This is a genomic window from Paenibacillus sp. FSL E2-0190 (assembly GCF_037992965.1).
Lineage (GTDB): Bacteria > Bacillota > Bacilli > Paenibacillales > Paenibacillaceae > Paenibacillus_AQ > Paenibacillus_AQ odorifer.
The window spans coordinates 3,402,122-3,459,792 of the sequence record NZ_CP150306.1 but is presented as its reverse complement, the minus strand read 5'-3'; the positions used below and the strand labels follow the sequence as shown (position 1 = coordinate 3,459,792).

The window sequence follows — 57,671 nt, the reverse complement described above, 5'->3', positions numbered from 1 at the left end:
CGTCTTCTAGTGCCCCGCTAGCAATGATTCGTTGTGCACCCTGCGCCTTCTCCTCGGCTGGTTGGAATAACAGGCGCACCGTTCCCTGTAATTGCTGCTCTCGCTGTTTCAATTGATAGGCGGCACCAATCAAGGCAGCCGTATGGAAATCATGCCCGCAGGCATGCATTTTGCCGGGATATAATGAAGCAAAGGATACTCCGCTTTCCTCCTGGATTGGCAAGGCATCAATATCTGCGCGCAGTGCGATGACCGAACCGGGCTTTTTGCCGCCAATCTCTGCGATCACGCCGGTAGACAGACCGTATTCTACGATCCTGACTCCTGCCCGCTCCAGCAGGGAAATAATATATTCTGTTGTGCCATATTCTTCATTGGACAGTTCCGGGTGCCGGTGCAGATGACGGCGTATCCCGATTAATTCTTCTTCAAGCGCTTCCGCACTCAACTCTTTAGCTTTACTTGTCATTTACAGTCACCCTCCTTTACACGATTTCCTGTGTGATACCGAGCCCGCCCGCTTTATGCCTCTGCAGCCACTTCAGCGATTGCTTCGCTCAGTAGCTCAAAGGATCGGAGCCGTTTGTCAAAGGGATGTACATTCGTCGTTATGATGAACTCCTCGACACCGGATGCCTCTGAAAGTTCCAACAACTGTTCACGGACAGATGATTTTGTTCCCTTGGTAATCTCCGGTTCCAGCTCTTCAATCGTGTAGGCTTCATTGCTCTGGCGGGCAAATTCCTCCGCCTGTTCCAAGGTCCCTACTGTCAGCTTCTTCCCGCTCGCCAGTTGAATCCGGATCAGCTTATGCGCACCTGCCAGTTCTTTCGCTCCCTCCTCAGTCTCAGCCACCACTAACGCTAAAGCGATAATCGCTTGCGGTTGTCTGCCCTGTGAAGAAGCGAAACCGCTGCGGTAAGCACGAATGGCATCCAGCGCTACCGCCTTATCGCTGTTAATAAACAGGGAGAATACGTACGGTAACCCCAGTTCAGCGGCAATTTCCGCGCTGCTTACACTCGCGCCAAGGACATACAACTCAGGAGGAATACCAGGAAGGGGACCTGCCTTCAACCCTGCCAGCGGATGGTTTTCTTCGAGGCGGTTATGTACATACTTTTCAAGCTCGATGATTTTGTCCGTCAGGTCTGGGGTTTCAGCTTGTCCCTGCTGTAGTGCCTGTGTGCTACGTGGGAGTCCACCGGGAGCACGTCCCACACCGAGATCCACTCGTCCAGGAGCCAGTGTAGACAGCACATTGAAGTTCTCCGCTACCTTATATGGGCTGTAATGCTGGAGCATGATGCCACCGGAGCCAATGCGGATTCGCTCTGTTTTAGCCAGAAGATGTGAGATAAGTACTTCCGGGGAAGAACCGGCTACCTGCTCGGAGTCATGATGCTCCGAAACCCAGAACCGGTGGAATCCAAGCTCTTCGGACAGTTGTGCCAGCTTGATCGTATGCTGGAATGCTTCCTCCGGCGTTTCTCCCGGATAGATCGGACTTTGATCAAGTACGCTGATTGTAATAGCCATTGTTTTGCCTCCTATATAGAATAGTTAAATTCAGGTGTAATCCGCTTCAGGAACTGCTTCGTTCTTTCTTCGCGCGGATGGTTAAACAGCTCTGCCGGAGTCCCTTCTTCAACAATGACGCCTCCGTCCATAAAAACCACATGATTCGCCACATCGCGAGCAAAGCCCATTTCATGAGTCACCACGATCATTGTGATGCCTTCCTTGGCAATTTTACGGATGACGGCCAGCACCTCACCCACTAACTCTGGGTCCAACGCCGATGTGGGTTCGTCGAACAATATAACCTCCGGCTCGAGCGCCAAGGCACGGGCAATGCCAACCCGCTGCTGCTGGCCTCCGGACAGCTGACTTGGATAGGCGTCCAGCTTGCTGCCAAGACCAACCTTTTCAAGGAGGGCGATACTCCGATTTTTCGCTTCGTCCTTCGGAAGCTTTTTGACAATCAGCAGTCCCTCCATCACGTTCTCCAGTGCGGTTTTATGGCGGAATAAATTGTACTGCTGGAACACCATTGCCGTTTTTTGCCGGAGCAGATGAATCTCCTTTTTGCGGGGATGTTTGCAGTTCACTTTGAAATCGCCGATGGCGATCTCTCCGCTGCTTGGCTTCTCCAGATAATTCACACAGCGTAAAAGTGTCGTTTTGCCTGAGCCGCTGGGACCGAGAATGACGACAACTTCACCCTTCGTCACCGTTAAATCTATATTGTTGAGCACCTGATTCCGACCAAATGACTTCGAAATTTGCGCAAGCTTGATCATGCTACTCCACCTCGATTGTACAGATTAATTCTTTTTTCAATCAGCGACGTCACGCGTTCGATTAGGAACGTAAGTCCCCAGAAAATCAGTGCTGCCGCCAGATAAGCCTCAAAAAACTTCCAGTTCGTTGAAGCTACAATTTGCGCCTTAGCATTGATATCCACCACCGAAACGGTAAAAGCAAGGGTAGATCCATGCAGCATACCGATTACCGAATTTGACAGATTAGGCAGACTCGCCGCCAGCGCCTGAGGAAAAACAATCCGCCGCAGTGCCTGGGGTGTGGTCATTCCGATAGAATGGGCCGCTTCCAGCTGACCGCGATCCACAGCAAGCAGACCGGAACGGACGACCTCGGACATATAGGCTCCCGCTGTAATCGAGAATGAAATATAGGCAAAACCGATCATCGGAATGGCTACCGACCTGAAGCTCCAGCCGAACTGCACTGCCAGACCATCGATTAACACGGGAAGCCCAAAATAGATAAGCAAAAGATGCGTCAGCATCGGTGTCCCGCGGATGAACGTAACATAACCGACAGCCAGCGGATACAGCAGTGGAATTCTGTATATCCGGATCAACGCTACAGCCACACCAATCACAAATCCAATGAGTACTGAGACAGCAGTAATAGATAAGGTCACAGGAATTGCACTTAAAATTTGCACCAGAGCAGTCCAGATAAAAGATGGGTCCAGCTTCATAATCCGCTACCTCCTTTACCCGGTCCAAGTTCAGCAATGATGCGGCGGTAGGACCAGCTTTTGTTGATTTTGAACGATTTTTTCTCCGGTGTATTCCGTTTCTCATGCCGCAGCAGCCGGCGTTCTGCTATAAGCAGCAGTTTCTCAATTGTAAAGCTGATGACCAGATAGATTAGCGCAAGCGCGATATACGTTTCAATAAAATGCTGAGTTAAGCTGCCTAGCGTCTGTGCTTTACCTGACATTTCCATCACCCCAAGAGTAAAGGCCAATGACGTATCTTTCAGTAGAGCAATCACCAGATTGGAGAATACCGGAACTGCGATTCCGAGCGCCTGCGGCAGCACGATTCGCGTAAAGGCTTGAAACCCCGTCATCCCTGTAGCATAAGCAGCCTCTACCTGCCCCTTATCCACCGCCATTACAGAAGCCCGGATCATTTCGGACATGTATGCTCCCGTATGCAGCCCGTAAGTAAGAATCACAAAAACAAGCACCGGAGTCCGGGTCATATCGACATGAACCAGCTTCATAATTTCGGGCAGACCATAATAAAACAAGAAGAGCTGGATAAGAATCGGAGTTCCCCGAAAAAAAGAAATATAGATTTCGGAGATGGTTTTTAACACAGGCACTTTATAAAGTCTTGGCAGAGCTACGAGAAAGCCGACAAGAATTCCTGTCAGTAGAGAACAGGCGACAATCAGAAGCGTGGTGCTTAAAGTCCCTAGTAACTTAGGCAAAAACGAAAATACAAAGCTGATATCAAACTGTGCGCCCATATATTCCCCCCCTTCCCGTGCTCACCGGCTCAATCATTTCACCGAATCCGCTGTAACATCCGCACCCAACCATTCCGTACTAAGCTTGCCTAGTGTGCCGTCTGTCTTCAGCTCTTTAATCGCACTGTCAATCGCATCTGACAGCTTTTGTGAATCGGCATCATCCTTACGGAAAACATAGAGAATATCCGCGGATGACAGCTCGTCACCCGTAGCTTTTAGCTGACTCTGCGGATCAATGATCGGCAGGACAAAATCTGCAGCCAGCGTAGCGTCCACACGCCCAGTACTAATCTGTGCGACGGTATCATTCGCTGCACCATTCTGATACACGATATCAATCGCATTGTCATTCTCTTTATTGTAGTTCTCGAGTATTTGTGCTTGTGCACTCGTTGCACCTACAAGTACCTTTTTCCCTTTGAGATCATCAAGCGATTGGATTGAATTATTATCCTTTGCCACTACAATGCGGTTTCTCCAGTGGGCATAGGCTTCTTTGTTAAAAGAGTACTTCAGCTCCCGTTCCGGATTTTTCTCCATGACATGGGCGACCAAATCGATTTTTTTGGTTTCCAGGCTCAGCAGCAGATTGCTGAAATCCATGGTTTGAAATTCGAATTCATATTCTGGCAGCTGCTTATCGATTTCTTTGAGCAGTTCCACATCAAATCCGGTGAGTTTGCCGTTCTCATCTATGAAGCAGACTTTCGGAAAAGCAGTACCCGTGCCCACAATGATCTTAGTTACCTTTGCCGAATCCTTTGCCGGTGCCGCAGCTTCTGCTGCATTTCCATTCTGATTGCTGCTAGCGCTGTTACTGTTGTTTCCGCAGCCGGCAATCGCCAGTGTCAATACCGATGCAAATACTAGTGAAATGGACTTTTTCATTGTTTTATCCCCTTTGAATGAACTGTGGTTTGTCTGTAAGTGTTTTTTTCATCAGATACATAATGCCGTCACCATTCTGCTGATCCAGTTCTAAAAACCGTTCGTACCCCCGGCGTTCATACATTTGAACCAACCACGGATGTTTCTTCGCCGTTGCCAGCGTGACTGCAGCCGAACGTAACTGTCCAGCAATAATGTTCTCTTCAACCCAATCCAAAAGTTTTCCACCATAACCTTTGTTACTGTAATCTGGATGAGCAGCAAACCATTTGATAAAAGGCAGTGGGCTAATCTTCTTAATCTCTTCTTCCTTTGAAAGGGTTATGGTTGCAACTATCGTTCCGTCAACTTCAAGCACATAACACTCATTCGTAGCTATATTGTCTTCAATAAGCGCCAAGTCGGCTGTGGCCGCCGGCCAATGCAGCCCGAGTTCACGAATCAGCTGATAGGCACGATATGTAACATCTAGCAATTGCTCCGCATCCTTCAGTTCTGCTAGCCTGAATACCTCACTCATCACATGCCCTCCAGCCTTTCGGAAATTAATTTAATAATCCCTATCGAAATAGTCGTGATTATATGCAATTAACTTTATCACTGCATGTGTCCACGCGCTAATAGAGTTTTTTAATACATCTATACAATTAGTCGATCTCCCACTTTACCAATCCCCAGTTCAAGCAAGGTTTCGATGAATTCTGCGTTCTCTCCATTCAGTGAAATCAGGCTGGTTCGCAAGGAGATGCCTTCCGTCTCCGCAATATCCACCCGGATCAGCGACCCCGTCGCCACTTCCTCTTGCACACTGAGGGCGGGAAGGAAACAGATGCCTGCTTTTTTCAATACCAGCTTTTTGGCTGTCTCCAGGTTATCTACCTGATATTCAATCTTCGGTGGCTGTTCCATACTCTCAAATACACGATGCAGCCGCATCCAATCCAAAGATCCGCATTCAAAAAAAACCAACGTCTCCTGGCGGATATCCTCCAGTGAAGCCCGCTGTGCTTTAGCAAAGCGGTGTCCCTCATGTACATACAGTGAGATGGGGTCCTCGCAGAATGGAAAGGTTTGAATTGCCGGATTTACGACCTTACGGATAAAAGCCAAATCAAGCTCTTTCGATTTTAACTTTTCAGTCAATACTTCCGTAGAAGCTGTCATAAGCTTGATTGTGATATGAGGATATCTGCGCTTTAAATGAAGCATCAGATGGGGCATTAAATAATTGGAAACCGAGACCGTACTGCCGATTCTCAGTTCATTTGGAATGTGCCCCTTAGCCTGAACCTGATATTTACCGTTCTGATAAATCTGAAGAATCTGCTGCGCATAGGGTAGAAACTGTTTACCTTTATCCGTCAGGTTAATCTGCTTCCCCAACCGATCAAACACTTTGCAATCCAGTTCCCTTTCTAGCGATTGGATCCGGGCCGTTACTGTCGGCTGTGAGATATATAGGACTTCGGCCGCTTTATTGAAGCTTCCATAATGATTGATGTAGACAAAGGCCTCAATATTTTCAATGTTCATCCCTAATCCCCCTATGCTTTTATTAATTTTACTATTCCGATGAAAAAACAATGAATTATAGCGATGCTTTCCTATAGATTTTGTTTATATCTTAGTCATCGCCCTATTTTTTGTCAACAATTAATTCCGTGTAAATCAATCGGATTTTGAATCAAACGTTATGTTTATTTCATATAGAACTTTTCTATTCCTATATCAGAATTATAAAACACCTCTTATTCCACTGGGAATTATCATATATAATAATTTCATTCGAATGAACATTACATTTGTCTGAAAGGGGATAGCGAAAACATGTCACAAAAGATCATTATCCGTGAAGCTGAGAATAAAGATCGTAATGCTATCGCCGAAGTGCTGTTAGATGCATACCACCAATATTCGGAGATCATGCCTGAGCCGTTGTGGCTGGAGTATCGGAAATCGCTTCTTGATTCCGTTCATGGTGATACCCCGCTCGTACGGATCATCGCTGAAATCGACAAGAAAATCGTTGGTAGCGCACTCTTGTTCAGCTCCTCGGAAACGGCTTACGGGAAACCGGAGCTCGGGATTCACTCCCCGATCCTACGTCTGCTAGCCGTATCTCCATCCGCTCGTGGTCTTGGCGTTGCAACCCTTCTGATTCGCGATGCTGCACGGAGATCACTACAGTTGGGTGCCACCACCTTGAACCTGCACACCTCGGAAATGATGTCTTCAGCCATCAAACTGTACCAGCGCTTAGGCTTTAATCGTGCATATGAGACCGATCTTATGAACGGTGACACTCTAGTACAAGGCTTCCGGCTAGACCTGCTGTCCTCCGTCCGTTCTACAGCGGGACAAATATAGAATTCGAGAATTCTTAAATATTTGTCTTTTAAATATAAAAAGAAGCCTCGGAAAGCTTCCCCAATGATCTTGTGTGATCGTTACGGTGAACTCCCGAGGCTTATTTATTTTTCTTTTTTATAAGTGATTTCTTTAAAACTCACAGTGATTTCCCCCGTATTATCGGCATCGCCCATTCGAAGATCTGTAGTAACGATAGCACGGGAAGGGATGGACGAAAAGCTTGCCCCCTTCTGCTTCTTTTTTACATCATAGAGATAATAAGAAACATCCTTAACATTAAGCCCTACATTATCCTTGTGTATAAGTTCTACAGTATAGGATTTTATCACGGCTACATTAGCGTCCATCCACCCCACAACTTCAATAGCTGTATCTTCATGGTTGCCTTCAGTCTTAATGGAGCCGATGGAATGACCATCCTGATTATAAAAATTAATTTTTTGTGCAGCTATTTTCAGATAATCGATATCGATGTCAAGAATTCGGTTTTCGTTGATCTCTGCTGAATCCATCCAGGCAATCGTGCCCGCGGGGTTCCACTTTATTTTCTCAGAAGGTACATATTGCTCTTGTGGTAACGGAACAGTACGAAGAGAAACTCCTTTATTATCGTAAAAGGTTAATTCGCCGCTCTCATCATCATGTACAAATCTTTTAAAAGTTGGTGAGAGGAACAGGGATGGCGCCCCGGTCGTCGAATGTGGGATTACGCGATATTTCAGAAGATGGACATCGTCCTTTCCCGTTTTCAGATCAAAGATCCATACATTGCCGAGATAACTCTGCATAAACAATTTTTGCTCATCAGCTTTCCATTGAAATTTATAAATGTAATCATAATCATCAGAAAGCGGCCAGAAGTTTTCCCGAAGTCGTTCAATCTTTCCTGTAAGAACATTATATGAGGACAAATGATATTGCCCAGCTTTTTTCGTCACATCCGATTCCAGAAATAATAGATGATCCTCATCCAGCGGGATTAGCATATTATAGTTGCTCATAAAAGCATTATTCCATAGATTATTGGAATCGTTGAGCTCGTCACTCCATTTCACCTTTACCTCATCCGTAGCAGGATCATGGGCTAATAAAGCGTTGACAGCATTATGGTCGCCATAGAAAAGATGAATGGTATGATAAGAGATCCCTTGCAGTTCAACTACTGCTCCACCGTTTAACAGATAGTTATTTTCGGATAGGCCAACCGGTTTGGCCACCAGATCTCCAATAGAGTTCCGTTCTGTATTAAACTCCAAACCATTAAATTTTGCTTCCGAGAACAGAATCTTCTTTAACTCGGCAGTTGATTCCTTAGTAAGTGTGTAGCCTGTATCCGTTTTGTTCACATTCATTAACATGCCTTGCTCGCTTGTCTCGTTAATCCATAAATGAAAGGCATATTTATTATTATCTGAAATTAGAACGATATCGTAGTTAGGCGTTGCGGTATTTAAATTCCCTGGTATTTGTTCAGCAGTACGGATGGCTCGGACGAAAGTATCTATGGTTTCATGATCTGTGTATTCATCCTTTATGTTAGCATTCACTGAACCATGTGCTAGAGCGTTTGCTAATGTGATTCGCTTGATGGTCTCATCTAATTTTAGATTATCTGATTCTACTTGTTGTTCAGTTGATTGAAATAAGGTAAGCAAAGCAGCCTTATCCGTTTCAGATAACTTGTAATGCCCATTTACTCCTGATTTGGTGAAAAGACCATTATTATTGCCCATAATCCAGAATGAGAATTTTTCGTTTTCTTTACTCTTCAATTCAACAGTAACCTCATAATCAGGTGCTGCAATATCAAGCTTCGCGTTGTCATACTCAGCAGTATGTATAGCTTTATTGAAACGTTCTATTAGCTTTTGGTCCGTTATGGTTATTAATCCGCCGCTATCATTATGGATTGTAATGGAGTCCACAGAACTCAGATCGATTAGCTTTTTATTCGCTTTATCTTTACTCCCTGTATTGGCACATCCAACAAAGATTATTGAAATAACTGCTAAAAGGGCTAGTAGATTTAACTTTTTCATATAGGCTCCCCCTTCTTATTCTCTCTTCTTTGACGCCGGATAGAGGATAAAGTTGCAAAAAATGAGATTTTACACCTATTTAAAAAGATCTAATTAAGCCAAATCTAGCCTGTAACCATTGGATCTGATTCTTGGCCTGAACAAAAGTACAGTGTTTGTAGCGATAAAAAAAGCCACCGCACAGGCCTGTTCTCCTGTAAGGCAGCTTCTTCTTTATCTCATTATATCTTTTACAGCACCCGTCAGTACACCAATAACTTCTTGCTCGGAGGCCAGCGGAGAGTCTCCTTCTACTGTGTGGGCTAGCATTCCGGCCGCGGCCGCAAAGGCTACAGTATGCTGAGGATCAAAACCTTCCAGCTCACCATGAATTATACCACTGGCATAAGCATCTCCAGCCCCGACTCTATCAAGCACCGGAAAGCTTAAGGTCTCGGAATATGCGAAGCGACCGGATTTGAAGATATAACCGCGCAATGAATGGCGGTTATCATCATGAATGGACCGATGCGTTCCTGCTACCGTACTTAGACTGTAGCGTGAAGCTACTGTGGGAATCAGCTCCTGAAGTTGTTCTTCTCTTGAAGTTCCTTCGGGCTTCATACCAAGGATTAGCATTGCGTCTTTTTCATTCATCAGCACGATGTCGGCCAAATGCAGCATGTCTTCGTAATGGGAGCGCGCCAGCTCATAGCCTCTCTCCCCCCAGAGCGATGGGCGGTAATTGCAGTCAAAAACGACTAGACCACCGTGTTGCTTAACCGTTTTTGCATAAGTTTTCATCGCTTTTCGCACATCATCGTTCATTGCCAGTGTTATCCCGCAGAAATGAACAGCATCCGCGAGGTCTGCCAGCTCTGCGAATGGATAAGTACCCGGAGGAGCAGTATTGAAGCTGCTCTCCGGGCGACCGGAATAAGTCACTCGGGAGGGGCGAGCCCCGAATCCGTTTTCAAGAAAGTACATCCCTATACTTGAGCCCCCGCGTTGGATATGCTCCGGCTGGATGCCCAGTCGCCGAAGATAGGCTGTTGCTGCGTCACCAATAGGATTCGCAGGCAGTCTGGACACCAAAGTCCCCCGATGTCCGTATCGGGACAATGCGGACAGTACATTGACTCCGGTGCCGGAGAACGAATACTTCAGCAGGTTACCCTGAGATAACAGTTCAAAGCCCGGTACCTGTAGCCGCATCATTATTTCACCAAAAGCGGCGATATGTTTAGGCATATTGATCTGCCAGCTTTTTCATCGTCCGATACAGCTGTTGTATGTCCGCCACTCTCGTTCTTCCGCTCTGCGGATCGATGATCGATGTATAGACATGGGGAATCACCTGCGGCACTCCCGCTTCCAATATAATAGACAAGATCTCTTCAAAGTTGTCCAGATCGATACCGCCGGTCGGCTCCAGCGCAAAACCCTCTTCCGCACAGGCTTTGGCCACAGCGATTAGCTCCGCTTTACGGCTCAGCCCCTGCATCGGAAAATACTTTAAAGCATTTCCGCCCATATCCCGAACCAATGCAATCGCCGCATTTACGGGAATTACAGCGGGTACAGATTGTGCCGCACTGGCCGGGCCGGTGGAGATATTCACAAAACCAGGTTGTCCCGTTGGTGCGATCATGCTGTTAATCCAACTATCTTTCGCTCCAAGGTTAGCACGGGTCGCACCAACTGCTGGGAATACCTGATTAATGTGGCTGCCAGCATAGGATTTGACAATCTCTGCAACAACAGCAGCTTGCCGATTATCACCCGCACCTAGTCCTATTGATACCGCACCGTCAATTTCCCGCCCATATGCCTCCATCGCCTGCACGGCTTCTTCTACCGTTGCATAGTCTTTGGACAATACACCGACCAGTACATAACCTTCGGCAGCAGCAAACACCTCTTTGGCATTTTCTATATCCTTAGCCAATACGTTTAAGGCCACCCGACCTTTATAGAACCGCTTGTTAATTTCAGACATTGCTTGCCCCTCCTGTCAATTCCCTTATCCTCGCTGTAATCATTTCTATGTCATCACCCATTAGCGGACGCGGGTCAATATCAAAATAACCTTGCCTTACCCCATAGTCTCTAGTGTAAATAGCCACTTCACCTTGTTGAAGCTGCTGGGACAGCTCAAGTGCTGTTATTGCGCACTGATTCGGGTCCACATGGATGCGTCCACGGTAAATCGCCCGGCCTGCTTCATCCTGCACGATAGTTACCCGAATTCCGGGAAGCCCATCGAGCGGCATCAGCAATTGGAGCGTAGCTTTTTCCTTTTCGCTTGTATCCTGTTTGTGAGCATATTCATCCAACGCTTGCATCAGGCCGAAGGATGTTTCCTTACCAACCTTCATGCTGCGTCCAATGCCGTGAAGCTGCACTTTTAGCCATTCAATATAAAGACGTTTTCCCGCCACAAGTCCGGATGTTGGACCTTCTATGGCTTTGGAGCCACTATAAATGACCAGATCGGATATTTGCACGTATTTCTGCAGATCCTCTTCCGCTGCAGCATCTACAATAAGCGGGACGTTATGAGTTTGAGCCACAGCCCAAGCTTCCTCTACAGAGATCATATTCTTCTGAACGGCATGATGAGATTTGACATACAAGATAGCCGCAGTCTGATCCGAGATCGCAGCAGCCAAATGCTCCGCCCGTCCTTCATTGGCATAACCTGCTTCCACCACTTTACCGCCGCCGAGATAAACCATGGTTTCCACTGGTGCACCGTATTGTACGTTATGACCTTTTAACATCACAATTTCATTTCTAAAAATGCTATCCTGATGGAGCCGTAGACTTGTACGAATATTACCGCGGGTTACCAGCGCCGCCACGGATAAAGCAATTCCACTGGAAGCCGAGTTCACGATCACCGCTGCTTCAGAACCTGTATGACGTGCAACATAATCCCCCGCTTTATCCACCAAATCGGCGATTTCCACATAACTCTGTCCGCCTTGACGCATAGCTTCCATCACCGTATCGGTCGGTGCCGATACCCCGAGGATGCTCATCCGGCCGCTTGCATTAATAACTCTTTTCAGGCCGTATTTCGCATTCCATGTATTTGTCACCTATGATCACTCCTATTGCTTGAATGGTTTGCTGTGCTACCCGGCGTTCCCCCTCAGAATCTACCAGTTCAATCTTCTTATCCGTCACACGAAAAAGGGTCAGATTCGCCTTGTTATTGATCCGAATCTCCCCAAGTTCCGGGCGTCCCAGCCACTGGGCTGCTCTGCTTGTCACCCGTGCAATTGTATCTTCAAGGGAATATCCCAGTGCAAGGAATTTGTTCAACAGATTCGCCATGGAGTAGACGGGACCATTGATACGGTTGCCTCTGTATATGTCTGTGCTGATCGTATCCGGATCAATACCGTTTTGTTTGGCCGCCTCGGCCACAGCGAACGAGAAGCTAGCCGTACCATGTCCCACATCCAAGTGAACTCCACGCTCAATAGCATCTCTCAGCGCTTGGAGCGGTCGATTCTCCTTATCGAACAAATTGTTGCTTTTACCATTTAGATAATGGGTTATCACGTCGTTGCGTTGAAGTAGCGGTAAAACCTCACGGATATCCGGCGGTGCGGAGCCTATATGTACCATCAGCGGCAGCCCGGTCTTTTCCGAAAGCTCCAGTGCATGTTGAAGCGGTTGAATGCCATTGTCACCCACTACGCTTTTGCTGATTCTGGCCTTCAAGCCTACGATAAATTCAGGATAAGCAACTACCGCCTGAAGCACCTTTTCATGATCAATCCACTCTAGTTGGGACAACTCGTCAATTCGCATCAGGCCAATCTTTGAAATGTTAAGAAAAGCAAGCAGTTGCGTTGCCGACTTTTTCCCCGCCTCTGCCAGCTCACCAATACGCTCCGCTCCGCAGCTACCTGCGTCCACGAGCGTAGTCACGCCACATTTGATTCCGATTTCATCGATCTCGTCTCCATACGGATTCAATTCTGCAAACGCATGTACATGCAAGTCGATCCAGCCGCTAGAGACATACGCCCCATTGGCTTCCACGACCTTGAAACCATGGTCTTCGGCGGTGCCTCGGGGAACAATCTGGACTACGTTGCCATCAGCTATGACAATGTCCACTTCCGCTCCATTCAGGACTTTCGCCCGGCGGAGGAGCAAACGTTCTGCTGTCATCGTCACACCTTCTTTCCAAATTCAGAACATTACCGTCCTAGGTCTTTCCCGCACAATCTATAACACAAACAGTCCCAATGGATGTAGGATCTTTTTTCACAGGGACTGTTTGGATGAACTATTTATTCTTTATCACTACCGTGTTCAGACCCGAAAACCCTTTAAAAAATTCACAGCCTGGCGGATATCTTCCTCCGGATTAGTGCCAACTTCCCGTTCTATGGTCAGGAATCCTGTATAACCGATGTCGTTCAGTGCTTGCAGATAGTTGTTCCAATCAACAGAACCCGCTCCGAGCGGAACTTCACGGAATGCCGAGCCGGTCTCGGCCATTTCAGCGATTTTCTCATGGTCTAATGCTGGTGCTTCATAACCATATTGACCGTAAACATCGCGTGGATCGATATCGGCAAGCTTGAGACCATCTTTAGCATGGGTGTGTACAATGTAGTCTTTTAGAGTATGAACACCTTGCACCGGATCATCACCAGTCACCATGACCATATTGGCCGGATCAAAATTAACGGAAACCCCTCTGGAACCCAGACCGTCGAGGAACGTCTTCAGACGTGCAGCGGGTTCTGGCCCAGTCTCAATCGCAAAATAAGAATTCATCTCATGTGCATATCTGCTAAGTTCCTCACAGGCAATGTGCATGGTTTCATAGATTTTACTGGCAGGGTTAGAAGGAACAATACCGATATGTGTAGTTACGATATCTGTACCTAGCTCCTTGGCCAGCTCCATAATGCGCTTGGACTTTTCAATTTTGGCACGGTTCTGGGCAGGGTCCTGAAAGCCATGTCCGCCTAAATCTCCAACGAGGGCAGAGATTTCTAAACCTAGCGAAGCAATGTAATCCTTCCATTCACGGCGTGCTGACTGAGAGAGAGTAGCGGGATCAAATTCGCCTTGTACCGCATAAATCTGAACTCCATCTGCCCCAGCTTCTTTTGCCTTGCGCAATCCCTCTTTCACTCCAACCTGAAAGCTGTCTACGATAACACCGATTTTATTAGTGATAATTGGTTTAACCATGGCATAATCCTCCAGTATAATGAATTAGATTTGGTTCCAAACCCGCTTGATGTATTCCAGCCCCAGTCTTGTTCCCTTACGGCACTCTTCCATTCCCTCAAATTCTACAGAGATATATCCATCGTAACCGCTTTCCTTAACGATTCGAATTACACTCGGCATATCGATGTCTCCTTGACCAACGATGGCACCTCTCAACCAGTTCCCACCGGAGGATTGGAACCAACCTTCGCCAGGCTGGCGGTCTTGCGGACGAATATAGAAATCTTTGAAATGCACCATTGAAGCAAGCTTGATGTTGTTAGGTACAGCTATTAGCGGGTTCTCATCTGCGCACAGGAAGTTCCCAATGTCGAGTGTTGTACGGAAGTTGTCTCTACCCACCGCATGAACCAGCGCCTGTACACGATCGCTGTGCTGAATAAAGTATCCATGATTCTCCACACTGGTCGTAATGCCTAAACCTGCGGCATAATCAGCAATTTCTCGGCAGGCTTCAGCCAAACGTGGAAGCTCTTCCAAAAAATGCGTGATGGATAGATCGTTTGAGGAGGCTACATCATGCCGCATCCGCTGAATGCCTAATGCCGCGCACACGTCTACTTCCCGCTTTACCCGCTCGACTTCCCGCTGCATTTCCGCTGTCTCCAGCCCGGCAAAGTTCGCCCCGATAGCATAATTGGATAACTCTAGTCCACGACCCGCTGCTGTTCGTACAATCTGATCAATTAGCTCAGGATTTTCAACCAAATTGATACCCAAAGGTACAATCTCCGCATGTTCTGCGCCCAGATCGGCGATCGTCTCAATGACTCCTTCAAGCGTGAGCTCACCCGTTGAAAAAGCCGAATGCAGACTGTAAGTGCTAATTCCTAACTTCATAGTTTCACCTCTTCACCTTTGGCTGCGGATTCATAGATCGCGCCGAGTATCTTCATAATTGTAACGCCGTCTTGCACAGGACTAATTGGTGTAGAGCCGGTACTGATGTTGCTCGCAAAATGATTAATTTCATTCTGGAATGCACTGTTGAACTCAAACCCCTTATTATCGGTCTGCGGATAGGTATTGACGATCGTATCCGCCTGTTCTTTAACAATGACTATCTCAGGATCAATTTCAAAACCACCCTTGTCACCGTACAGGCGTACTGAACGCTCATCTTCTTTGGCATGCAGTGTAAAGCTGACATCGACCATTAGCGAAGCTCCATTCTCAAAGCGAATCAGTGCATTCGCTAAATCTTCCACCGTATTGTTCGCTGCGTCGTAATCGGCGGCTTTATAGAATGAGAGATTCTTAATATTAGAACGATTGCCGAGCTTCCGGTAGGTATTAGCACTTACCGATACTGGATTCGGACGGCCCATCAAATACCAGCATAGATCAATCACATGGACACCAATATCGATCAGCGGTCCGCCGCCGGAGCGTTCAATATCACTGAACCAGCCGCCGGGATTGCCTAGTCTCCGGAACGTCGTTGCTTTTGCATAATAGATTTCGCCGAATTCTCCTTGTTCCACCAACGTCTGAAGGAGCTGGGCATTGGAGTCATAACGTCGTACAAAGCCTACTTGCAAAATCTTGCCGCTCTTTTCCACTGCTTGCTGTACCTGAAGCGCTTCTTCAACCGTACGGCAAAGCGGCTTTTCCACAAGCACATGCTTGCCTGCCTCAAGCGCCGCGATACTGATCTCGGCATGAGAGTTGTTCCATGTGCAGATGCTGACTGCATCTATTTCAGAATTGGCCAGTAATTCACGATAATCCGTGTATACCTTCTCGACGTTATATTCTGTAGCAACTTCGCGTGCACGTTCTTCATTCAGATCACATACCGCATATATGGTTGTCTGCGGATTATTCCGATAAGCACTTAAGTGCATGCCGGAGATAGAGCCCGTACCTATTACGCCAATTTTGATCTTATCCATTAACACTCGCTCCTTTATTTTGCATAGGTTATGATTCGTATTATAATGATTTCAACCCTAAACACCATGCAGAGCCTTGCGGTTTCATTTGTACAATTGTGCTATAGGAGGTGCAGTCTATAAATGTTGGACTATGATAAACATCTACAGGAACCCATGGACATGCCGGATCCCGAGTTTCCGATTAAAGTACATACCCAGCGTTTCCACCAAGAAGGAGTTATGTTGTTCCCACATCATTGGCATGAGCATCTTGAGTTTATATTTATTGAGAGTGGTGAGGCTGTTTTTGAGTGCGGACGAACACCGATCAACGTTCGGGCTGGCGATTTAGTTGCTGTGAACAGCAACGAGCTGCATTATGGGGTAAGCGCTTCTTCTGATTTATTGTATTATGCGATTATTGCAGATACTTCTTTGCTGCATAGTGCGGTAAGCGACGCTGCCGAAACCAAGTTCATCGCCCCGATTCAGCGGAACCAGCTGCTGTTACGTAACCATATCCGGGGGGATCAGCATATTACTGACTGTGCTTTGGCGATTATTCGGGAACTGGAACGTCGCGAATTTGGTTACGAGCTGGCCGTCAAGTCCGAGCTATACCGCCTGTTAACGCTGTTGTTGCGCAGACATATCGTCACCGTACTCTCACAAGCTGAGCAAGAGAGGCGTATTCAGACCGTTGAACGCTTCGCACCTGTTTTGCGATATATCGATACCCATTACCAAGAACCGATTCAAGTTGACGAACTTGCGGCGCTAACGGGGCTAAGCCGCTTCCATTTCAGCCGTCTCTTTAAGGAACTAACTGGGCATACGATATCGGAATATGTAAATGCTGTCCGTTTAGACCGTGCAGATTATTTGCTCCGCCATACCCAGCTAACGATTTCTGAAATCGCTACCACTACTGGCTTCAGCGATATCTACTATTTCAGCCGCACCTTCAAAAAGCATAAAAAAGTAACCCCTAGCAGTGTGAGGGGATTCTAGTTAGAGTGAACAAAGGACTGCCTCTTGGCAGTCCTTTGTTAGTGTATGCAGCGTTCCTCTAGTTAAACTATTATTGCCATACAAGCTGTCCCTTTCTTATTTTTGCTGCATAGATGATTTGGCCTGTATGATAATGGACTTCTCTCACCATCGCTATCATGAGATTAAGAGCAGTGGTCTCGTTATTTACTTGGCTATATGTAAGTGGTGGCAAATTAAGAAAGGGTTGTGACATCAATAACTCCGGGTTAGATTGGAGCCGTTCAAGGTATTGGATAATAATATCAAAAGCATCCCTGGTCATGGTTATAGCTTGTTCTTTTGTCATTTCTAGACCTCTTTCAAACTCCCTCTCTCTATCTCTTGTATCAGGAATATCTAAAAGAATGGTTTCAATTCGTGAGTGTACTGCCCCGCTAATATGAGCAACTAAATTTGCAATACTGTTACTTTCCACGGTTGGGGACCATGTAATATCCTCTTGGGTACATTGCTCGATTGCTTGGAGCGTCCATTTCTTTTCCGATCTAAATTTAACCAACATACTTTCAATTAACTCAATGGCGATATCCATTGCTAACCTCCTATTGATATAACCTATGTAAATTTTACCAAACTCATCTCTACTGTCAAATGAAATCCAGTACCAATGCTATTTTTATGCCACAATGTTTTGTTACATTCTTATCCGAGCTCCTGAGTAGAGTTAATTGATAACGTTTGTTGGCCTTAAAAGAAGGAGTTGGTATATGACACTGGATCATTCAGATTAGTACAAAAGAGACTGATGAGATTATCTACTATTTTTAGAAAAAGGAGATACGAAATGAAACTTAAAAAATGGATTGCCCCTATCCTCACATGTTCTCTGATGAGCCTCTCTTTCGCTACAGGATCTGCAAGTGCAGCAACTAACAGCGAGTATAGCTTGAAATTCAATGCGACTAACTATACTACAAAGACCATAACGGTGGATGGTCAATCCGTCACTTATCGGGCATATGAGAATATCGTTTATGTAAAGAACCCTGTAGATATTAATTATGAAACTATGAACGTCTATGTCCCTGAGGAATACTTCCAGGGTAAGTCGATCGGTAGTTACACCGCCGATACCGCACCTATCTTCTTCCCAAACCAGGTTGGCGGGTATATGCCTGCTCAGCCAGGTAGTACTGAAACAGGTAAAGGAATGGGTATGGGGGCAGGTCCACAGAACGGCGCTCCGAAAACAGACAAGGAATCCGCAGCAGCCCCAGGCGCCGATACAGGAACGGAATTGAATAAACCCGCTGCGGGTAAAGACGAAAACGCAGGAACACCTTCATCTGAATCTCCCAGTGCTATCGCAGTTGCCCTGTCCAAAGGTTATGTGGTCGCATCTCCAGGCGCTCGCGGTAGAACTACAAAGGACGAAAAAGGTGTTTACACTGGTAAGGCACCCGCAGCTATCGTAGATCTGAAGGCGGCTGTCCGCTACCTTCGCTTTAACGACGACATTATGCCTGGTGACGCCGAGAAGATCATCTCTAACGGCACAAGTGCTGGCGGCGCGCTCTCCGCATTACTGGGTGCTACCGGCAACAATGCGGAATATGAGCCTTATTTGGAAGCGATCGGAGCAGCTGATGAGCGTGATGACGTTTTTGCCGTTTCGGCCTACACGCCGATTACGAATCTAGATAACGCAGATGCAGCTTATGAGTGGCAATTCAACGGAATTAACACTTATGAAAAACTTGATTTCTCCGGAAATACGGATTTTAACATGGAAAGAAAGTTGGTAGAAGGAACATTGACGGAGGATCAGATTCAGGTATCTAACGAACTGGAAGCTATGTTCCCTGAATACGTCAATAGTCTAGGACTTACGAATACTGACGGAACAGCTTTGAAGATGGATGCGGACGGCAATGGCACCTTTAAAGATTACATCAAAGCTTTTGTGATCGCTTCAGCGCAAAAAGCGTTAAAATCGGGTACAGATCTGTCCGACAAAACCTGGATCACCATTGAAAATGGCACTGTTACGGATATCGACTATGATCAATATCTTGCATACTTGGGCAGAATGAAACTGCCTGGAGCCTTTGACGGTTTAGACCTGAGCAATGGTGAAAACGATCTATTCGGCACAGCGAATGTCGCTGCACAGCATTTTACTCAGTTCGGTTTGGAGCATGATACAGCGGGGGGAACACTTGCTGACCAGAATCTAGTGAAAATGATGAATCCAATGAACTATATCAGCACTGAGGGAACAACCACTACAAATAATTGGCGGATTCGGATGGGAACCAAGGATAGTGATACTTCCCTCGCTGTTTCTACTATATTGGCAACAGAGCTTGAGAACAAAGGTTCAAACGTTGACTTTGCAATGGCTTGGGATATTCCACACAGCGGAGATTACGATCTGGATGAGCTTTTTGCTTGGGCGGACAAGGTTAGTGCTACTTCACCAAAAGCATCCGCAGCTGCCATTCCTTCCAAATCATCATTGTTGGTGAATGGTAACAAGATATCTGTTAACGCGTACAATATCGACGGCAGCAACTATTTTAAATTACGGGACATTGCTATGGCTGTAAACAACACTACACAACAGTTTGAAGTGACATCGGATGAAAATACGAATACTTTAAACATTACATCTGACAAAACGTACACTCCGACGGGCATTGAACTTTCAGCATCTGTAAATACTAGTTCAAAGACCGGTGTTATGACAGCCACTAAGATAACTTTGAACGGACAAGAGATTTCAGTAACGGGCTATAATATCGGCGGTAGTGAGTATTTTAAGCTGAGGGATATTGCAAAATCACTTGATTTTAATTTGGAATGGGATGCTGGAACGCACACCATAAGTATAGATACTTCTAACATCTATAAGGACAGTAATAAATAATAGAACAGTAACTTATTCTGGTTACAAGAGGCCGATCCTTCAATCGGTCTCTTTCCATTCCATTTAGAATGCGATTATTTCCCTCACGAACATGCAGTCTTCCTTGCTCCTTTTAGACAATTTACATACAATAAGGTCCAAGATATCGGAATAAAGGTGGTAGCTATGCAGGGTAAAGTGAACATACTAATTTGTGATGACAATATAGCTGTACATGAGAGCATATCTGCTTATTTACAGGCGGAAAATATGGAATATGAATCCGTATACAATGGTGAGGAAGTTCTTTACAAATTGGAAGATCAGCATTTTGATCTCATAATTCTAGATATTATGCTGCCAGGACTTTTTGGGACAGAGGTTTGTCGTAAGATTCGCTTGACTAGTAACGTCCCGATTATAATGCTGAGCGCAAAAGGTGAGGAAACTGACCGCATATTAGGCTTGGAAATTGGTGCAGATGACTATATTACAAAACCGTTCTCCCCCCGGGAGGTCGTCACAAGAGTAAAAACCATTTTAAAACGCACTCATTACACCTTTCCAAGTGAAGACGCCATCCTGACGCTGGGAGAAATGAAGATTGACCGAAATGCTTTTAATATCAAAATTAATGGATCACGAATGGAATTTACACCTAAAGAGATCGAATTGCTTATCTATTTTACAATTAATAAAAACAAGGTGCTTTCAAGAGAACAAATCTTAAATAAGGTCTGGGGTTATGATTATTTCGGTGATACTAGAGCCGTTGATAATCTCATAAAAAGAATGAGAAAAAAACTGCCTGAAAAGAATTTGGGATTTGAAATCAAGTCTGTTTATGGGATGGGCTACAAAATGGAGACTTCCACATGAAAAAAGTAACTTCCAACAAAAAAGTGATTTATCTGGCCATCCTCTTTTGTTTCATTTTAGGACAACTTGGAGGAACCTTGATTATTAAACAGCTTTTTTTGAATTATAAATTAAAAGATATGCTGCCTCAGGCCTCTGCTATAGCTGCTGAAATGGCACAAAATGAGATGAGCATTCGAGGTTTTAAACCGTATCTTATGAAGGTGTATGATTTAGAGGGGAATGACCTTTCACCTGGTGACGAAAATAAGCATCTTTTTTTCAATGTTACATCGGAAGAATTCAAGGATGCCCTTATAGATTATATTCCCGAAGTAATTAAGTACAATAAATTCGCTGCGATTAAAAATATTAATGGGTTTCCGAGTAAATCCATTGTCGTAGGTGCACCTATTATTCAGGATAAACAAGCGGTCGGAGTCGTCTTTTTATTAGAACCTGGTAGTGAATTTCAGGCGGTATTGAATGGCTTCTATTACGTTTTTACAGGTACCCTTCTGTTAGGCACACTAATAATCAGCTTCTTTATATCCTCCTATCTAAAGGAGATGAAGCAGCTTGAAAAGACTCGTCGGGATTATATAGCGAATATTAGCCATGAGCTGAAATCTCCCATTGCCTCTATCAGAGCTTTAACGGAGACGCTGGCAGATGGAATGATTCAAGATGAAGAAAAAACAAATAAATACTATGGAATTATTTTATCCGAATGTGCGCGCTTGCAACGATTGATTTATGATGTACTGGAATTATCAAGAATGCAAAATAAAAAAGAAACTTGGAATAAAGAAAAAATAGATACTCAGGAATTAGTCATGCTTATTGAGTCTAAATACTCTTTCTTGTCCGATGAAATGGGCATTATATTTGAGATTACAGATAACGCCAGAAACCTTCCAGATATTTTTTCCAATAAAGATAAAGTGTTGCAATTAGTCAATATTTTGATGGATAACGCCATGAAATACGTTCAGGAGGATGGGAAAATAACTTTTGATGCTATTGTGCATTCGAGGGTTGTAACTGTGCAGATATCAGACAATGGACCCGGCATTGCAAAAGAGCACCTCCCTTATATCTTTGAAAGATTTTACAAAAGCGAACAGTCCCATAATGAAAAAGGAAGTGGTCTTGGGCTTGCTATCGCCGAGGAAATTGTAAATGGTCTGGGAGAAAAAATATCGGTTACAAGCAAACCGGGAAAAGGAACAGCTTTTCAATTTACCATTAGACGGTTCAAATAATAACTCTCTCATTTAACACCAAGAAGGTCAGGTAAGGGTATTTCCCTCTACTGACCTTCTTATATTTTATTAATTGTGTAAAAGAAACTATCTTCCATCTTATGGGTATAATTAACATAAAGCTCTATAGGAGGGAAAATCATTGAGAAAAATAAGGAAGCTGATTCTTTTAGGATTTTGCATCATGATTTTACCGGGAACCGTAATTTATGCTGCAGCTGGCTCATCTGAAGTTTCATTATATTTGAATAATGTGCTTCAAAAACAGCCCGCAATATTGTCCGAAGGTTCGATTTCCTTGACGACTGAACAGTTGTCTAAAGATTTATTTGCACTATTCACCTTGGATGAATCAGGTAAAACCGTTCGAATCTACAAGCCTAATATAAACATGGTTATGCTCGATAATAACGGAGAGATTTTTGGTAAAGTAAAAAGCCCGTCACGTTTTGCATTTTCGACTCTATTACAGGTGGATCATTTAAAAACAGAAATTTCAGATATTAAGGTTGTGATCACCGATCCTGCGGATAAAACAGAAACCATTGATGCTCAACAAATTAAGAACAGCGAAGAAAACTTTTGGTTCAAAACCAATGAGTATACATATTCCTTTACTACAAAGGGCACCTACACTATTCAAGTATTTTTTAAAGATGTGGCTTCGAAAAAGTGGTTTCCTGTCTCCGAAATTGATATATTTGGCATTTGAATTCCAGTTATAAGGGACTCCGCTCATTCTATTCTTATCGCGATATTACCAAATTGTTCTCCCTGCTGCATTCGGTGAAAGGCTTGAACTGTGTCTTGTAAAGGATACACTCGATCAATGATAGGTCGAATCGAATGGTGTTCCATAAACTGAAGCATATCCGCAAACTCTTCACTACTTCCCATTGAACTACCTATGATACTAATTTGCGGGAAAAATATGGCTCGCGTCGGGATTTCGATTCGATCTCCTGAGCTTGCACCAAACGTAACAATACGTCCATTGGGTTTAATAATATCAAAGTAATGTGGGAACGTCGCAGGCCCAATGCTGTCGAGGATGAGATGAACGGTGTCTCCTTTCATGCTTTCCTTCCAGTTGCTATGACTGTCGAACGCATGATCAGCTCCATGAGCGAGTGCAGCTTGTCTTTTCGTTTCACTGCGTGAAGTGACACTGATACGTGCACCCACCGCTGAAGCCATCATCATGGCATAAGTCGCAACCCCACCACCAATACCAGGTATAAGAACATGTTCACCTTTCTTTAAGCGGCCTCTAGTGAATAGCGCCCGATAGGCTGTTAAGGCAGATAAGGGCAGCACGCCGGCTTCTTCCCATGACAGGTAAGCTGGCTTGCTGATGGCATTTTGCGCAGGAATGATGATTGACTCAGCGAATGTGCCTTCTGAAGGTCCCCCAACAATGGCTGGAACGTTTGGAACATTATCGGTATGTTCCCATCCGATGCACGGATTAATGATGACATCTTCACCTACTTTATGATCAAGCACACCTTCACCTATTGCTTCAATTCTCCCCGCACCATCAGAACCGATAATCAAAGGAACATCCTGTTTTGTTCTGGCATCCATGATAAACAAGTCCCTGTGGTTTAGCCCTGCAGCCTTTAACCTAACCTTCACTTCTCCAATCCCCGGTCTTTTATCCATAATCTCTTTATAGTTCAAGCCCTTCAGGCCACCTTCTCCAGCATGTATAATGGCTTTCATCATCTAAGCCCCTTCCTCAAGTTGTTATTAATGAATCTATAATAAATTTTACATAGTGGGTGTAATCCAGTAAAATGATCAAAACTGAAGGTGACTATCATAAATCATCATACCAAGAAGGTGCAAAGGAAATGGAAAGTGGAGATTTGAGAATATTTCAAGCGGTTGCTCGCGAGGGTAGCATAACGAAGGCTGCTCAAGTCTTGAATTATGTCCAGTCAAATGTGACGAACCGGATTCAGTATCTAGAAGCTCAGCTGAAAATCCCCCTATTTCGTCGATCCAATCGAGGGATGACGTTAACGCCGGCAGGTGAGAACTTACTGGTATATACAGACAAAATATTATTACTAATGGACGAGGCTGTGATAACCACACAATACTCTGAGCACCCTGCTGGTCCGCTCCGTTTAGGTTCCATCGAAACAACAGCGGCTACTCATCTGACACCTCTGCTAACCGAATATCACTTACGATATCCCGAGGTTAATCTATCGCTTATAACGGGAGAAACGCATAACCTCTTACAAAAGGTGCTTGATTACCAACTAGATGGAGCCTTTGTTTATGGACCCATTGACCAGCCTGATATAGAACATGTTGTTGCTTTCGAAGAGGAGCTGGTGCTTATCTCACAACCAGGTAAGAGCGAAATGCGCGAATTGCTTACAAAGCCAATGTTGTTTTTCGACGTCGGATGTACACATCGTGCCAAAGCTGAGAGTTTCCTAAATGAAAGCGGGATGAGCTCTTATAAGATTATGGAATACGGAACGTTAGATGTAATTCTAAGTGGGGTTTCAGCTGGACTCGGCGTGTCAATGCTGCCCCAATCTTCGATTTCCAAGGCCGAAGAGGCGGGAGTAATTACTTCCCACCGTCTGCCTGAAGGATATCGAGATTTGCAGGTATTGTTTGTGTATCGCCGGAACGCGGTTTTTTCTAGTGCGTTGTCAAAATTAATCCAAATGATCGAAGAAATATAGCAAACATACATATTGGGGATTGATTATATTCGAGCGCAAAGCTTGTTTATTAATCAAACCCTTTTCAGCTTTTTACGATTATACTTGGTATGTCTTGTTCCCATTTACTCACCACGAATCACTCGAAAACCTTGATCAGGACCCATACCATTCGCTTCGATCTTTCCCCGAAATGAAATCTCGTTGTTGCTAATGCCGCCGATCCACCCGCCACCCTTTACAACCCGAAAAGAACCGCTCTTACTATCTATATCTCCGTACCAGTTCCAACACCATTCCCTAACATTCCCTGACATATCGTAAAGACCTAGCTCATTAGGTTTTTTGCCACCAATAGATTTTGTTTTGTTATGGTTGTTTTCTATGATCGGCCAGTTCCAATCTCCTGATAAGTATTTGTCTCCAGCGTTTTGCCAATACCATGCTACTTCATCTGCTTTATTGCTTCCACTGTAGGTGTAACTTTTGCTTAACTGTCCTCCACTTGCAGCATATTCCCACTCTGCTTCAGTAGGCAATCGGTAACCATTAGCTCCTGCATTGAGCGTTACTGTCCATTTTAAATTATCATTATCACTCTTATTATTCGGATCTTTTTTATTTTTATCTATATTGTAATAGGGTTTGAACCCCTCTTTTATACTTCTTTTATTACAGTAATCTATTACGTCATACCAGTTAACCATTTCTACTGGCAAGTTGTCGCCTTTGAATGCTGAAGGGTTGCTTCCCATTATTTCAACCCACTCTTTCTGAGTAACTTCATATTGCCCGATATAAAAATTTGATATAGTTGTACTTTTGTAGTTGGAATTTGTGTTAATGAAAGCCCCGCCTTTGACTAATACATAAGTATCCTTCTGTTCAGGCTTTTCTTGCGAACAAGCGCTGATAACAACTACTATTAAAAGAGAAATTAATAGTTTTCTCATGGATATATCTCCTTTCCAACCACTGGTATGTAGTTAAGTATCATTTGTTGAATGATCTAGAATGATCTAAGGCTGCCGGCTGTGGACCGACAACCTTAGCAATGATAGTGATTAATAGTTATTTTAATAATCTGGAGATGCCTGAGCTGGTCCGATGCTCAAGTTACCATACTGTTACGTTTGAGCTCCCGCTACTTTGATATCCTTCTGTCGCTAACACCTGATAAGACCAACTGCTGCCCAGATTCATTCCGTAACTTTTCCAAGCATTAACGTGGTTGGCAAAAGTGATCGCAACATTGCTTCCAGTTGCTCGCTTGGATTGTCTTACACTCCAAAACTGTGTGAAGGTTGCCGTACCATCAATAGAAGGGGCGTTCGTTCTCGTAGTCGTATATATATCATATGTGCCTCCATCACTGGTCACGGTACCTTTATAAGTTCCAGTAGGTCTATAAGTGCCCCAGCTATCAACGACGTAATATTCTATGAGGGAGTTTCTCGTCCACCCATAAAGAGTTAAATACCCATTGCCGGATGGTGCCCAGACGCCTGCATTGTAGTTTATTGTTCTAGATGGAGATCCAGTATTCCAACCTTTACCAACAACAAAGTTACCAGTATTTGACCATGTAACACTGTAATTCCCACCAGATCCATTAGTAGCATTTACTGTTCCGCCACCATCGGTCCAATTTTGCCAATAGTCTGTCGCTGCACTTGAGGTTGCTGCAAACAAGCTGAAACTCATTGTAGCTGCCATAATTACAGTCACGATTTTCTTGTTAAATTTAAACATAATCTACCTCCTGAAATTTTTTGTCACTACATACCTACATACTGCTTGTCTGTATTTCTAGTAGTCGAAGCAATTCCTTGTTGGGGCAGATTCGCAACACCACTTCCTTCCATATATATTAATGTAAGCGATTACATATGGAATCTTATCATAGATCGTTTACTATTTAATCTCTTCAAATTAAAGATTTTACCCTAAAAAGTATTGTTCTTTTGGGATACCTTATTCACTGGATTTTTGTATCTGCCACAATTACAATCCAGTATTTTTTAGTAACACGTTCATAAACCAAGGCTTAATCAGTGGTAAGACTACTGCTGGTTGCATAGCTTTTGTATGGTCCATCTCGGCTCCCGTAAGGATTTCAACATCCCAGCCTAAATCCGCCAACTGCTCCTTATTCTTTTTTAACAACCCGACGATGTCAACGGTAACGCTCCCGAAATTTTCACCGTAAACAATCGTATCATTTCCACCTGCAAAAGCTAGTTTAGGGAGACTAAGCAAATGTTGAATACTGCGATCATCAAAGGCTGTGAGGCTCTGGTATAGAGAGACAAATTGTGCTGTAACACGGGTATCTATGGTAACCTTTATATTGTCCCAATCCATTTCGTTTGGATTCTCCGATCCTGTTGGGCTTTCTACAGATTCATTTTGGTTACTCAAAGCTTGTGTATGTGTTTTATGGGTCACAACCCTCATTTCTTGATAGGGGCCATTATAGGGTGGAAAACCTCCCATTACCAAACTCTCCAAGCGATCTGTTCTTATAGCCATTTGCAATCCAATCAACGCAAGCCAGGAATAACCGAAGTAACTAAAGCTTGTAACATTCATTTCATCCGCAATGTGGAGAAGATCCTTCACAATATGATCTGCTGTTAGATTTTCCTCTGGATATTGAAATAGATGACCTTCATAATCGAAATAAAGCACTTGAAACGTATCCGCAAGTCCTTCAACAAAATGTTTGCCTAATTCGGGATCTACTCCCCACAGCTTTAAGTTTTCTGCTTCCTGATTGTACACAGATTTTTTAGCGATGGGTAACATGAGGGTTGGACAATCTGGAAGTACTGCCATACCTACTTCTATTTCTGATTGATTTGCTAATTGTATTATCTTTTTCAATGAACTCACTCCTTTGTGTTATATAAAAATATCATATAACATTCATGCAATCTTTCGGTTTATCCCTCTACCTCCCTTGATATATCTACCTAAATTCGATTTAATATTGTTGTAGCACTTGAATGTTCAACTTTAATGTTTTGGGGTGATGATGTTTATGGAAGAGATATATACACCTACACTGATAGCTAAGCAATTAAATGTGAGTACCACTACTTTAAGGAGATACGAAGATCAAGGTTTAATTCCAGATGTACCAAGGACCGCCAGCAACCGCAGATGTTACACTTCCATCCATGTGCAAGCTTTTATTACCATTCGGGCATTATTGCAGGGATATGAAATTCCGGTTGTGTACGATGTGATGAGGAAGATAAAAGGCCAGCAGATGGAGTCTGCTCTTTGGGCAATCAATCAAGAGCAACATAAGACCCAAGTGGAAAAAGAAAGGTTAGAGGAAGTCTTACGCATGTTTCGGGATGTTGATTTATCTAAATACAAAGATTTAACTGTATCAGATTCAATGACGATTGGTGAAGTTGCACAAATGGCAGGAGTTAATCCATCAGCTATTCGGCATTGGGAACAAGAAGGGCTAATCTCTTCGAATAGGAACAAAGATAATGGCTACAGAGTCTTCACTTTAACGGAATTAAGAAAAATTATTCTTATCAGCAGTTTAAGGAAAACTGTTTATTATATCGAGAATATGAAACAGCTTTTGAATGAAATAGAAACACATAACTACAAAAAAGTGGAGGTATCCTTTCAGCTTGCCTTACAAAAATTGAATTCTCAATTAATGAAGCAATTTTTCGCGATAGCTGAACTTACAAACTATGTGAAATTGTATAAAAGTAATGCCGAGTAACATATTGATCATAGAAAAAGGACTACCTTGCGGTAGCCCTTTTGTGCCTATTTGAACTTGATGTCAACAATCTTCCCGCTTTCCACAAAACCAATATTTCGATAAACCTTATTCGAGTCAGGATTCTTTAAATCAGCATAAAGCATGGGCACTAAATCCTCCGATAAAAGAACGGAACATAACTCTGCTACTAGTGCACTTGCATAACCTTTTTTCCGGCAAGACGGTGGTGTGTATACCGCATTTATTCTGGAATATCTTGCCGACCTATGTGCAATGTACGCCATCGATACAGGTTTATCGTCTACAAACCATATATACAAGTCCCCTGTCTCAATCATCCTCTTGGCATCTAGAATTTTAGCTTCTGGGTTCACCCTAACCCCATAAGCCCCCTCTGAGAAACCCGCCAAAAACTCTGCTACAATGGCCAGGTTTTTTCTCGTTGCTTGTTGCATTGTACCCTTTACGTTCAACGGTTTCTTTGGATCTGTACAGAAATAAGATTCTATAGTCATCGTGGACTCATATTGAAGATGATTTGCCTGAGAATACAGCTGTGCAAAACGTTCTGTTGTTTTTGGTTCTCCAGATACTCCCGGTAATGTAGTCTCTTTAAGAAATTTTATAAGTTCTTCGTAGAGAACGGCCTTCTTATCCTCGGCAATATCCTTAGAACTCCAAAGCCATGCGTTATGTCCCGTTGACTGGGCATAAATCATTGTTTCATCAGAATCTTTTAAGCAAGTAGAACTCTTCGACTCGCAAATAAGGTGAATCAGGTTGTATTGAACCTCATCAGCAATAAATATATCCTGGCTAAGTATTCGATCGGAGACATTGATTTTTTGAAACATTGTTACTCCTCCTTATTTATTTATAAGAACGCAAAAAACTCCGTCCCATTAGGGACGGAGTAGATTCCGCGTTACCACCCTGATTGGTGTATTTATGAATACACCCTCTCTGCTGCCATCGTCCAACAACGATGCTTCTTTGTAACGGCAGAATCCCGGGCCCGCCTACTATGATTTCGGGAGCCAGCTCTGAGGCGATTGTTCGATTCGGGTGTCCTCTGCCTCGCACCAACCGGCAGTTCTCTGATCGACATATCCGGATTTACTTGTCCTCTTCGTCGCATTTGATTGCAATATAATTAGATACAATATAAAGTAATAGGGATTTTATGTCAATAAAAAATATGTAAGTTGGCGACGTTAAATAATTATTATTCACTGCGGAAAAATACTAAACACCAAATTGTCTTAAATGATGGTCTAGATGTTTATAAATCCCTTTACCCCATTGCTCCGGAGTGAATTTTCCGAAAAAAGGATGTGGATGGGATGAACAATCCTCCGGACCGTTACTTTGAAAAGTTATAATTTTTTGTTTCAGTATTTCTTTTTCTTTTCCAAAATCTCTATCATCTAAAATAAGTATGGTCGGAATTGTTGACATATTATGTGGTACTGGCTTGTCATTGTAAAAAATAGATTTCACAAACCCTCCTATTAATATTCCTAGCCAACTTCTAGGAGGAAAGGAGTTTCCATTTGCGATGTCTTGAAATGCTGAACAGTGAGCCAACATTTGAGAAACATTCATTTTTCCCCACTGTGGGTTTGAATTAGGACTTAAATTCTCGATACGGCTCAGTATTTCCGCTGTATGTAATTTGTTATATATATTTTCCATAAACACACTTCCATTATGTTTTTTGGGTTTTCGATTTTTTCATTATTAGTTCTGATGATCCATATATCACGATAAGCTATTGTATTCATGATTGCATCATAATAATTTTACAGTATACTGCCGATCTAATATTCGCCATTTCCATTATTCTATCCTTTATTCACTATCATGTCCTTTAATGTAATAAAGCTATCCATCATGCAGGTAGCTCCTCGTCTTAAAATGTCTTTAAATATCGTTTCCCGTCAGTTCAACAACCTACGGATTTCTGCAATACAGAAATACTTTCCTTTAGGAACGCCCTATTCTTTTCAATCCCTCTATTTTTACACCAGACAACAGCACCAAAAGCATCGTAAAAATCATAAAAGGGTAGTATTGTTTCCAAATCCATTAGAGGACGAATTGTTGAATATCCCTCTTTATACGAAATTCTACTTTGAGGATTCACTTCCCAAACATACCGGTTAATTTTTGTGAAATCAATTTCAGAGGATCCACCCCGTGCACTCTCAAAATCAATAATTCCAACAACCATATTATTATTTGTTAGTATATTACCTTGTCGAAAATCCATATGAACAACACACGGGCCATCAGGAGGAGGTAAAACTGAGAAAGCACCCTCAAAGTAATTAATACATTTTTCGAAAAGTCCTCTCTCAAGGACTTCCTTGCAAGGTTCTATAAATTTTTCAAAGCTATTTCTTATATAAAGTCTCCAATTTTTCTGATTAAAAAATTGAAAACCGTCTAATCCTTCCACACCATATCCCGGCATTTTAACTTCATGCAGCTTTGCGTGAAGTACTCCAATTTGAAATGCTAATTCATCGTCAATAGCACCTGTACATGGTATACCTTTAATCTCAGATAAAAGTAATGCACCAGAAATTAAGTCATCCCCACTCCAGAAGTCTAACACTTTTGGAACCGGTAATACCTCCCTCAACAGTTCAAGCATACGATATTCGCGATATAGTTTATCCCTGTTATAAGGGATCTTCGCATACACCGTTTCTCCATTAGTAAGATTCAGCTTGTATACTTGTGAACTAAAGGACTCAGGAACATTATCTATACTTAATACATTAAGGTTAAATCTTTTTATGATTGTTTCTACTAAATTCAATTCGCACCTCACATGTTTTGAATGAATAGTAATTAGTTCAGCTATCTTATTCTTAATTTTATTGAACTATCCTAACCATTAGTGTAATAAAATTACACTTAGCCCTTTTTCCTTCTTGCTCTCAGGTAAATGACCGAAATCACTACTAGTCCTATTGCAATTACAATATACAAATCAATATCCTGCTCAAACATTAACCACATCTTGTATTCTAGGTGTACTTGCTGTTTGGGTCGAAGTCCTTCACCGAATAGTTCTGTTGCTTGGTTAAGGTTATTCATTTCAATTGTTGAACTGCATGGACTACTGCTTGATTCGCCATCCACTTCGCTAATGTATATTAAGTATTTATTACCTTCCTTGAAATCAAAACCCCAAGTGTAGTCTGTTCTCACAATAATTTGAGAGTCAACTTCAGTTTTCCAACTTCGTTCAACATCCACTAATATATATCTGATTTTCTCTTTTGTCCCCGTAAATCCTTCTTGTTTCAAATCGACCTTTATTTGTTTTACTTCACCGTAAATAGCTCCGCCGTAGACCTCTAGGGCTTCTTGGGGACTTCCTAACTCGACACAGGATAAAGCTTTAGCATCTTGTCCATTTGCAATAAAGAATGCGAAAGTGAATAAACATATTAACGTGATTAAACGAAGTTTCAATTTACCACCTACTCTTATGATTTTATTACATAACTTCTTTATTGACATAAGTTATAGGTGAAATGTTGCACTAATTTTCCAATTCCTTCAATGAAATAGGGAGTACACCTCGACGGTATGCTCCCTATTTGGGTTGACAATAGTATTTCGTTGGCTGTGGATGAAGCGAAGCGCAAGCACCGCACCTCAGATGATAGAAGTTAAAGTTCTTCCTGGGAGCTTAAAGCTTTGAAGAAATATTCCCCACGGATTTGACAACTTTATTCCCTAATACATTTACAATTAGATGTAGAACTGAGCTTTTATAAAAAAACGCACCTGTTAGCTCAATAGCAATAATCTGCAACTCCTTACTTCTCCCAAAGCTCGATCAGTCGACCTTCTGGGTCTTCAATCCAAATAAACTTTCCAAATTCACTAATCTCTATTTTCTTTGCAAGAGGTACACCAATCTGTTCAAAATGCTTAATCGTCTCGTTTAGATCATGCACTTGGAAATTTAACATCACTTGTTGTTCTATTGGAAAATAACTGTCATCCTCGGTAAAGAAAGAAAAAATAGTCTCATTTCCCACTTGAGGTTTTATCACAGTCCCATTCCAATTCTCAATGTCAAGCTTCAACACCTCACTGTACCACTTTTTTGTAGCTTCAAGATTTTTAGTTCTCCAGAATATTCCTCCGAAACCTTTAATCATCGTATCTACACTCCTGTTTGCATTGAATTTTCTAATAATATACCCTTTAGGATTAAGGAGAATCCACCGTTAACCTCCACTTATTACACTGAAGGTTAGTACTAACGGGGTATTCAAAATCACATACACAATAAACGAGAAGCCTAGCTTATGAAAAATGATATTGGAAGCAGGAGTGAAGTGTATCGGACCCTATAGTCGCTATTAACCATAATTCGGCTCATTTGAGAACCTATCGGACTCTATAGTCGCTATTGGCTCGAAAAGCCCTCATATCGCGCATGTTTGGAACAAATAACGCCTCTGGGGTCCGAAACACTTCTTAAAAGTCAAAATTCAGCCGAATAGCTGCATCTGAGTCCGATCGCTCATGGTGAAGAGAGCGTGTGGGAATACAATACGCACAACAAGCAGCATAGTCGCACATCCGGTATCACAGACGCCAAACCAGCAGCCAAATAGCACATCCGGTAATCCAGACGCCCAACAGAGAAGCACCAATCAAGTATCCGAGTGTTCGTGTGTTCGTGTATTCGTGTGTTCGTATGTTCGTGTGTTCGTGTATTCGTGTATTCGTGTGTTCGTATGTTCGTGTGTTCGAGTGTTCGTGTATTCGAGTACGCAAATGTTCAAGGAGATACATCATGCTTCTTCCATGTGGAGAACATTCCTCTTAGCCCCAAGCAGTGTCCGTTGCTCATTACTTCTCCTTCTTATGTAAATAATCTTCATTTTAGATTCTAGATTAGAATTATTTGCTATAATGTTCTCATGAAAAATAAAACTATCCTAAACAAATTAGCTATCATTCTACTTTTTATAAGCATTCTCTTTGGCCTACGCTGCATTTGGTTGAGTCTATTTAAGGTTTCCGACACTGTACCTGTGATTAACAATGGGGTACTGGATTTACGCGGCCAGGATCTGGAGCAGGCTAACTTATTCAGGCTGGATGGTGAATGGAGCTTCTATCCTTCGCAATTCGTTTCATCGAAGACTTCTACTCTACCAAAGCTATCCCACTCGCTTCAAGTTCCTGGAAATTGGAGCCATGTTATGGGAAGCGATCAGAATTCTTCTTATGGTTATGGTACGTATCGTCTGCGAATTTTGGTAGACCTGCTTCAGCAACCTGTCTCTTTCTGGATCAAACAAATTTATTCCGCTTCCAGTGTGGAGATTAACGGCACTCCTATTCTCAATAATGGGGTAATAGCTCTTGATGCCGATACATATGTACCCAAAACCACCTCATATACAGCAGCTTATTTTTCAAAAAACACCACAGTGATAGATGTATTTATTCACGTAGCTAACTTTGATCACCCCTATAAGGGCGGTATAAAAGGCCCTATTTTCTTTGGCTCTCAGGAACTCATTGACCGGACATACTTTTACACTGTCGGATTTCAAATGCTTACAGCAATTATCTTACTACTGCATGGGCTTTATGCCTGTATTCTGTACTTATTTAATCCTAAAGAACGTGCTCTGTTTCTAGTAGGATTAATGACCTTATCTGTAGCTGTAATCCTTTTAGCTCGAAATGACAACTTAGTGCTTTCATTACTGCCGATTAATTATACTTGGTCCTTAAAAATCCGTTTGATCGCCTTCTTATGGCAAAACCTTTTTATTCTGCTTGTTTTCAGGAAATTCACCTCAGGTACCAAAGTCAACAAGTGGTTACGTGCTTACACATGGTGTCTTTTCCTTTATACCTTGTTTATATTTATTGTCCCTGCTTATTTAGTCAGCACATCCATTCATTTGGGAATCATTCAAGTGTTCCAGTATATTCCCTTCATTTGGTTGCTCTATAGCTTAGGGCGCTTATTGTTCAAAAAGCAAGATGATAAAGATGTTGTTTTTCTGCTGTTATCAGGTGCGGCGATCGTTTCTAATTTGTTATGGAATTTGTGGGATAGTAACGGACACTATTCAATTGTCTATTATCCTTTGGATATTATCGCAGCCATCGTGGGCTTCTCAGCTTATTGGTTTAAAAAGTATTTTCAAAATGCTAAAGAGAACATGGAACTAAATGAGCAGCTGAAAAAAGCAGACAAACTTAAGGACCAGTTTCTCGCTAATACCTCACATGAGCTGCGTACACCACTTCACGGAATCATGAATATCGCGCAAAATATTGTCACAAAAGAAAAGGACAGACTTTACGAAAGTAGCCGTCAAGATATGGAACTGCTGATTACAATCAGCCGCCGTATGTCTCATATGCTTGGTGATCTACTGGATGTGGTCCGTCTTCAGGAGCATCGTGTTATTTTACAACAGGAACCTATTTCGGTTCAATCGGTAGTTCCCGGTGTGATTAGTATGCTTCAATATATGATTGAAGGTAAGCCAGTACAGCTATCTATGGATATCCCGGAAGCTATGCCGCCAGTTCGTGCGGACGAGAAAAGACTGGTGCAGGTTTTATTAAATCTGGTGCACAACGCGCTCAAATACACCGAAGCAGGACTTGTAACTGTTAAGGCTGAGGAACAGAACGGACAGGTTCTTATCTATGTGACAGATACCGGAGTAGGCATGACTGAAGAGACTATGGCACGGATATTTCTACCCTATGAGCAAGGCCCTCACGGAATAAATGACGGGCGTGGAATTGGGCTGGGATTAAGCATATGCCGGCAGCTGGTAGAACTGCACGGAAGCAGCCTAAGCATTCAATCAGAGCTTGGTAAAGGTTCAACTTTTAGTTTCACACTCTCTCTTGCCGATTCTTACAGCGAACAGATAATAAAACAGACGGAACCTACAGTTTCGTATATGGCAGATGAGATTCATAGACAGATGACTGAGTGGGGAATTTCCGAACATCAGCCAAGTAATCACTCTGAAAGGATTCCGCCGCTTTTTACAGAGTTTAAGGTAAATATTCTGGTGGTAGATGATGATCCTGTCAATCTGAATGTACTAAAGGGTATTCTTGAAACCGAACCTTATATCATAACTACCGTGAACTCAGCCCATGAAGCATTGGAATTGTTGGATAAAAGGAACTGGGACTTACTTATTGGCGATGTTATGATGCCACAGATGTCGGGATACGAATTAACACAGAAGGTTCGTACTCGTTACTCCTTATATGAGCTTCCGATTCTACTGCTTACTGCCCGTAGTCAGCCTGAGGATATTTATACTGGATTTTTGTCCGGTGCCAATGATTATGTCACAAAACCTGTAGATGCAGTGGAGCTTAAATACCGTATTCGGGCTTTAACTGCGATGAAGCTATCCTTCAATGAACGGGTGCGGATAGAAGCAGCCTATCTACAAGCACAGATACAACCGCATTTTTTATTCAATACGTTGAACTCTATTGCCGCACTCAGTGATTTGGATACTAAAAAAATGCAGGAGCTCATTGGCGCGTTTACTTCTTTCTTAAGAATCAGTTTTGACTTTTTAAATATCGGAGAGCTCGTGAACCTCTCCCATGAACTGGAATTGGTAGAATCTTATCTGTATATTGAACAGACTCGATTTGCAGAAAGGATATCTGTTGTCTGGAAGGTAGATCCGAATATTGACATCCTAATTCCTCCTCTATCCATCCAACCGTTGGTAGAAAATGCTGTTAAGCACGGTATACTTAAGCGCCAACAGGGTGGAACTGTTCAAATACGTATTATCCGTCTGCACAAGGCTGTAAAGATTGAAGTGGAGGATGATGGGCAAGGCATGGATTCCGGGACCCTCTCTTTACTGCTGAAGCCATTGATGGAAGGCAAAGGTGGCATCGGGCTGGCCAACACCCATAGGAGGTTAAGTCAATTATATGGTCAAGGTCTCTCGATCCAGAGTAAGCCTGGAGAAGGCACCTTGGTATCCTTTGTTGTACCAGAGGACAGTGATAACTTTTCAAGCAAAAAAGCCGCTCCATAAGGAGTGGCTTTTTTGTATCGTTATCTATATCCTTTTAGAGTAAGCTTAAAAAATAGTCGGCACCATTCCCCCATCCATGCGAATTGGAGAACCTTTAAATGCAGAGGCATAAGGACTGCATACAAATGCTGCTAGTCTGCCTATTTCAAAAGGTTTAATAAATCGTTGTATTTCAGATTGAGGAAGATTTGTAGTCATGAATTTTCTTTCTTTTTCTGAAAAAGTCATATCTTCATTGGAGTATATCCCATCAATAATTTGATGCACATTTTCAGAAAGTGTTGGTCCTGGCATGATTGTATTGACTGTAACTTCAGTTCCTATCGTTAACTTAGATAAGCTTTTTGACAATGATAATAACATTGATTTGGTCATTGCATATTGAGGCATTTGGCCTGAAGGCATAATGGCTTCTTCACTAGCAATAAAGAGAATGCGGCCATAATCTTTTTGTAACATTTTAGGTAAATAGAATTTTGTTAATCCATTCGCAGCAAGGACATTAGTACGGAAGTATTTTTCGAATATTTCGTCGTCAACGTCCTCATATTTCATAATTTCATAGATACCCATATTATTAACTAAAATATCTATATTAGGGTATTTTTCGAATAAGGCTTCTCTTTGTTCAATATTCACAATATCCGCTGTAGCATTTTGTGGAGAGGTAGCCGGGAAATTTGACTTTATTTCATTTACAGTTTGTTCTACCTGATCATAATTCCGTCCATTAATTAGTACATTAACTCCTTCTTTAGCAAGTTCAAAGGCGATTGCTTTGCCAATACCTTTTGTTGATCCTGTAATTAAAGCTGTTTTATTATTTAATCCCATATCCATATTACATTTCTCCTTTTATCACGGCGTGCTGAGTAGTTGTCATTTTAAGAACAGTCCTGTGTGCCGGCTAGGATTATATTATCGTACCGGGGTTGTTCAGTAACTAGCGGATTGCGCCAAAGTTCTTGTTTAACACGCCAATGATAAATCTCTGAAAATACTGTCTTTATGAAGAGGGTACCGAGTTTAAACCTAAATGTTCAGTACGCCAATTTGAAGGAGTATCACCTTCCCAAAGACGGAAGGCACGGTAGAACGAGTTCTGGTCTTCATATCCAATCAAGAAAGCCACTTCTTTAATATCAAACGATGGATCTGCCAGATACTCTCGTGCTTGCTCATGTCTAGCTTGTGTCAGCAATTGCTTGAAGCTTGTGTTTTCTTCAGTAAGCCTGCGTTGCAACGTACGGTCACTCATACTTAATGCCTTCGCAACAGCATGAATGTCAGGGCGTCCTCCGCTGAAGCTGCGTTTCATGATCCATTTGACCCTCTCGGTTATAGAGCGAGTGCCCTTCTGTTCAGCAAGCGTCCGGTCCAAAACGGGAGTCAGAATCTCCAGCAGCTCTTCGTTGTACGAGATAAAAGGCCGATCCAAATCATTTCGAAGCAACGTCAAACGATTATATTGAGCACCTATCTGAATTCGGCAGCCGAAATAATCTTCAAGAATCTTTACATTTCCTATAGGCTGTGAAAACTCGACAAGCTGTGCTGTCAAAGGTAGACCTGTGCCTCGCCGCCCAAGCTCTAGAAGAAATGCCAAAGTGAGGCCTAGTAGCAGCGGTGGACCAAAATGCCCGGGATGCTGCCATTCCAATTCGATTGTACATAGCTCGCCTTCTTCGGTAAAACGCAAGCTTTCAGGAGGGCACATTTGTTTGTATCGTACCATTCGGTTAAGAGCATCGCGATAGTCCTTAGCATGGTATGTTGCTAAGACCGTAGGCGGATATTGTGTAGTTTCAAAGACGGTTGCAAGCTTAATGATTCCTTCGGCTGTATCCCCAATGAGATCGGAATATGCCTGCCAGACTGCGAAATATTGGGCGGTGGTGACTTCTGACTCTGTGATCTGGCTAAGTGGAAGATTTGCTTTGCTGGCTACATCTTGTGCAGTTATTCCTAATTGACTTAATCCAGCCCAAAATCCTGGTGGGATTTTAATTTGATCAGAGGTATGAAACTTCATACATATGGACCTCCTTTATTAAGAACTCCAGCACACTTGGGCAAGCAGTTCGAACGAATGCAATCGTTTCTCATAATCTGGAATCATGGTAACGATAATGAATTCATTAACTCCATACAAAAGAGATAACCGTTCCAACTTACCTTTAACACTTTCCGGAGTACCTACCAGCAGCTTACGTTCCAAGGGCTCAGACTTCGCTTCGGCAGAACCTTCTTGTTGGAATAATGTCGTACCAGATGAGGCCAATCGCTCTGCCTCTTCCTCAGTCTCGGCGCAAATGACGCCAACAGCAACCATGGCCTGCGGTTCAGGAGAAAGTGAAGAAGGAGTAAAGGTTTCACGGTAAGCCTGCAAAACCTCCTCCCCTGCTACATCGCTCATGAACTGGCCAAACACATAACCTGCTCCAAACTCGGCAGCATATGCCGCGCTTTTCTTGTTTGTACCCAGCAGCCATAGCTCTGGAGATACGGGAGGGACCGGACGGGCGGTTATTGAACGTCCTTCATAGGAATAGTTACCCTGCAATAATTCAGTGACGCCTTTAAGGAGTTCTGGCATTTTCCAAACATTTTCGAGAAAATTGCCACTTAGTGCTAAACTTACTTCAGCAGTACCGCCGGGAGCTCTGCCTAATCCAAGGTCGATGCGTCCCGGGTACAAACTGGCCAACAAATGAAATGCTTCCACCACCTTTAGCGGCTTATAATGTGGCAGCAATAAAGCGCCTGAGCCAAGGCGAATGTGTGCTGTTTTCGCTCCAATATGCGATAAAAGCACCTCCGTAGAGGTACATGCTAATCCTGGCATATCATGATGTTCAGCAACCCAATAACGAGTATATCCCAGTCTTTCTGCTGTCTGAGCCAGCTTCACTGCTTGTCCCAATGCGATACTAGCATCCACCGTATTAAAAACAGGTACAAGATCTAATACACTAAGCTTAATGGATGTTCTTGTCATGATTAAGTCCTACTCGAGGGTTTCGGTAAAATTCGATCATATCGATAAAAATAAGCTTGTAATCAACTGTCACCGCAGCCAGATCATACATTCGGCCATGGCCGTCTTCTTTGGAGGCAAAAACAACATCGTGCCGCAGCTTGTCCATAATCATTTTGCCGATGAACTGATGCTCGTATTCCGCGTACTTCTTTTTGAAAGCTTCATTAAATTCCCACACCTCTTGGTAAGACCGCTCTAGCATTGCGTTTACCAAAGTCAGCTCGTTGCCCTCTTTTTGTACAGCCACGTAATAATTTCCGCGCTCATCCTTGATCAAATCCTTATATAACTCAACGTTCAAAGTTAACATCTCCTCTCTGATTACCTAGGACTCAATTTTATAGGCTTGCAGTCAGCACCGTTGGCTCTGTCGTGATTTCTACATTTCCTGCAACGGCTCTGGAGATCATGCAGGAGCCTTCTGCTTTATGGGCAATTCGGATGGTTTTATCGATATCGTCCTGTGACGCAACTTTGGTAAGGGTGATTAGGGGTGAATGTTTGATGGCTTCATATGTAAAAATGTTATTCGTTACATCGACCGTCGCCTCTGAGGTTAACGTCAGCTCTAAAGTCGTAAGCCCTGCCCGCTCCAGCATTGCTGCAAGTGTAATGAGATAACAGGTTGCTGCTGCTCCCAAAAGCATCTCATCCGGATTCGTTCCTACTCCGGGTCCTCCCATTTCCTTCGGAATGGAAATTTGAGTCTTAAGCTGTCCAGCTTCAATAGTTCCGTCACTGTTACGGCCACCGTTCCATACGGCGTTCAATATAAATGGGTGCTTCATTTTTATATATCCTCCCTAGCTTGATATTGCATGCTATATTTTTCATCGAATACTTTACATGCTAACATAGAAGAATGTGGTGAACAAACAGGCTCAGGCCTACTATTCATGAAACTTATCTATAAATTAAAATTCAGGAGGTTCTACCATCATGATAAACGACACGGATATCAAACATCTTAAGCGTTGTATTGAACTTGCCCAAATTGCACTAGAAGCTGGGGACGAACCCTTTGGTTCCGTCCTTGTATCAGCAAGTGGCGAAGTGCTGGCGGAAGACCGCAACCATGTAGGTAGCGGTGACCATACTCAGCATCCCGAATTCGCTTTAGCCCGCTGGGCAGCTCAGAATATGACACTGGAAGAACGTAAGCAGGCAACAGTGTATACCTCCGGAGAACATTGCCCTATGTGTGCAGCGGCACACGGGTGGGTTCATTTAGGACGAATTGTATATGCCAGTTCCTCGAAGCAATTATCGGCGTGGTTAAATGATATGGGAATTGCAGCATCACCCGTCCGTAATTTAAGTATTCAGGAGGTTATTTACGAAACGTTCGTAGATGGCCCTGTACCCGATCTTGCAGAACAAGTACGGGAGCTTCATCTACAATTTCACGAGAAAAGACTTCATTAGTATGACGAAACAAAAATAAATGATTTTTCCGTAAAAAAAGAACCTTTGGATAAAGGTTCTTAGGCTGTCGAGAAAGTCTCGACAGCTTTATTTATGTCCAGAAAAGGGTGATTTCACATCCCTTTACCTTTTATTATTCTTAATTACTTCGCTAAAGCGGTCAGGGAAATTTGTATGTACACCATCTACACCCCAAATTACGGCTTTATCCATATTCACTTGATAATTCACAGTATATGGAAACACCTTTAGCCCTGAATTTTTTGCCTGCGCGACATATGCCGCATTTATTTTTTGAAAGTTAGGACTTATGCCTACCGCATAAGTTTTTAATCTATTCACATAGGATTCTGATATTTTATAAACAGGGAAATCATACCATACAATTTGATAAAGAGGGACTGCTGGATTTATGGAATGGAATCTACGTAAACTCGCTTCACTAAATGAATGAATAGCAACATGAGCCGACAGATCATAATTTAAAATTTCTTCGTTTAACAATGCCTCGATGTTCGAATTCGACGTGGGATCTTTAATCTCAATCATATAGTCCACTTCTTTTCCGAACCTTTCAAATACCTCTTTTAGTGTCGGAATACGTAAATCTACATATTTATCTCTAGCGAACATGGGATATTGTTCATTAAACCATGAACCCGCGTCTAATTTTGAGATCTGCTCTAAAGTAAAATCCTTTACATACCCTTTAGCATTCGTGGTACGATTTACGGTCCCATCGTGAATAACAACAGGAACATGATCTTTTGTTAACTGAATGTCTAACTCGATATAATCGGTCTTCATATCAATGGCTAGCTCGAATGCAGGTATTGTATTCTCAGGAGCATATCCTGAAGCACCACGGTGAGCGATGGTATATACTTTATCCGCAGGCATGATAATTTCCTTTACTTTAATGCGAATCCAGGGGGAATAAGCATACAAAGAGGTGAACAATAAGATTAATAAAAGGACATGTATACCTATAAAGTAGATTCTGGAATTTTGAATTTTTTGCATTAAGCTGACCTCATCTTTTTAAAAATATAATGTAGAATACTTGGTGTCTTTCGCTCTAACATTCATTCTTGTGTAAAATTATGATTTATATTCCCTTATGTTAATCTCACCTCATCGTATTTGTAAGGTCAAAGTTTGGAGATTTCTATTGTACCAGATTATCTAGAGAAAATATTGTGAGGCAGCATAAATGGGAAAGGGTCTGCAAGGTCAAGAAAGCAACATCTAAACTTTGTGGGGTATAAACTATAGTTGCTATATATACAGAGTCCTAAAGTTCTTATACCATTAACTTTGTAAGCGATTAACTTTATAGGAGGAAATGACTTGACAAAGCCAGTGCAACCCAATGAACCTCTCGTAACTCATATTTATACTGCGGACCCTTCTGCTCATGTATTTGAAGGCAAGATTTATATTTATCCCTCTCATGACCTGGATCACGATATGATCTCTAATGACAACGGTGACCAATATAATATGGAGGATTACCATGTTCTGTCTATTGATGGAGATGGCTCCCCTTGTATCGACCACGGTGAAGTGCTTCATGTGAAGGATGTCCCATGGGCTAAACAGCAAATGTGGGCTCCGGATGCAGCATACAAAAACAATACCTACTATTTGTTTTTCCCAGCCCGAGACCATGACGATATTTTCCGAATTGGGGTTGCAACCTCAGCGTCACCTTCCGGACCCTTTACACCTGAACCGAACTACATTCCCGGCAGTTATAGCATTGATCCCGCTGTTTTCGTTGATGATGATGGCAAATCATATATATACTTTGGGGGTCTTTGGGGCGGTCAACTTGAAAAATGGCAAACCGGCTCATTTGTTGCGGATGCAGAGGGACCGGCTAAAACGGCACCTGCTCTAGGACCTATCGTAGCGGAGCTGAGCGAGGACATGCTGAGCTTTGAAGGTGCGCCTAGAGAAATATCCATCGTCGATACGAACGGAAATCCGATTCTTGCTGGAGATGAAGAGAGAAGATATTTTGAAGGTCCATGGGTTCATAAATATAACGGTTATTATTATCTTTCTTATTCCACGGGTACTACCCATAATATTGTATACGCTATCAGTAAAGATCCGCTTGGGCCTTTTGTATATCAAGGAAAAATACTTACACCCGTCCTGGGCTGGACAACACACCATTCTATTGTTCAGTTTAAAGAGAAATGGTATTTATTTTATCATGATAGTTCTTTATCTGGTGGTGCTGACAACAAGCGTTCTGTAAAATATACGGAGCTGAAATACAACGATGATGGCACCATTCAAACCATCCATCCTTAGTTTTTATTGAAATGGAGTGCATGCGTAGTGCACAGGAGGGGAAATATCATGCCAATAACACAACAAGGTGCTTTTTATACGGGGAAATATCGCAATTTATTTAAAGAGCTCGGCTTTTCTGAAGATGAAATCAACGCTAAACTCGAAGAAACTTGGAGTGATTTGTTTTACGGAGATCCGAACGTACGAATCTACTATCCGCTGGACGAGGATAAAAGCTATATTCTGGATACAGGTAATCTGGATGTTAGGTCTGAAGGAATGTCCTACGGGATGATGATGGCTGTTCAAATGAATAAAAAAGATGAGTTTGATCGTTTATGGAACTTCTCTAAGACGTTTATGCAGCACAAAGAAGGCCGTTATGCCGATTACTTTGCTTGGCACTGCAAGCCTGACGGTACAAGAATTTCTCAAGGACCCGCACCGGACGGGGAAGAGTTTTTCGCCATGGCTTTGTTTTTTGCCTCAAAACGTTGGGGGAACGGTCCGGCACCTTATAATTATTCCGAGCAGGCTCGAATAATATTGCGTGCTTGTGTACATAAAACTGAAACAGGCGCTGGTGACTCAATGTGGGACGCGGAAACGAAACTGATTAAATTCGTACCGGAATCCACCTTCAGTGATCCATCTTACCATCTCCCCCATTTCTATGATTTGTTCGCTTTGTGGGCTGATGCAGGTGACCACATGTTTTGGAGAGAAGCGGCGGAAGCCAGCCGCTCATATCTACACACTACATGTAATCCTATAACTGGTCTCGCTCCCGAATATGCTAATTTTAACGGCACCCCGGCAGAACCCCAGCCTCATGGTGATTTCAGTCATTTTTTCAGTGATGCTTACCGGGTTGCGGCTAATATCGGTCTGGACTGGGCATGGTTCCAAAAGGACAGCTGGCAGGTCGATCAATGTAACCGGATTCAAGCTTTTTTTAGGAATATCGAAGTTTCCAATTACCGGAGGTATACCATTGAGGGACAGGCATTCGACGAACCGGCGCTGCATCCGGTAGGCCTTTTGGCGACCAACGCTATGGCTTCGCTTGCTTCTGATGGCCCGGAGGCAGAGCATTTTGTCCGTTTGTTTTGGGATACACCTTTGCGAACTGGACAACGTCGTTATTATGATAACTGTCTGTACTTCTTTAGTTTACTGGCCCTAAGTGGAAACTATCGCATTTATTGAAGTAAATCGAACAAAACAATAGGACTCCTTTCCTCAAAAAGCCGAGGAATGGAGTCCTATTAATCGTAATAAAGCTTTGCTATTATTTAATAACTACATATTCCAAGTTCACAAGTTTTGCGTAAGCAATAATTTGGTCTGTTGTAAGAGTTAATGAAACAACGGTGTGGTGACCGCCACCATTTTCGATCCAAGCTTTAACTCCGTCTTGGAAGTTTGGTTTAACATTCCAAAGCACACGAGCTACTGGAAGGTTTGGAGCTGGAACAGTTGGTTCAAAAGCAGTCACTTCATTGATCAAAAGTTTGTAATGCGTACCGAAGTCAGCCATGGAAACCACTACACCGTCTCCTGCTTTGCCGTCAAATACTAAACGGGCTGGATCGTCTTTACCACCAATACCTAGTGGAGACACGATGATTTTTGGTTTGTTGCTTGCCAAAGTTGGATCTACTTCAAGCATATGGGATTGAAGAATAGATTCTTGTCCAACTGTCAATTCATAAGTGTAATCTTCCATAAAGCCAGTCGATTGGTTATGGCTCATCACTTTAAGCAAGCGGTCTAGAGCTGCAGTCTTCCAGTCTCCTTCTCCAGCAAAACCATATCCTTGTGCCATCAAACGTTGAACAGCAAGTCCTGGAAGTTGTTTCATTCCATGTAAATCTTCGAAGTTTGAGGTGAAGGCATTGTAGCCACCTTGATCAAGGAAACGTTTGATAGCAATTTCATAGCTTGCTTGAACTCTTACGCTAGCTTCCCAAGCTTCTTTGCTGTTAGTGCCATAGTCGAATTCATACAGCTCTGCATATTCAGCAAACAAACCATCGATTTCCTCTTCTTTAACTTCATTAATGACTTGAACCAGGTCACCAATACCAAAGTAGTCAACCGTCCAGCCAAATTGAATTTGGGCTTCAACTTTATCTCCTTCAGTTACACCAACGTTACGCATGTTGTCACCAAAACGAGCAACTTTGATATTGAAGCTTTCGTTATAAGCAACGGCTACGTCCATCCATTCTGCAATTTGCTTTTGAACTTCAGGGCGTTCCCAATAGCCTACAACCACTTTGTTTTGTTTGTTCAAACGGGCGTTAATAAAACCATATTCACGGTCACCATGAGCTGCTTGGTTCAAGTTCATGAAGTCCATATCAATTGTTGCCCATGGAATACTTTCATTATATTGCGTAGCTAGATGAAGCAAAGGTTTTTGCAGCATTTTTGTTCCGCGGATCCACATTTTTGCAGGTGAGAAAGTATGCATCCAAGTGATGACACCGGCAACTTCGTCACGGTAGTTAACTTCTTTCATAATGTTGGTGATTTTATCTGCGCTGACAGCCAAATCCTGCAATACTAGTGGGTAAGGCAAAACTCCGCTTTTATTCAAAGCATCTGTCATCGTTTGTGCGTGCGCTTTAACTTCAGCCAATGCTTCTTCCCCATAAAGATGTTGCGAACCTACGACAAACCAAAATTCTTTTGCTACTGCTGTTGACATATTCATCCTCTTTTCATCATTTTGTAGTTTGATTATTTTTGACCGTAATAAGCGTCTTTCCCATGTTTGCGCAAGTAATGTTTATCTAGAATACGTTGTGGCAATTCTTCCGCAAAATGGTTCAACTCTCTAGCAAATAAATTCATTTTCGATACTTCATCCAACACTACGCTGTTCATTACAGCGGATTTTGCATTTTTCCCCCAAGTAAAGGGTCCGTGGCCTTTAAGCAAAACACCGGGAACCGCCATAATATCTATCCCGCGTTGTTCAAAGGTTTCGATGATTACATTACCTGTTTCCGCTTCGTAACCCCGATCGATTTCCTCTTGCGTCAAGAAACGCGCACAAGGAATGGAGCCATAGAATGTATCAGCGTGCGTAGTTCCCATTACAGGAACGTCAAGTCCTGCTTGTGCCCAGATAGTCGCCCAAGTGGAATGTGTATGCACGATTCCGCCAATTTCGGAGTAATGTTTATAAAGTACTGCGTGAGTAGGGGTATCGGAGGAAGGTCTCATCTCCCCTTCAACCACATTGCCATCCAGATCAACAACTACCATATCGCTGGCTTTCATTGTTTCATAATCTACACCACTAGGTTTGATTACGAATAATCCACTTTCGCGATCAATTGCACTCACATTTCCCCATGTATACTTGATTAGTCCATGTTTCGGCAATTCCAGATTGGCTTGAAAAACCTCTTCTTTAAGTTGTTCTAACATCTTGGTCCCTCCATTTTCAGACTAAATTATCAACAGCGGATTGCTCAATTGCCAGACCTTTTTTATAACGTTCGATAAAGGTTTCAAAGCCTTTAATGTCGGTTGCATCGGGATGAATTTCTTCTCCCTTTACATCTTTGAACACTTTTTGATCGAGGAAGTCTTCCAAGCTTTCTTCCTGATTTTTGTTCATCATGTAGGAGGCAAGAATAGCCATTCCCCATGCGCCGCCTTCTCCAGCTGTCGACATTACGGAAACAGGAACATTCAGTGAAGCTGCCATCATTCTTTGGCCAACAACCGGAGTCTTAAATATACCGCCGTGTCCTAAAATACTATCTATGGCTACATTCTCTTCTTTCGTCAAAATGTCCATTCCAATTTTCAAAGCACCAAAGGCGCTGAACAAATGTGTACGCATAAAGTTAGCCAGATTAAATTTGCTCTCAGGCGAACGTACAAATAACGGACGACCTTCTTCTAACCCCGTAATGTTCTCACCCGAGAAATAACCGTAACTGAGCAATCCACCGGCATCTGGGTCTGCTTCCAAAGCTTTATTCAGCAGTACGCTGTACAATTTGTCAGCTTCGGCTTTTTGCCCCATCGCTTCATAGAATTCACGGAATAATCCGAGCCAGGCATTAAGGTCACTTGAACAGTTATTAGCATGAACCATACCTACTGGACTTCCGTCTGGCGTAGTCACCATATCGATTTCCGGATAAACCTTGGAAAGCTCTTTTTCCAATACGATCATGGCAAAAACAGAGGTTCCTACGGAGACATTCCCGGTACGTTTTCTTACACTATTGGTAGCAACCATACCGGTTCCTGCATCCCCTTCTGGAGGACTAAGCGGAATCCCAGCTTGTAATTGCAATGATGGATCCAGAATTTTGGCTCCTGCTTCGGTTAATAGACCCGCTTGCTCACCGGCAACACACACCTTAGGAAGAAGGTTGCTGGTCTTCAGCGAATAACCTTTGCCAGCAATAAGCTCATCAAACTGTTGTATCATAGATTCATTATAATTTCCTATGGATTCATCAATCGGGAACATACCTGAAGCATCTCCAACACCAAGTGCTTTGTTGCCGGTCAATAACCAATGAATGTATCCTGCTAACGTTGTAACAAACCGAATCTGCGGCACATGTTCTTCTTTGTTTAAGATCGCCTGATAAAGATGAGCAATACTCCAACGTTCAGGAATATTGAATTTAAATACATCTGTCAGTTCTTTGGCTGCCTTACCCGTTGTTGCATTACGCCAAGTCCGGAACGGAACGAGCAATTGATCCTGGTCGTCAAAAGCCATATATCCATGCATCATTGCAGAAAACCCGATTGAACCAACGGTTTGGAGGGTGATTCCGTAATTTTGTTGAACTTCTTGCTTCATCTCACGATAAGCATCTTGTAGACCTTTGATAATATCTTCTAGGCTGTACGTCCAAAAGCCGTCTTTCAACTGATTTTCCCATTCATAACTTCCAGAAGCGATCGTTTGAAAACTATGATCAATAAGTACTGCTTTAATACGCGTGGATCCAAATTCAATCCCTAGCGAAGTTTCTCCCTTATTGATTGCTTCTTCGATGCTTAATCGATTCGATATCACGTTGGTCACCTCTCTGACAGCGCTTTTTTAATATAAAAGAATTCGCTTTCTTAATTGACAGCTTTAGTATAAATTTTTGTACGTACATTTGTCAATAAAATAGTTATATATACATACAAATATGGAGAAGATAATAATTTAACTCCGGACTTAGTTTGTTTATGATGATCTAAAGGTACGAAATATTTACATTTTTTCATAAAAAAAGAGCCCCTTTATATTTAATTCGTAGTCATGCTATAATTTGTACATACAACTTAACGAAATTTACGAATTATAAAGCGAACAAGTATGGAAAGAGGAATTACATGAAACCAAAGTATCAAGTGATTATAGAGGATATAAAAAGCAAGATCCTTTCAGGAGATTACAATGTAGGCGAACAAATTCCTACGGAGTCTGCCTTGCAGTCCTTGTACGAGGTTAGCAGACAGACTGTTAGAAAAGCCATTTTAGAGCTATCCAACGAAGGATTCCTCCGCAGCGAAAAAGGTTCTGGCACGTATGTCAGCAACCAATATCGCACAAAGACCGGCGGGAGTTCCCATAAGAAGACGATCGGTGTAATTACGACCTATATCTCTGACTACATCTTCCCTTCTATTATCCGGGGGATTGAAAGCCGAATGAATGAGGATAACTATTCACTACTATTGGCTAGTACCAATAACGATGTTGCGCAAGAAAAAAAAGCTCTCGAAATGATGTTGTCCTACGGCGTAGATGGTTTAATTATTGAACCTACGAAAAGTAATCTGTATAATCCCAATATTGCGTATTATCTGTCGTTTAAGGAGCAAGATATTCCACTCATTATGATTAATGCTTTTTATGAGGAAATAGAGCTCCCCTTCCTTTGTCTTGACGATGTGCAGTCCAGTTATCTGGCAACGAAAGAATTGATCTCCAAAGGCCACTCTCAAATTGGACTTATCGCAAAAATGGATGATTTACAAGGCAAATATCGAATGAAGGGTTATATCAAAGCTCTCGAAGAAGCTAAATTGCGGTTTTATCCAGAGCAAATATTTTCGTTCAACACCGAGACCAAACAAACCTTAGCTACGAACTTGAAGGATTTCCTAAATAAAAATAGAGATACCCTCTCTGCGATTGTCTGCTACAACGACGAGGTTGGTCTGGAAGTGGTCAATGCTTGCAGACAGCTAGGCATTTCTATACCAGAGGAATTATCAATTATTGGCCAGGACAACTCCTATATTGCCCAAAATGCAAACATCAAACTGACCACTTTAACACATCCCCAAGAAACTATGGGCCGTGATGCAGCGGATTGGGTCATTAAAAAATTACAAGGAAAAAAGGATCTTCCCAACAATACTTATTATCAACCTGTGTTAATTGAAGGAGAAACAGTAGTCGAGAGATAGAATAAATTCTGAGGGATTTTGCGTTTCTCTTCATATGTAAATGTAATAACCCACCAGTCGTGACTGGTGGGTTATTTGCAACTGTCATCTCCGTATTCTTTAAAGGTTCGATTCGTGTTTTGAAGTCAACAGTACAGAAGAAGCAAACTGTTTCACAAGCTTGCCGGGATTGATCCCGTATTTCTCCCGAAACACCTCTGAGAAGTGACTTGAGTTGGAATAACCTACAGCACAGGATGTCTCATTAACGTTCAAATTACCTTGCTGCAATAGGTGTAGAGCCTTCTCCAACCTTATATCCCGCAAATAGCCAAATACAGTTGTTCCGAACATTTCTTTAAAGCCTGATTTTAATTTGTTATCATTCATTCCAATCAATCGGGAGAGCTCCAACAGGCTTGGCGGATCTATCATCCGTTGCAACATGATGTCCCGGGCTTCACTAATTTTTGTCATGTCGCTTTTCGATAGCTTTGTTGTCCCAGAAGTACCCTCTGTTAGAATCGATTGAAAGCCCAACGACAAAAGCTCTAATGTACTACATTCGATCTCCAGATTTTTGGTGCTGCGGTTTTGAAGAGCTGCCAGCATTCGCTCAAGCACGATAGCAGTAGACGGCTGCATCGTTTCCTGGAATACACGAAAAGATGCTTGGCCAAGAATGCGGTCAAAATCAGCGGATCTCCCACCCCCGCCTTCTTCCATGAAGTGATGAAAAGTCGAAACAGGAATACCTATGCCTAACATAAGATAAGATTCATTCCCCTGAAACTCAAATTGAGAGCCAACTTCATTCATGAGTTGTAGCGTACAGCTTCCCGGAACAAACTCATACTGGACACCATCTACAGAGACTTCTCTTTTCCCTTGTAAACAATAATTAAGTTCAACCATTGCTGTTTTGGTTACCAAAGGCATGCTGTAATCCTGGCGAAAGGTAAAATCGGATACCACCACATTGATATCAAAGCGTGGGACGAATCGACGAACGAACCCTTCTCCCCTTTGCGAATGTAGTGCCATGTGCTCTGTACGATCTCTATTCTGCCGCGGCAGCTCAAGCCCATCGAAAAAAAGATTGAAATTGTGATGATAATCTATTCCAGTCATTGCTACCGCTCTCCGATCAAGTTTTATAATATTGAGAATAATTCTCATTATTATAAAGGATCCTCTCTTTTTTGACCCGCTTGAATATGGTGTTATCTGGATACGCCATCTAGGAAACACTAACATTTCTTTTACTTAATTTCTTATATACCGAGTATTCCTTATTGGACTTAATAAAACTTAATATCTTTTCGGCACATTCTATCGAATTCATCTCTTCCGTATTTACTTCGAGGTCATATTCATCAAAGCAATATACTTTGCTAAACTGTGAAGCTGCTAGTCCAATCTTTCTATCTCCTCTTGTTTGCTCTCTTCTTATGAGTTCTTCTTTCGAGCATATTACACCTATAAATAACGTAGGCTGATCGAAAAATTGCTCAAGAAACACATTAAACCTCTTATCATTGTCGATTACGGTATCTACTATTACATTAAAACCCATTTTTATTAACAATGTAATTGTCGAGCGGTACACTGAGAATATGGAATCATCCAATATTTGGGAAACGACTTGATGATCTATTTCTCTTGGAGGTTCATCTGGAAATTTATTATTAATAAAATCATTGTAATTATTAAAAAAATCATCAATTGATAAATGATAAAAAGGAATCTCTTTCTGTTTTATCAGTTCAGTCGATATGGAGGTCTTTCCGGAACTTGAAGTTCCATTTAGAAAAACTAATATCCCTTGCTTCAATTTAATCATCCCTTCAAATAATAATCATTGCAACTCAGAGAATATTCGAGAAAAGATTAAATTATCCTTTACTGTTTGATATGTTCCTTGATTTGTTCGGCTATTTGCTCCAACAATGCTTCTTTTCCTAAAGCAAAGAAAGCCTCATTATAATTTTGTCTGCTTGTCATGCGATATATATTATTCGATTTTGCAGCTTTCAGATTACTCCAGACCTTGCTTTGGTCAAGAACATTCTGGTCATTATCAGATAATAAAATGATATGGTCTGGATTAAAGGTAGACAGTGCTTCTAGACTTGTCACTTTCCCTCCCCATGGATCTGGCTCCGGTGTACCTGGCGCGAGGGGTAATCCTAGATCATTAAAAATCATATCCGCAATACCTGTGCGGGAATAGATGCGTATTTCTTTCTCTGTAGCTTCGATTACCGCAAACGTCTCTTCCTTGGTTATCTCAGTGATTTGATCATGTAGTAGTATAGCACGTTGATCATAGGCCTTCAGCCACGTTTCCATTTCCGCTTTCTTATCAAGCACCTCCGCAACAAATGCAAATCGCTCTCTAAAAGCGTTAAAACCATAAGGCACCCTCACTGTTGGAGCAATCATATTTAGTTGATCATAGATTTTTTCTTGGGTAGGTCCTGCCAGTATCAAATCAGGGCTTGCTGCAATGATCGCTTCTAAGTTGACTTCCGTCTGAAACCATCCAGCGGGAGTTACATCAGGCAGTTCTTTTTTGAGAATAGGAGTGATTTCTAATGAATTAGCCATATCCGTATTCCCAGTAATAACAGGTTTATATCCAAGCACCAGAAGTTCTTCCGTTGAGCCGGATACATCGGCAATTCTAACCGGATTCACCGGTATTACAACATCTCCTTTAGCATCCTTGAGGGTACGTGTTTCGGTCGAATTAGTAGCGACGGGTTCTGAATTTACCGCAGGTTGAGAATTTTCTACCTTAGCCTCCTGACCTGAATTCCCACACCCGTACAGCATCACCATCATGATTAAGGCGATTCCGACAAAAGAGATTCGTTTTAAACTGAACATTTTTTCCAACCCTCTCCAATCTATTGATAATCATTCTCACTTCTAGCAAGTCCGATCATACACTCTGCTAATAGGATAGAACTACCGGCAGAGGGATTGAATAACGGTTTGGCGGATATTTATTTAATTTTTATCGTTTTTTAATTACTTCTGAAGGATTAATTCCATACTGCTTCCGAAAAGCTTCGGCAAAATGACTAAAGTTGTTGTAACCTACCATCGTCGCCGTTTGGCTGACACTAATTTCCCCGGTACTTATGATTTCCCATGCTTTTTCTAAACGTTTGTTCCGTAAATATGCAAATACAGTTGTTCCGTACTCTTCCTTAAATCCAACTTTTAATTTGTATTCGTTAATGCCTGCCAGCTTGGACAATTCGATTAGCGAAGGTGGGTTTGCCATGTGGTCAAGGATGATATCCCTGGCTTTCCGAATGTTTTCTCGGTCACTACGTGATAAATGCAAACTCCGTTTAGTATGTTTCTGCTCAAAAAGAAATGCGTCAAAATATACAGATAGGAGTTCTAATGCCTTCCCCTCTACGTACAACCGGCGCATGGAAGTATGATATGGACAGTCTCTCAATTGCACCAATAATCGGGTGGTTTCTGGAAGAATAGGCATACGGAACATTCGAAAAGCACGTGAATCTAACAGCCCGGATAAGCTGCGAGCATGTGAAGAGCCTTGATCCGCCATCCATGAATCGAATAGTGTAACCGGTACACCTATGGACAATAAACGGATAGGTTCAGCACTGCGATAGTGAAATTCCGCTTGGAAATCCTGCATGAACTGCAATGAACAACTATCGGGCATTAACTCATGGCTGGTATCTGTTACATGAACTTCCCCGCTTCCCTGCAGACAAAAGCTTAACTCAATCATCGCCGCTTCGGATTGAACCCGAACTAGGCGATCATCAGCAAAACGGTAATCACTATCAACAATTTCGATCCCGGAGGGTGTGATCACTCTATCGACGTATCCTTGGGTACTGGATTGTGCAAAATGTTTCCTCTCTGTAGTGCCCCTCATAGACGGAGCCTCAAACAAAGCATCGAAATACCCGTTATAGATGTTATGAATAGATGAACTTGTCATTCTGTTATACACTCAGCAGGTAAGCTGCACTCCGTAATCCCAATATTATGTTTTATCATGAGCAGATCACCTTTTCTCTTCTATTAAATGATAACGTTTATCATTTAGATCATTATATGCGAGATATTGGATAACCTGCAATGTACAGTTTTTAAGGATCTCTTATCTCCGCCTTCTCAGTAAAGCGGTAGCACTTCTTGTGTCAGCCCTGAAAAGAGGTCGCTGGTTTGATCAAAAAAGGTATCAGGCAAATAATAATAAGCATCACCCATAGACACCACCTTTAATTCGGGAATGATATACATGGCGATATAAGTCCCGTCTTTGAGGTTGAACTGTAATTGATATGATTTTCCTTGGGATTGCGCCGCTGCAAGAGCTTCATATTCCTTAATGCTTAGCTCTGTTTTTTTTGCGCTGTACAAACCTTCGATAATGGACTCAACAATAGGATGATCAGTGATAGTCTTTTGCACGTCATTCCCCACATGATTCAGAATATAGATATCTTTTGCATGCTCCTTCAGATTAGCCAGATCTAGATACTCCTTCGCGCTCATTGCAGAATCGTCTACCTTCGCCACAATTTCAGCTAGATAATAATATTGCTCATCCTTAACTGCAATACGAAAATGGGATGGGTATGTTGGGATTTCATACAGCTTTCCACCCATAGCGAACGTAGCGGCATAATCTTTTTCCGCATTCTTATCCCCGTCATTCTTTCCGGGCTCTTGGTTGAGATCAAACTCTAATGCACCAAGCGATTTGTCAGGCTCCATACCTGTGAACTTAAACTGAGCGCCATCTGCTACGAATGCATAACGGTATCCATTGTAATTCAGAATTTTGCGAACCCCTGTGGGAGACGAGACTGGTGTCTGCTGTGATATTTGTGGTGAATTAGGCAACGGAGTCTGCGGAAATTTATAAACGGCCACACCTAACACCAATGCAGCACAAGCTGCGAGTGAGCCCCACTTTACATAAGCTTTTTTATTAGTGCGTCTCGCGGAGTTGGCTTTTTCTATCAGATTTTCGTCTATGTAACCGATTGTTTTGAAGAGCTCTTTATTATTCAAAGGAAATAACCCTCTTTCTGAAGATATATTTGGAGTTTTTTGCGTGTTCTGAAAAGAATTGATTTGGTTTTACTTTCACTGATTGAGAAGCGTGCGGCAATATCGGCCAAAGAATCAGAATACCAGTAACGCCTCAAAAAAACATTCCGCTGATCTTCCTTAATGTTGTGTAGAAATTTGCTTATAGATTCGGCTATTTGTGCTTCCTCGTATTGGGTTTCAACGTTGTCTGAAGAGGATAAACAATCGTTTAATTCATTAAGAATCGTATCGAATTTTTTATTCCGTTTTTTAGCCATGTAATAATCGTATTTGTTCAAAGCAATATTTCGTGTGATTCTCCCCAGAAAAGAGGACAGCTTTGCAGGAGACTTCGGCGGTATTGCTTCCCATGCACCAAGAAAGGTATCGTTAACACATTCTTCCGAATCTTCAGCATTAGACAAAATGTTATGAGCGATCCGAGTACAATAATTTCTATATTTTTTCGATGTTTCTTCTACTGCCCTTTCATTACGTGCAAAATACAATTGTATGATTTCACTATCTTCCACTCCATCACTTCCGTTCGATTTGATTAAGCATTCACTTATAAAGTAGGAAAAGAAGTGTTTAGGTTGCATAAAAATTTAATTTTCTATAAGCTTCGGCATTCAACGCTGATAATATGACATAAAAATACAAATAACCCCTCATCCTAAGGGATAAGGGGAAGTTATGATATCATCTAATTATTAATTAATTCTACTTCCTTCATTGGAGCCTTTGTCTTACGGAGCATCATCCAGATCCCCCCCAGACAAAATAAAACACTACATCCCATGCCAAACAACGCGCTGGCGTTTAATGCCTGAGGTGAGCCTTTCATTGTAAGCACAGCCATTTGAGTGACAACAATGGAGACTAAGGCATCAGTAAAGCTAATCATTTTTAATGTTGATATAATGGGATTTTTGAGATGACGGTTAACAATATTTCCATGAATGGCAAAACCAAGTTTTGTAAAAGCGATCAGTGCTACCAGATATACAATGTAACCTTCATAAACCAAAGCGTCTCCGACTAGATAAATCCGCAGGCAGACCAACAGATATGAAACCCCTAGAAGACAAAGAAAAACACCGCCACGCTTATAAACATAAAGCTCCATGGAATACCTTTGCTGTGCTGAACTGACTTTTTTAGCTAATGTATATTTATGAAGCACCTGTCCTTTGGCTATACAAAGGATCAGATAATAAAGTGCATTTGTGATGAACCATCCGGACAATAGATATAACCCAAGAATTAACTTGCCTATACCAATAAAAGCATCGATGACTAAGGAAGCAGCGTTGAACATGGCGGTTCGATCTTGCGGATTTCCGAAGTACCGAACTAAGATTGCCTTAATATATATCATCCTTTCAAGAAAACCTTCATATCTCATTTTATGTTTCTAAGGGGACAATAGTATCATACTTGACTCAACCCAGCAATAAAGCAATTAAAGTTCTGATTTATGATATATTAGAAAAGGTTGTGCAAATTCGGCAAGAGGAAATAGCAACAGCAATTGTTAATGGAGGCAGGTCGTATATGTATAGAAAATTAACAGCAGCAGAGTTAGATTTTATATTAAGCTCGATTAATAAGGAACAGCATTTTTTATATTATTCATACCTTACTTTTCGCAGACAAAACACAGTGCATTACGGTCAGTATTCTGACCAGGGCGAGTTGCTTGGAGTATTAGCCTTTTTAAGTGGCCTTCCGTTTAATGCTTTTTCTGTATATCCAGTTCAGCAATCCTTTTGTCTCAGCTCAATGTTGGCGTTCATGAAAGATGAATTACATCTACATAACCATGCGGTAGGTAGCTTTATTATTAACGAACAAGAGCTGCAGGTCTTTGCTTCTCAGCTTGAGTTCTACAGCCCTCCCAAAAAATTGCTTCTTATGAAACATATTCATGAAGATGTTCTACCAACAGCGGACAAGCATGTTATGCACTTAGGACCTGCTCATTTCCAGCGAATTGAAGCAAAGATGAACGAGCTGCAAACCATGGCTTTTTCAAAAGAAGAATTACAGAATCCGTTCTATGGTGTGATGGCACAAGACGAGCTGATTGCTGTAGGAGGATACCATATATATAGTGAGGATTACGTTGAACTAGGAAATATCGGAACAGATGTGGCCTGGAGAAGAAATGGTTATGGTAAAAAAGTCTGTGCAGAGCTAACACGCCAAGGACATGCCATTTCAGCTAACGTATATTTGAATGTTTTTGAGGAGAATGTAGGAGCCATTTCTCTATATCAATCGCTGGGATATGAACTCATTTGCCAACAATACATCGTTGAATTTATGATTTAAATTAAAAACGTACTGCAGCTAATGCAGTACGTTTTTTCTAAATTTTAGGTGATACGCCAGTTAATCTTGTTTATTTCATTGCTTTTGCCAGCTCTGTGAAAATAACCCCAAGCGCATGAGCACCCGCATCTGGATAACCGATGCTGCGTTCCCCCACTGTGCCGGCTCTTCCCATACGGGCAACGATTTCTATAGTATTTTTAGAACCTTGGACAGCTGCTTCCGCTGCTTT

The 57,671-nt window shown here is 42.4% G+C and carries 57 protein-coding genes and 1 other annotated feature (2 of these 58 running past the window's edge); of the genes, 14 read left to right on the top strand and 43 right to left on the bottom strand.

What is annotated here, in order from left to right; genetic code table 11:
- From NST25_RS15140 to NST25_RS15105, 8 genes are all read right to left on the bottom strand, one after another.
- Positions 1-469, bottom strand: partial view of an amidohydrolase gene (locus tag NST25_RS15140; protein WP_076218973.1) — the beginning only. It extends 713 nt beyond the left edge of the window; 469 of the gene's 1,182 nt are visible here — the first part of the coding sequence; it begins with the start codon at positions 467-469; the stop codon falls past the left edge of the window.
- Positions 470-522: 53 nt separating this feature from the next.
- Positions 523-1,539 carry an LLM class flavin-dependent oxidoreductase gene (locus tag NST25_RS15135; protein WP_340394330.1) on the bottom strand — a complete coding sequence of 339 codons (1,017 nt, stop codon included), beginning with the start codon at positions 1,537-1,539 and terminating at the stop codon, positions 523-525.
- An 11-nt stretch (positions 1,540-1,550) separates the two neighbouring features.
- Positions 1,551-2,303 carry an amino acid ABC transporter ATP-binding protein gene (locus NST25_RS15130; protein ID WP_076125552.1) on the bottom strand — a complete coding sequence of 251 codons (753 nt, stop codon included), beginning with the start codon at positions 2,301-2,303 and terminating at the stop codon, positions 1,551-1,553.
- The gene (locus NST25_RS15125) at positions 2,300-3,010 is read right to left on the bottom strand and encodes an amino acid ABC transporter permease (protein WP_076125553.1); all 711 of its coding nucleotides are present in this window, start codon (positions 3,008-3,010) and stop codon (positions 2,300-2,302) included. The genes NST25_RS15130 and NST25_RS15125 overlap by 4 nt, the downstream gene beginning before the upstream one ends.
- A complete protein-coding gene (locus tag NST25_RS15120; RefSeq protein ID WP_076125555.1) occupies positions 3,007-3,792 on the bottom strand; it encodes an amino acid ABC transporter permease in 786 nt (261 codons plus the stop codon). Before NST25_RS15120 ends, NST25_RS15125 begins: the two co-directional genes overlap by 4 nt.
- Positions 3,793-3,825: 33 nt before the next feature.
- Positions 3,826-4,683, bottom strand: a complete 858-nt coding sequence (locus tag NST25_RS15115; RefSeq protein ID WP_076125557.1) for a transporter substrate-binding domain-containing protein — start codon at positions 4,681-4,683, stop codon at positions 3,826-3,828.
- Positions 4,684-4,687: 4 nt separating this feature from the next.
- Positions 4,688-5,203, bottom strand: coding sequence for a GNAT family N-acetyltransferase (locus tag NST25_RS15110; RefSeq protein ID WP_076125558.1), 516 nt, complete (start codon positions 5,201-5,203; stop codon positions 4,688-4,690).
- A 119-nt stretch (positions 5,204-5,322) separates the two neighbouring features.
- Entirely contained in the window at positions 5,323-6,216 is an 894-nt protein-coding gene (locus NST25_RS15105) for a LysR family transcriptional regulator (RefSeq protein WP_076309429.1), read from the bottom strand.
- Between the two features lie 294 nt (positions 6,217-6,510).
- Between NST25_RS15105 and NST25_RS15100 the strand changes: the two genes are divergently transcribed.
- The gene (locus tag NST25_RS15100) at positions 6,511-7,050 is read left to right on the top strand and encodes a GNAT family N-acetyltransferase (RefSeq protein ID WP_076309428.1); all 540 of its coding nucleotides are present in this window, start codon (positions 6,511-6,513) and stop codon (positions 7,048-7,050) included.
- A gap of 104 nt (positions 7,051-7,154) precedes the next feature.
- Here NST25_RS15100 and NST25_RS15095 read toward each other — a convergent pair whose 3' ends face one another.
- The 8 genes from NST25_RS15095 to NST25_RS15060 all read right to left on the bottom strand — a co-directional run bounded on the left by NST25_RS15095 (position 7,155) and on the right by NST25_RS15060 (position 16,237).
- A complete protein-coding gene (locus tag NST25_RS15095; protein ID WP_076184628.1) occupies positions 7,155-9,092 on the bottom strand; it encodes a hypothetical protein in 1,938 nt (645 codons plus the stop codon).
- Positions 9,093-9,305: 213 nt separating this feature from the next.
- Positions 9,306-10,322 (bottom strand): sugar kinase, encoded by a 1,017-nt coding sequence (locus NST25_RS15090; protein WP_076309427.1) that lies wholly within the window; start codon positions 10,320-10,322, stop codon positions 9,306-9,308.
- A complete protein-coding gene (locus tag NST25_RS15085) occupies positions 10,315-11,070 on the bottom strand; it encodes a KDGP aldolase family protein (RefSeq protein ID WP_076184626.1) in 756 nt (251 codons plus the stop codon). The genes NST25_RS15090 and NST25_RS15085 overlap by 8 nt, the downstream gene beginning before the upstream one ends.
- Positions 11,063-12,175, bottom strand: coding sequence for a DgaE family pyridoxal phosphate-dependent ammonia lyase (locus tag NST25_RS15080; RefSeq protein WP_076125569.1), 1,113 nt, complete (start codon positions 12,173-12,175; stop codon positions 11,063-11,065). Before NST25_RS15080 ends, NST25_RS15085 begins: the two co-directional genes overlap by 8 nt.
- Positions 12,129-13,262 (bottom strand): amidohydrolase/deacetylase family metallohydrolase, encoded by a 1,134-nt coding sequence (locus tag NST25_RS15075; RefSeq protein WP_340394329.1) that lies wholly within the window; start codon positions 13,260-13,262, stop codon positions 12,129-12,131. Before NST25_RS15075 ends, NST25_RS15080 begins: the two co-directional genes overlap by 47 nt.
- A 144-nt stretch (positions 13,263-13,406) precedes the next feature.
- Positions 13,407-14,300 carry a sugar phosphate isomerase/epimerase family protein gene (locus NST25_RS15070; RefSeq protein ID WP_036677301.1) on the bottom strand — a complete coding sequence of 298 codons (894 nt, stop codon included), beginning with the start codon at positions 14,298-14,300 and terminating at the stop codon, positions 13,407-13,409.
- 24 nt (positions 14,301-14,324) lie between these two features.
- Positions 14,325-15,182: a sugar phosphate isomerase/epimerase family protein gene (locus NST25_RS15065; protein WP_076125572.1), complete on the bottom strand. Its 858-nt coding sequence runs from the start codon at positions 15,180-15,182 to the stop codon at positions 14,325-14,327.
- Positions 15,179-16,237, bottom strand: a complete 1,059-nt coding sequence (locus NST25_RS15060; protein WP_076125574.1) for a Gfo/Idh/MocA family oxidoreductase — start codon at positions 16,235-16,237, stop codon at positions 15,179-15,181. The genes NST25_RS15065 and NST25_RS15060 overlap by 4 nt, the downstream gene beginning before the upstream one ends.
- A 123-nt stretch (positions 16,238-16,360) precedes the next feature.
- On the opposite strand from NST25_RS15060, the gene NST25_RS15055 reads away from it, so the two are divergent.
- On the top strand, positions 16,361-17,230 hold the full coding sequence (locus NST25_RS15055; RefSeq protein ID WP_076125575.1) for an AraC family transcriptional regulator: 870 nt from the start codon (positions 16,361-16,363) through the stop codon (positions 17,228-17,230).
- A gap of 70 nt (positions 17,231-17,300) precedes the next feature.
- Here NST25_RS15055 and NST25_RS15050 read toward each other — a convergent pair whose 3' ends face one another.
- Positions 17,301-17,804 (bottom strand): DUF1572 family protein, encoded by a 504-nt coding sequence (locus NST25_RS15050; protein WP_036677310.1) that lies wholly within the window; start codon positions 17,802-17,804, stop codon positions 17,301-17,303.
- A gap of 252 nt (positions 17,805-18,056) precedes the next feature.
- Here NST25_RS15050 and NST25_RS15045 point away from each other — a divergent pair, with 252 nt between their 5' ends.
- From NST25_RS15045 to NST25_RS15030, 4 genes are all read left to right on the top strand, one after another.
- Positions 18,057-20,141, top strand: coding sequence for a subtype B tannase (locus NST25_RS15045; protein WP_339186997.1), 2,085 nt, complete (start codon positions 18,057-18,059; stop codon positions 20,139-20,141).
- 165 nt (positions 20,142-20,306) lie between these two features.
- Positions 20,307-20,999 carry a response regulator transcription factor gene (locus NST25_RS15040; RefSeq protein ID WP_076184620.1) on the top strand — a complete coding sequence of 231 codons (693 nt, stop codon included), beginning with the start codon at positions 20,307-20,309 and terminating at the stop codon, positions 20,997-20,999.
- A complete protein-coding gene (locus NST25_RS15035) occupies positions 20,996-22,243 on the top strand; it encodes an ATP-binding protein (protein ID WP_340394327.1) in 1,248 nt (415 codons plus the stop codon). Before NST25_RS15040 ends, NST25_RS15035 begins: the two co-directional genes overlap by 4 nt.
- A 142-nt stretch (positions 22,244-22,385) precedes the next feature.
- Entirely contained in the window at positions 22,386-22,955 is a 570-nt protein-coding gene (locus tag NST25_RS15030; RefSeq protein ID WP_076303738.1) for a hypothetical protein, read from the top strand.
- Positions 22,956-22,978: 23 nt separating this feature from the next.
- Here the strand turns inward: NST25_RS15030 and NST25_RS15025 are convergent, their stop codons facing one another.
- Complete coding sequence (locus NST25_RS15025) at positions 22,979-23,968, bottom strand: zinc-binding dehydrogenase (RefSeq protein ID WP_340394413.1); 990 nt, start codon at positions 23,966-23,968, stop codon at positions 22,979-22,981.
- A gap of 131 nt (positions 23,969-24,099) precedes the next feature.
- Between NST25_RS15025 and NST25_RS15020 the strand changes: the two genes are divergently transcribed.
- Complete coding sequence (locus NST25_RS15020) at positions 24,100-24,954, top strand: LysR family transcriptional regulator (protein ID WP_076302134.1); 855 nt, start codon at positions 24,100-24,102, stop codon at positions 24,952-24,954.
- Positions 24,955-25,058: 104 nt separating this feature from the next.
- Here the strand turns inward: NST25_RS15020 and NST25_RS15015 are convergent, their stop codons facing one another.
- From NST25_RS15015 to NST25_RS15005, 3 genes are all read right to left on the bottom strand, one after another.
- Positions 25,059-25,886 carry an SUMF1/EgtB/PvdO family nonheme iron enzyme gene (locus NST25_RS15015; RefSeq protein ID WP_340394326.1) on the bottom strand — a complete coding sequence of 276 codons (828 nt, stop codon included), beginning with the start codon at positions 25,884-25,886 and terminating at the stop codon, positions 25,059-25,061.
- A 163-nt stretch (positions 25,887-26,049) separates the two neighbouring features.
- A complete protein-coding gene (locus tag NST25_RS15010) occupies positions 26,050-26,685 on the bottom strand; it encodes a glycoside hydrolase family 11 protein (RefSeq protein WP_076190353.1) in 636 nt (211 codons plus the stop codon).
- A 252-nt stretch (positions 26,686-26,937) separates the two neighbouring features.
- Positions 26,938-27,819 carry an alpha/beta hydrolase gene (locus tag NST25_RS15005; protein WP_340394325.1) on the bottom strand — a complete coding sequence of 294 codons (882 nt, stop codon included), beginning with the start codon at positions 27,817-27,819 and terminating at the stop codon, positions 26,938-26,940.
- 157 nt (positions 27,820-27,976) lie between these two features.
- Here NST25_RS15005 and NST25_RS15000 point away from each other — a divergent pair, with 157 nt between their 5' ends.
- Positions 27,977-28,690, top strand: coding sequence for a MerR family DNA-binding transcriptional regulator (locus tag NST25_RS15000; RefSeq protein WP_340394324.1), 714 nt, complete (start codon positions 27,977-27,979; stop codon positions 28,688-28,690).
- A gap of 47 nt (positions 28,691-28,737) precedes the next feature.
- Here the strand turns inward: NST25_RS15000 and NST25_RS14995 are convergent, their stop codons facing one another.
- The 5 genes from NST25_RS14995 to NST25_RS14975 all read right to left on the bottom strand — a co-directional run bounded on the left by NST25_RS14995 (position 28,738) and on the right by NST25_RS14975 (position 32,880).
- Entirely contained in the window at positions 28,738-29,547 is an 810-nt protein-coding gene (locus NST25_RS14995; protein ID WP_340394322.1) for a GNAT family N-acetyltransferase, read from the bottom strand.
- Positions 29,548-29,594: 47 nt separating this feature from the next.
- Positions 29,595-29,835 (bottom strand) — a binding site (T-box leader).
- Positions 29,836-29,938: 103 nt separating this feature from the next.
- A complete protein-coding gene (locus tag NST25_RS14990; RefSeq protein WP_340394321.1) occupies positions 29,939-30,388 on the bottom strand; it encodes a DUF1569 domain-containing protein in 450 nt (149 codons plus the stop codon).
- Positions 30,389-30,638: 250 nt separating this feature from the next.
- Complete coding sequence (locus tag NST25_RS14985; protein WP_340394319.1) at positions 30,639-31,520, bottom strand: aminoglycoside phosphotransferase family protein; 882 nt, start codon at positions 31,518-31,520, stop codon at positions 30,639-30,641.
- Positions 31,521-31,618: 98 nt separating this feature from the next.
- Positions 31,619-32,182, bottom strand: coding sequence for a hypothetical protein (locus NST25_RS14980; protein WP_076306462.1), 564 nt, complete (start codon positions 32,180-32,182; stop codon positions 31,619-31,621).
- Between the two features lie 350 nt (positions 32,183-32,532).
- On the bottom strand, positions 32,533-32,880 hold the full coding sequence (locus NST25_RS14975; protein ID WP_076125591.1) for a VOC family protein: 348 nt from the start codon (positions 32,878-32,880) through the stop codon (positions 32,533-32,535).
- Positions 32,881-33,732: 852 nt separating this feature from the next.
- On the opposite strand from NST25_RS14975, the gene NST25_RS14970 reads away from it, so the two are divergent.
- Positions 33,733-36,792, top strand: a complete 3,060-nt coding sequence (locus tag NST25_RS14970; RefSeq protein WP_340394318.1) for an ATP-binding protein — start codon at positions 33,733-33,735, stop codon at positions 36,790-36,792.
- Positions 36,793-36,837: 45 nt separating this feature from the next.
- On the opposite strand, the gene NST25_RS14965 is transcribed toward NST25_RS14970, so the two are convergent.
- The 5 genes from NST25_RS14965 to NST25_RS14945 form a co-directional block, all read right to left on the bottom strand.
- Positions 36,838-37,632 carry an SDR family NAD(P)-dependent oxidoreductase gene (locus NST25_RS14965; protein ID WP_076125594.1) on the bottom strand — a complete coding sequence of 265 codons (795 nt, stop codon included), beginning with the start codon at positions 37,630-37,632 and terminating at the stop codon, positions 36,838-36,840.
- Positions 37,633-37,798: 166 nt separating this feature from the next.
- On the bottom strand, positions 37,799-38,824 hold the full coding sequence (locus NST25_RS14960) for a helix-turn-helix domain-containing protein (RefSeq protein WP_339186985.1): 1,026 nt from the start codon (positions 38,822-38,824) through the stop codon (positions 37,799-37,801).
- 18 nt (positions 38,825-38,842) lie between these two features.
- Complete coding sequence (locus tag NST25_RS14955; RefSeq protein ID WP_076303748.1) at positions 38,843-39,790, bottom strand: LLM class flavin-dependent oxidoreductase; 948 nt, start codon at positions 39,788-39,790, stop codon at positions 38,843-38,845.
- Positions 39,771-40,133, bottom strand: a complete 363-nt coding sequence (locus tag NST25_RS14950; RefSeq protein WP_076303749.1) for a hypothetical protein — start codon at positions 40,131-40,133, stop codon at positions 39,771-39,773. The genes NST25_RS14955 and NST25_RS14950 overlap by 20 nt, the downstream gene beginning before the upstream one ends.
- A 37-nt stretch (positions 40,134-40,170) precedes the next feature.
- Positions 40,171-40,620, bottom strand: a complete 450-nt coding sequence (locus tag NST25_RS14945; protein WP_339186983.1) for an OsmC family protein — start codon at positions 40,618-40,620, stop codon at positions 40,171-40,173.
- A gap of 151 nt (positions 40,621-40,771) precedes the next feature.
- On the opposite strand from NST25_RS14945, the gene NST25_RS14940 reads away from it, so the two are divergent.
- Positions 40,772-41,257, top strand: a complete 486-nt coding sequence (locus NST25_RS14940) for a nucleoside deaminase (protein WP_076125601.1) — start codon at positions 40,772-40,774, stop codon at positions 41,255-41,257.
- Between the two features lie 123 nt (positions 41,258-41,380).
- Here the strand turns inward: NST25_RS14940 and NST25_RS14935 are convergent, their stop codons facing one another.
- On the bottom strand, positions 41,381-42,280 hold the full coding sequence (locus tag NST25_RS14935) for a glycerophosphodiester phosphodiesterase (RefSeq protein ID WP_052097044.1): 900 nt from the start codon (positions 42,278-42,280) through the stop codon (positions 41,381-41,383).
- 327 nt (positions 42,281-42,607) lie between these two features.
- On the opposite strand from NST25_RS14935, the gene NST25_RS14930 reads away from it, so the two are divergent.
- Together NST25_RS14930 and NST25_RS14925 are read left to right on the top strand one after the other, a co-directional pair.
- Positions 42,608-43,582 carry a glycoside hydrolase family 43 protein gene (locus NST25_RS14930; RefSeq protein ID WP_076306458.1) on the top strand — a complete coding sequence of 325 codons (975 nt, stop codon included), beginning with the start codon at positions 42,608-42,610 and terminating at the stop codon, positions 43,580-43,582.
- A gap of 48 nt (positions 43,583-43,630) precedes the next feature.
- Entirely contained in the window at positions 43,631-44,773 is a 1,143-nt protein-coding gene (locus NST25_RS14925) for a glycosyl hydrolase family 8 (RefSeq protein ID WP_076190363.1), read from the top strand.
- Positions 44,774-44,855: 82 nt separating this feature from the next.
- Here NST25_RS14925 and araA read toward each other — a convergent pair whose 3' ends face one another.
- From araA to NST25_RS14910, 3 genes are read right to left on the bottom strand one after another with little or no spacing between them, the layout of a single operon-like run.
- Positions 44,856-46,280, bottom strand: a complete 1,425-nt coding sequence (araA, locus tag NST25_RS14920) for an L-arabinose isomerase (protein ID WP_038571054.1) — start codon at positions 46,278-46,280, stop codon at positions 44,856-44,858.
- 32 nt (positions 46,281-46,312) lie between these two features.
- Positions 46,313-47,008 carry an L-ribulose-5-phosphate 4-epimerase gene (locus tag NST25_RS14915; protein ID WP_036677359.1) on the bottom strand — a complete coding sequence of 232 codons (696 nt, stop codon included), beginning with the start codon at positions 47,006-47,008 and terminating at the stop codon, positions 46,313-46,315.
- Between the two features lie 16 nt (positions 47,009-47,024).
- On the bottom strand, positions 47,025-48,632 hold the full coding sequence (locus NST25_RS14910; RefSeq protein WP_340394317.1) for an FGGY-family carbohydrate kinase: 1,608 nt from the start codon (positions 48,630-48,632) through the stop codon (positions 47,025-47,027).
- 308 nt (positions 48,633-48,940) lie between these two features.
- On the opposite strand from NST25_RS14910, the gene NST25_RS14905 reads away from it, so the two are divergent.
- A complete protein-coding gene (locus tag NST25_RS14905; protein WP_312148512.1) occupies positions 48,941-50,023 on the top strand; it encodes a GntR family transcriptional regulator in 1,083 nt (360 codons plus the stop codon).
- Positions 50,024-50,122: 99 nt separating this feature from the next.
- On the opposite strand, the gene NST25_RS14900 is transcribed toward NST25_RS14905, so the two are convergent.
- The 7 genes from NST25_RS14900 to NST25_RS14870 form a co-directional block, all read right to left on the bottom strand.
- A complete protein-coding gene (locus NST25_RS14900) occupies positions 50,123-51,133 on the bottom strand; it encodes an AraC family transcriptional regulator (protein ID WP_076280633.1) in 1,011 nt (336 codons plus the stop codon).
- A gap of 109 nt (positions 51,134-51,242) precedes the next feature.
- A complete protein-coding gene (locus NST25_RS14895) occupies positions 51,243-51,836 on the bottom strand; it encodes an AAA family ATPase (RefSeq protein WP_340394316.1) in 594 nt (197 codons plus the stop codon).
- A 68-nt stretch (positions 51,837-51,904) separates the two neighbouring features.
- A complete protein-coding gene (locus NST25_RS14890) occupies positions 51,905-52,894 on the bottom strand; it encodes an ABC transporter substrate-binding protein (protein ID WP_076218121.1) in 990 nt (329 codons plus the stop codon).
- Between the two features lie 130 nt (positions 52,895-53,024).
- The gene (locus tag NST25_RS14885) at positions 53,025-53,999 is read right to left on the bottom strand and encodes an AraC family transcriptional regulator (protein WP_076125617.1); all 975 of its coding nucleotides are present in this window, start codon (positions 53,997-53,999) and stop codon (positions 53,025-53,027) included.
- A gap of 176 nt (positions 54,000-54,175) precedes the next feature.
- Positions 54,176-55,081, bottom strand: coding sequence for a hypothetical protein (locus NST25_RS14880; RefSeq protein ID WP_248548270.1), 906 nt, complete (start codon positions 55,079-55,081; stop codon positions 54,176-54,178).
- Positions 55,078-55,635 carry a sigma-70 family RNA polymerase sigma factor gene (locus NST25_RS14875; protein ID WP_076125863.1) on the bottom strand — a complete coding sequence of 186 codons (558 nt, stop codon included), beginning with the start codon at positions 55,633-55,635 and terminating at the stop codon, positions 55,078-55,080. Before NST25_RS14875 ends, NST25_RS14880 begins: the two co-directional genes overlap by 4 nt.
- Positions 55,636-55,808: 173 nt before the next feature.
- Entirely contained in the window at positions 55,809-56,483 is a 675-nt protein-coding gene (locus tag NST25_RS14870; RefSeq protein ID WP_254847600.1) for a hypothetical protein, read from the bottom strand.
- 176 nt (positions 56,484-56,659) lie between these two features.
- Between NST25_RS14870 and NST25_RS14865 the strand changes: the two genes are divergently transcribed.
- Positions 56,660-57,439, top strand: coding sequence for a GNAT family N-acetyltransferase (locus NST25_RS14865; RefSeq protein WP_076303799.1), 780 nt, complete (start codon positions 56,660-56,662; stop codon positions 57,437-57,439).
- 70 nt (positions 57,440-57,509) lie between these two features.
- Here the strand turns inward: NST25_RS14865 and dhaK are convergent, their stop codons facing one another.
- Positions 57,510-57,671: the 3' portion of a dihydroxyacetone kinase subunit DhaK gene (gene dhaK / locus NST25_RS14860; RefSeq protein WP_339191078.1), read on the bottom strand. Its footprint extends 1,599 nt past the window's final position; only the last 162 of its 1,761 coding nucleotides appear in the window; its start codon lies beyond the right edge, outside the window; the stop codon is at positions 57,510-57,512.

Excerpts from the sequence above, each read along its gene's own strand:
- NST25_RS15135 (WP_340394330.1), bottom strand. The coding sequence starts at position 1,539 with ATGGCTATTACAATCAGCGTACTTGATCAAAGTCCGATCTATCCGGGA.
- NST25_RS15130 (WP_076125552.1), bottom strand. The coding sequence starts at position 2,303 with ATGATCAAGCTTGCGCAAATTTCGAAGTCATTTGGTCGGAATCAGGTG.
- NST25_RS15125 (WP_076125553.1), bottom strand. The coding sequence starts at position 3,010 with ATGAAGCTGGACCCATCTTTTATCTGGACTGCTCTGGTGCAAATTTTA.
- NST25_RS15120 (WP_076125555.1), bottom strand. The coding sequence starts at position 3,792 with ATGGGCGCACAGTTTGATATCAGCTTTGTATTTTCGTTTTTGCCTAAG.
- NST25_RS15115 (WP_076125557.1), bottom strand. The coding sequence starts at position 4,683 with ATGAAAAAGTCCATTTCACTAGTATTTGCATCGGTATTGACACTGGCG.
- NST25_RS15110 (WP_076125558.1), bottom strand. The coding sequence starts at position 5,203 with ATGAGTGAGGTATTCAGGCTAGCAGAACTGAAGGATGCGGAGCAATTG.
- NST25_RS15105 (WP_076309429.1), bottom strand. The coding sequence starts at position 6,216 with ATGAACATTGAAAATATTGAGGCCTTTGTCTACATCAATCATTATGGA.
- NST25_RS15100 (WP_076309428.1), top strand. The coding sequence starts at position 6,511 with ATGTCACAAAAGATCATTATCCGTGAAGCTGAGAATAAAGATCGTAAT.
- NST25_RS15095 (WP_076184628.1), bottom strand. The coding sequence starts at position 9,092 with ATGAAAAAGTTAAATCTACTAGCCCTTTTAGCAGTTATTTCAATAATC.
- NST25_RS15090 (WP_076309427.1), bottom strand. The coding sequence starts at position 10,322 with ATGCCTAAACATATCGCCGCTTTTGGTGAAATAATGATGCGGCTACAG.
- NST25_RS15085 (WP_076184626.1), bottom strand. The coding sequence starts at position 11,070 with ATGTCTGAAATTAACAAGCGGTTCTATAAAGGTCGGGTGGCCTTAAAC.
- NST25_RS15075 (WP_340394329.1), bottom strand. The coding sequence starts at position 13,262 with ATGACAGCAGAACGTTTGCTCCTCCGCCGGGCGAAAGTCCTGAATGGA.
- NST25_RS15070 (WP_036677301.1), bottom strand. The coding sequence starts at position 14,300 with ATGGTTAAACCAATTATCACTAATAAAATCGGTGTTATCGTAGACAGC.
- NST25_RS15065 (WP_076125572.1), bottom strand. The coding sequence starts at position 15,182 with ATGAAGTTAGGAATTAGCACTTACAGTCTGCATTCGGCTTTTTCAACG.
- NST25_RS15060 (WP_076125574.1), bottom strand. The coding sequence starts at position 16,237 with ATGGATAAGATCAAAATTGGCGTAATAGGTACGGGCTCTATCTCCGGC.
- NST25_RS15055 (WP_076125575.1), top strand. The coding sequence starts at position 16,361 with ATGTTGGACTATGATAAACATCTACAGGAACCCATGGACATGCCGGAT.
- NST25_RS15050 (WP_036677310.1), bottom strand. The coding sequence starts at position 17,804 with ATGGATATCGCCATTGAGTTAATTGAAAGTATGTTGGTTAAATTTAGA.
- NST25_RS15045 (WP_339186997.1), top strand. The coding sequence starts at position 18,057 with ATGAAACTTAAAAAATGGATTGCCCCTATCCTCACATGTTCTCTGATG.
- NST25_RS15040 (WP_076184620.1), top strand. The coding sequence starts at position 20,307 with ATGCAGGGTAAAGTGAACATACTAATTTGTGATGACAATATAGCTGTA.
- NST25_RS15035 (WP_340394327.1), top strand. The coding sequence starts at position 20,996 with ATGAAAAAAGTAACTTCCAACAAAAAAGTGATTTATCTGGCCATCCTC.
- NST25_RS15025 (WP_340394413.1), bottom strand. The coding sequence starts at position 23,968 with ATGAAAGCCATTATACATGCTGGAGAAGGTGGCCTGAAGGGCTTGAAC.
- NST25_RS15020 (WP_076302134.1), top strand. The coding sequence starts at position 24,100 with ATGGAAAGTGGAGATTTGAGAATATTTCAAGCGGTTGCTCGCGAGGGT.
- NST25_RS15015 (WP_340394326.1), bottom strand. The coding sequence starts at position 25,886 with ATGAGAAAACTATTAATTTCTCTTTTAATAGTAGTTGTTATCAGCGCT.
- NST25_RS15010 (WP_076190353.1), bottom strand. The coding sequence starts at position 26,685 with ATGTTTAAATTTAACAAGAAAATCGTGACTGTAATTATGGCAGCTACA.
- NST25_RS15000 (WP_340394324.1), top strand. The coding sequence starts at position 27,977 with ATGGAAGAGATATATACACCTACACTGATAGCTAAGCAATTAAATGTG.
- NST25_RS14995 (WP_340394322.1), bottom strand. The coding sequence starts at position 29,547 with ATGTTTCAAAAAATCAATGTCTCCGATCGAATACTTAGCCAGGATATA.
- NST25_RS14990 (WP_340394321.1), bottom strand. The coding sequence starts at position 30,388 with ATGGAAAATATATATAACAAATTACATACAGCGGAAATACTGAGCCGT.
- NST25_RS14975 (WP_076125591.1), bottom strand. The coding sequence starts at position 32,880 with ATGATTAAAGGTTTCGGAGGAATATTCTGGAGAACTAAAAATCTTGAA.
- NST25_RS14965 (WP_076125594.1), bottom strand. The coding sequence starts at position 37,632 with ATGGATATGGGATTAAATAATAAAACAGCTTTAATTACAGGATCAACA.
- NST25_RS14960 (WP_339186985.1), bottom strand. The coding sequence starts at position 38,824 with ATGAAGTTTCATACCTCTGATCAAATTAAAATCCCACCAGGATTTTGG.
- NST25_RS14955 (WP_076303748.1), bottom strand. The coding sequence starts at position 39,790 with ATGACAAGAACATCCATTAAGCTTAGTGTATTAGATCTTGTACCTGTT.
- NST25_RS14945 (WP_339186983.1), bottom strand. The coding sequence starts at position 40,620 with ATGAAGCACCCATTTATATTGAACGCCGTATGGAACGGTGGCCGTAAC.
- NST25_RS14940 (WP_076125601.1), top strand. The coding sequence starts at position 40,772 with ATGATAAACGACACGGATATCAAACATCTTAAGCGTTGTATTGAACTT.
- NST25_RS14935 (WP_052097044.1), bottom strand. The coding sequence starts at position 42,280 with ATGCAAAAAATTCAAAATTCCAGAATCTACTTTATAGGTATACATGTC.
- NST25_RS14925 (WP_076190363.1), top strand. The coding sequence starts at position 43,631 with ATGCCAATAACACAACAAGGTGCTTTTTATACGGGGAAATATCGCAAT.
- araA (WP_038571054.1), bottom strand. The coding sequence starts at position 46,280 with ATGTCAACAGCAGTAGCAAAAGAATTTTGGTTTGTCGTAGGTTCGCAA.
- NST25_RS14915 (WP_036677359.1), bottom strand. The coding sequence starts at position 47,008 with ATGTTAGAACAACTTAAAGAAGAGGTTTTTCAAGCCAATCTGGAATTG.
- NST25_RS14905 (WP_312148512.1), top strand. The coding sequence starts at position 48,941 with ATGAAACCAAAGTATCAAGTGATTATAGAGGATATAAAAAGCAAGATC.
- NST25_RS14900 (WP_076280633.1), bottom strand. The coding sequence starts at position 51,133 with ATGACTGGAATAGATTATCATCACAATTTCAATCTTTTTTTCGATGGG.
- NST25_RS14890 (WP_076218121.1), bottom strand. The coding sequence starts at position 52,894 with ATGTTCAGTTTAAAACGAATCTCTTTTGTCGGAATCGCCTTAATCATG.
- NST25_RS14885 (WP_076125617.1), bottom strand. The coding sequence starts at position 53,999 with ATGACAAGTTCATCTATTCATAACATCTATAACGGGTATTTCGATGCT.
- NST25_RS14870 (WP_254847600.1), bottom strand. The coding sequence starts at position 56,483 with ATGATATATATTAAGGCAATCTTAGTTCGGTACTTCGGAAATCCGCAA.
- NST25_RS14865 (WP_076303799.1), top strand. The coding sequence starts at position 56,660 with ATGTATAGAAAATTAACAGCAGCAGAGTTAGATTTTATATTAAGCTCG.